The sequence below is a fragment of the Frigidibacter sp. RF13 genome, assembly GCF_026626305.1.
Classification (GTDB): Bacteria; Pseudomonadota; Alphaproteobacteria; order Rhodobacterales; family Rhodobacteraceae; genus TMP-24.
The window spans coordinates 1-55849 of the sequence record NZ_JAPNUE010000007.1 but is presented as its reverse complement, the minus strand read 5'-3'; the positions used below and the strand labels follow the sequence as shown (position 1 = coordinate 55849).

53 protein-coding genes (1 of these 53 cut by a window edge) are annotated in these 55849 nt (G+C 64.3%); 34 read left to right on the top strand and 19 right to left on the bottom strand.

Annotation, left to right across the window (positions count from 1 at the left end):
* The 3 genes from iolE to OU426_RS13680 all read left to right on the top strand — a co-directional run.
* Window positions 1-856, top strand: the 3' portion of a protein-coding gene (gene iolE / locus OU426_RS13690; RefSeq protein WP_267634593.1) for a myo-inosose-2 dehydratase. The gene continues 38 nt to the left of window position 1, outside the view; the window shows 856 of its 894 coding nt (coding positions 39-894); the start codon falls outside the window, past its left edge; the stop codon is at window positions 854-856.
* Window positions 857-924: 68 nt separating this feature from the next.
* Complete coding sequence (iolB, locus tag OU426_RS13685; RefSeq protein WP_267634592.1) at window positions 925-1734, top strand: 5-deoxy-glucuronate isomerase; 810 nt, start codon at window positions 925-927, stop codon at window positions 1732-1734.
* 73 nt (window positions 1735-1807) lie between these two features.
* Window positions 1808-2587 (top strand): DUF2189 domain-containing protein, encoded by a 780-nt coding sequence (locus OU426_RS13680; RefSeq protein WP_267634591.1) that lies wholly within the window; start codon window positions 1808-1810, stop codon window positions 2585-2587.
* A 61-nt stretch (window positions 2588-2648) separates the two neighbouring features.
* On the opposite strand, the gene OU426_RS13675 is transcribed toward OU426_RS13680, so the two are convergent.
* From OU426_RS13675 to OU426_RS13660, 4 genes are all read right to left on the bottom strand, one after another.
* The gene (locus OU426_RS13675; RefSeq protein ID WP_267634590.1) at window positions 2649-3137 is read right to left on the bottom strand and encodes a bactofilin family protein; all 489 of its coding nucleotides are present in this window, start codon (window positions 3135-3137) and stop codon (window positions 2649-2651) included.
* Window positions 3127-4446: a DUF5930 domain-containing protein gene (locus OU426_RS13670; protein ID WP_324289824.1), complete on the bottom strand. Its 1320-nt coding sequence runs from the start codon at window positions 4444-4446 to the stop codon at window positions 3127-3129. Before OU426_RS13670 ends, OU426_RS13675 begins: the two co-directional genes overlap by 11 nt.
* Window positions 4447-4606: 160 nt before the next feature.
* Window positions 4607-5434 carry a ferritin-like domain-containing protein gene (locus OU426_RS13665; RefSeq protein ID WP_267634589.1) on the bottom strand — a complete coding sequence of 276 codons (828 nt, stop codon included), beginning with the start codon at window positions 5432-5434 and terminating at the stop codon, window positions 4607-4609.
* A gap of 4 nt (window positions 5435-5438) precedes the next feature.
* Window positions 5439-5900 (bottom strand): peroxiredoxin, encoded by a 462-nt coding sequence (locus OU426_RS13660; RefSeq protein WP_267634588.1) that lies wholly within the window; start codon window positions 5898-5900, stop codon window positions 5439-5441.
* Between the two features lie 104 nt (window positions 5901-6004).
* On the opposite strand from OU426_RS13660, the gene OU426_RS13655 reads away from it, so the two are divergent.
* From OU426_RS13655 to OU426_RS13625, 7 genes are all read left to right on the top strand, one after another.
* Entirely contained in the window at window positions 6005-9370 is a 3366-nt protein-coding gene (locus OU426_RS13655) for a YhdP family protein (RefSeq protein WP_267634587.1), read from the top strand.
* A gap of 4 nt (window positions 9371-9374) precedes the next feature.
* Window positions 9375-10427 (top strand): tRNA preQ1(34) S-adenosylmethionine ribosyltransferase-isomerase QueA, encoded by a 1053-nt coding sequence (queA, locus tag OU426_RS13650; protein ID WP_267634586.1) that lies wholly within the window; start codon window positions 9375-9377, stop codon window positions 10425-10427.
* A gap of 88 nt (window positions 10428-10515) precedes the next feature.
* Complete coding sequence (locus OU426_RS13645) at window positions 10516-11784, top strand: MFS transporter (protein WP_267634585.1); 1269 nt, start codon at window positions 10516-10518, stop codon at window positions 11782-11784.
* Between the two features lie 56 nt (window positions 11785-11840).
* Entirely contained in the window at window positions 11841-12410 is a 570-nt protein-coding gene (locus OU426_RS13640; protein ID WP_267634584.1) for a DUF924 family protein, read from the top strand.
* A 100-nt stretch (window positions 12411-12510) separates the two neighbouring features.
* Window positions 12511-13902 (top strand): dihydrolipoyl dehydrogenase, encoded by a 1392-nt coding sequence (gene lpdA, locus OU426_RS13635; RefSeq protein ID WP_267634583.1) that lies wholly within the window; start codon window positions 12511-12513, stop codon window positions 13900-13902.
* A 358-nt stretch (window positions 13903-14260) separates the two neighbouring features.
* The gene (gene uvrA, locus OU426_RS13630; protein WP_267634582.1) at window positions 14261-17119 is read left to right on the top strand and encodes an excinuclease ABC subunit UvrA; all 2859 of its coding nucleotides are present in this window, start codon (window positions 14261-14263) and stop codon (window positions 17117-17119) included.
* Entirely contained in the window at window positions 17116-17481 is a 366-nt protein-coding gene (locus OU426_RS13625) for a DUF4260 family protein (RefSeq protein WP_267634581.1), read from the top strand. Before uvrA ends, OU426_RS13625 begins: the two co-directional genes overlap by 4 nt.
* 59 nt (window positions 17482-17540) lie before the next feature.
* Here OU426_RS13625 and OU426_RS13620 read toward each other — a convergent pair whose 3' ends face one another.
* From OU426_RS13620 to OU426_RS13605, 4 genes are all read right to left on the bottom strand, one after another.
* A complete protein-coding gene (locus tag OU426_RS13620; protein ID WP_267634580.1) occupies window positions 17541-17750 on the bottom strand; it encodes a YgaP family membrane protein in 210 nt (69 codons plus the stop codon).
* 81 nt (window positions 17751-17831) lie between these two features.
* Window positions 17832-18515 carry a Crp/Fnr family transcriptional regulator gene (locus OU426_RS13615; RefSeq protein ID WP_267634579.1) on the bottom strand — a complete coding sequence of 228 codons (684 nt, stop codon included), beginning with the start codon at window positions 18513-18515 and terminating at the stop codon, window positions 17832-17834.
* Window positions 18508-18858 carry an excinuclease ABC subunit A gene (locus OU426_RS13610; protein WP_267634578.1) on the bottom strand — a complete coding sequence of 117 codons (351 nt, stop codon included), beginning with the start codon at window positions 18856-18858 and terminating at the stop codon, window positions 18508-18510. Before OU426_RS13610 ends, OU426_RS13615 begins: the two co-directional genes overlap by 8 nt.
* A 189-nt stretch (window positions 18859-19047) precedes the next feature.
* Window positions 19048-19677: a VPLPA-CTERM sorting domain-containing protein gene (locus OU426_RS13605; RefSeq protein WP_267634577.1), complete on the bottom strand. Its 630-nt coding sequence runs from the start codon at window positions 19675-19677 to the stop codon at window positions 19048-19050.
* A gap of 465 nt (window positions 19678-20142) precedes the next feature.
* On the opposite strand from OU426_RS13605, the gene OU426_RS13600 reads away from it, so the two are divergent.
* On the top strand, window positions 20143-20760 hold the full coding sequence (locus OU426_RS13600; RefSeq protein WP_267634576.1) for a VPLPA-CTERM sorting domain-containing protein: 618 nt from the start codon (window positions 20143-20145) through the stop codon (window positions 20758-20760).
* Window positions 20761-20813: 53 nt separating this feature from the next.
* Window positions 20814-21440 (top strand): VPLPA-CTERM sorting domain-containing protein, encoded by a 627-nt coding sequence (locus tag OU426_RS13595; protein ID WP_267634575.1) that lies wholly within the window; start codon window positions 20814-20816, stop codon window positions 21438-21440.
* Window positions 21441-21512: 72 nt separating this feature from the next.
* On the opposite strand, the gene OU426_RS13590 is transcribed toward OU426_RS13595, so the two are convergent.
* Entirely contained in the window at window positions 21513-23012 is a 1500-nt protein-coding gene (locus OU426_RS13590) for a CoA-acylating methylmalonate-semialdehyde dehydrogenase (protein ID WP_267634574.1), read from the bottom strand.
* 162 nt (window positions 23013-23174) lie between these two features.
* Here OU426_RS13590 and OU426_RS13585 point away from each other — a divergent pair, with 162 nt between their 5' ends.
* From OU426_RS13585 to coaD, 3 genes are all read left to right on the top strand, one after another.
* A complete protein-coding gene (locus OU426_RS13585; RefSeq protein WP_267634573.1) occupies window positions 23175-24062 on the top strand; it encodes a LysR family transcriptional regulator in 888 nt (295 codons plus the stop codon).
* A 60-nt stretch (window positions 24063-24122) separates the two neighbouring features.
* Window positions 24123-24557, top strand: coding sequence for a CBS domain-containing protein (locus OU426_RS13580; protein ID WP_267634572.1), 435 nt, complete (start codon window positions 24123-24125; stop codon window positions 24555-24557).
* Window positions 24558-24629: 72 nt separating this feature from the next.
* Window positions 24630-25136, top strand: a complete 507-nt coding sequence (gene coaD, locus OU426_RS13575) for a pantetheine-phosphate adenylyltransferase (protein WP_267634571.1) — start codon at window positions 24630-24632, stop codon at window positions 25134-25136.
* On the opposite strand, the gene OU426_RS13570 is transcribed toward coaD, so the two are convergent.
* The 4 genes from OU426_RS13570 to gap (OU426_RS13555) form a co-directional block, all read right to left on the bottom strand.
* The gene (locus tag OU426_RS13570) at window positions 25123-26031 is read right to left on the bottom strand and encodes an endonuclease/exonuclease/phosphatase family protein (protein WP_267634570.1); all 909 of its coding nucleotides are present in this window, start codon (window positions 26029-26031) and stop codon (window positions 25123-25125) included. The genes coaD and OU426_RS13570 overlap by 14 nt on opposite strands.
* A gap of 52 nt (window positions 26032-26083) precedes the next feature.
* Complete coding sequence (gene gap / locus OU426_RS13565; protein WP_267634569.1) at window positions 26084-27085, bottom strand: type I glyceraldehyde-3-phosphate dehydrogenase; 1002 nt, start codon at window positions 27083-27085, stop codon at window positions 26084-26086.
* A gap of 100 nt (window positions 27086-27185) precedes the next feature.
* Window positions 27186-27329: a glyceraldehyde-3-phosphate dehydrogenase gene (locus OU426_RS13560; protein WP_267634568.1), complete on the bottom strand. Its 144-nt coding sequence runs from the start codon at window positions 27327-27329 to the stop codon at window positions 27186-27188.
* A 33-nt stretch (window positions 27330-27362) separates the two neighbouring features.
* Window positions 27363-28367: a type I glyceraldehyde-3-phosphate dehydrogenase gene (gap, locus tag OU426_RS13555; RefSeq protein ID WP_267634567.1), complete on the bottom strand. Its 1005-nt coding sequence runs from the start codon at window positions 28365-28367 to the stop codon at window positions 27363-27365.
* Between the two features lie 252 nt (window positions 28368-28619).
* On the opposite strand from gap (OU426_RS13555), the gene OU426_RS13550 reads away from it, so the two are divergent.
* The gene (locus OU426_RS13550; protein WP_267634566.1) at window positions 28620-29579 is read left to right on the top strand and encodes a DUF808 domain-containing protein; all 960 of its coding nucleotides are present in this window, start codon (window positions 28620-28622) and stop codon (window positions 29577-29579) included.
* 206 nt (window positions 29580-29785) lie between these two features.
* On the opposite strand, the gene tkt is transcribed toward OU426_RS13550, so the two are convergent.
* Window positions 29786-31804 carry a transketolase gene (gene tkt / locus OU426_RS13545; RefSeq protein ID WP_267634565.1) on the bottom strand — a complete coding sequence of 673 codons (2019 nt, stop codon included), beginning with the start codon at window positions 31802-31804 and terminating at the stop codon, window positions 29786-29788.
* A 189-nt stretch (window positions 31805-31993) separates the two neighbouring features.
* Between tkt and OU426_RS13540 the strand changes: the two genes are divergently transcribed.
* The gene (locus OU426_RS13540; protein ID WP_267634564.1) at window positions 31994-32479 is read left to right on the top strand and encodes a hypothetical protein; all 486 of its coding nucleotides are present in this window, start codon (window positions 31994-31996) and stop codon (window positions 32477-32479) included.
* Window positions 32479-32862, top strand: a complete 384-nt coding sequence (locus tag OU426_RS13535; RefSeq protein ID WP_267634563.1) for a cell division protein ZapA — start codon at window positions 32479-32481, stop codon at window positions 32860-32862. The genes OU426_RS13540 and OU426_RS13535 overlap by 1 nt, the downstream gene beginning before the upstream one ends.
* A 121-nt stretch (window positions 32863-32983) precedes the next feature.
* Here OU426_RS13535 and grxD read toward each other — a convergent pair whose 3' ends face one another.
* From grxD to purL, 3 genes are all read right to left on the bottom strand, one after another.
* A complete protein-coding gene (gene grxD, locus OU426_RS13530; protein ID WP_267634562.1) occupies window positions 32984-33352 on the bottom strand; it encodes a Grx4 family monothiol glutaredoxin in 369 nt (122 codons plus the stop codon).
* A 3-nt stretch (window positions 33353-33355) separates the two neighbouring features.
* Window positions 33356-33598: a BolA/IbaG family iron-sulfur metabolism protein gene (locus OU426_RS13525; protein WP_267634561.1), complete on the bottom strand. Its 243-nt coding sequence runs from the start codon at window positions 33596-33598 to the stop codon at window positions 33356-33358.
* A gap of 78 nt (window positions 33599-33676) precedes the next feature.
* Window positions 33677-35836, bottom strand: coding sequence for a phosphoribosylformylglycinamidine synthase subunit PurL (gene purL, locus OU426_RS13520; protein WP_267634560.1), 2160 nt, complete (start codon window positions 35834-35836; stop codon window positions 33677-33679).
* A 164-nt stretch (window positions 35837-36000) separates the two neighbouring features.
* On the opposite strand from purL, the gene OU426_RS13515 reads away from it, so the two are divergent.
* From OU426_RS13515 to OU426_RS13505, 3 genes are all read left to right on the top strand, one after another.
* The gene (locus OU426_RS13515; protein WP_267634559.1) at window positions 36001-36393 is read left to right on the top strand and encodes an MAPEG family protein; all 393 of its coding nucleotides are present in this window, start codon (window positions 36001-36003) and stop codon (window positions 36391-36393) included.
* A 51-nt stretch (window positions 36394-36444) separates the two neighbouring features.
* Window positions 36445-36795 carry a YciI family protein gene (locus tag OU426_RS13510; RefSeq protein WP_267634558.1) on the top strand — a complete coding sequence of 117 codons (351 nt, stop codon included), beginning with the start codon at window positions 36445-36447 and terminating at the stop codon, window positions 36793-36795.
* Window positions 36796-36863: 68 nt separating this feature from the next.
* Window positions 36864-38027: an RNA polymerase sigma factor gene (locus OU426_RS13505; protein ID WP_267634557.1), complete on the top strand. Its 1164-nt coding sequence runs from the start codon at window positions 36864-36866 to the stop codon at window positions 38025-38027.
* Window positions 38028-38221: 194 nt separating this feature from the next.
* Here the strand turns inward: OU426_RS13505 and OU426_RS13500 are convergent, their stop codons facing one another.
* Window positions 38222-39127, bottom strand: coding sequence for a LysR family transcriptional regulator (locus tag OU426_RS13500; RefSeq protein WP_267634556.1), 906 nt, complete (start codon window positions 39125-39127; stop codon window positions 38222-38224).
* Window positions 39128-39326: 199 nt separating this feature from the next.
* On the opposite strand from OU426_RS13500, the gene OU426_RS13495 reads away from it, so the two are divergent.
* The 11 genes from OU426_RS13495 (at window position 39327) to OU426_RS13445 (ending at window position 52707) form a co-directional block, all read left to right on the top strand.
* On the top strand, window positions 39327-42740 hold the full coding sequence (locus tag OU426_RS13495; RefSeq protein WP_267634555.1) for an indolepyruvate ferredoxin oxidoreductase family protein: 3414 nt from the start codon (window positions 39327-39329) through the stop codon (window positions 42738-42740).
* A gap of 141 nt (window positions 42741-42881) precedes the next feature.
* Window positions 42882-43694: a glutamate racemase gene (locus OU426_RS13490; RefSeq protein WP_267634554.1), complete on the top strand. Its 813-nt coding sequence runs from the start codon at window positions 42882-42884 to the stop codon at window positions 43692-43694.
* Between the two features lie 165 nt (window positions 43695-43859).
* Window positions 43860-44435 (top strand): hypothetical protein, encoded by a 576-nt coding sequence (locus OU426_RS13485; RefSeq protein WP_267634553.1) that lies wholly within the window; start codon window positions 43860-43862, stop codon window positions 44433-44435.
* Window positions 44436-44521: 86 nt separating this feature from the next.
* On the top strand, window positions 44522-45550 hold the full coding sequence (gene argC / locus OU426_RS13480; RefSeq protein WP_267634552.1) for an N-acetyl-gamma-glutamyl-phosphate reductase: 1029 nt from the start codon (window positions 44522-44524) through the stop codon (window positions 45548-45550).
* Window positions 45547-46011 (top strand): cytochrome c maturation protein CcmE, encoded by a 465-nt coding sequence (ccmE, locus tag OU426_RS13475; RefSeq protein WP_267634551.1) that lies wholly within the window; start codon window positions 45547-45549, stop codon window positions 46009-46011. The genes argC and ccmE overlap by 4 nt, the downstream gene beginning before the upstream one ends.
* A 42-nt stretch (window positions 46012-46053) precedes the next feature.
* A complete protein-coding gene (locus tag OU426_RS13470) occupies window positions 46054-46665 on the top strand; it encodes a holin-associated N-acetylmuramidase (RefSeq protein WP_267634550.1) in 612 nt (203 codons plus the stop codon).
* Complete coding sequence (locus tag OU426_RS13465; RefSeq protein WP_267634549.1) at window positions 46656-47147, top strand: holin family protein; 492 nt, start codon at window positions 46656-46658, stop codon at window positions 47145-47147. Before OU426_RS13470 ends, OU426_RS13465 begins: the two co-directional genes overlap by 10 nt.
* 136 nt (window positions 47148-47283) lie before the next feature.
* Entirely contained in the window at window positions 47284-49239 is a 1956-nt protein-coding gene (locus OU426_RS13460; protein WP_267634714.1) for a heme lyase CcmF/NrfE family subunit, read from the top strand.
* A complete protein-coding gene (locus OU426_RS13455; protein WP_267634548.1) occupies window positions 49236-49691 on the top strand; it encodes a cytochrome c-type biogenesis protein in 456 nt (151 codons plus the stop codon). The genes OU426_RS13460 and OU426_RS13455 overlap by 4 nt, the downstream gene beginning before the upstream one ends.
* Window positions 49692-49784: 93 nt before the next feature.
* Window positions 49785-50558: an enoyl-CoA hydratase-related protein gene (locus tag OU426_RS13450; protein WP_267634547.1), complete on the top strand. Its 774-nt coding sequence runs from the start codon at window positions 49785-49787 to the stop codon at window positions 50556-50558.
* A 223-nt stretch (window positions 50559-50781) separates the two neighbouring features.
* The gene (locus OU426_RS13445; protein WP_267634546.1) at window positions 50782-52707 is read left to right on the top strand and encodes an elongation factor G; all 1926 of its coding nucleotides are present in this window, start codon (window positions 50782-50784) and stop codon (window positions 52705-52707) included.
* 4 nt (window positions 52708-52711) lie between these two features.
* Here the strand turns inward: OU426_RS13445 and OU426_RS13440 are convergent, their stop codons facing one another.
* Window positions 52712-53641 (bottom strand): LysR substrate-binding domain-containing protein, encoded by a 930-nt coding sequence (locus OU426_RS13440; protein ID WP_267634545.1) that lies wholly within the window; start codon window positions 53639-53641, stop codon window positions 52712-52714.
* A 119-nt stretch (window positions 53642-53760) separates the two neighbouring features.
* On the opposite strand from OU426_RS13440, the gene OU426_RS13435 reads away from it, so the two are divergent.
* Window positions 53761-54918 (top strand): acyl-CoA dehydrogenase family protein, encoded by a 1158-nt coding sequence (locus OU426_RS13435; protein ID WP_267634544.1) that lies wholly within the window; start codon window positions 53761-53763, stop codon window positions 54916-54918.
* Between the two features lie 218 nt (window positions 54919-55136).
* Window positions 55137-55664 carry a DUF2087 domain-containing protein gene (locus OU426_RS13430; RefSeq protein WP_267634543.1) on the top strand — a complete coding sequence of 176 codons (528 nt, stop codon included), beginning with the start codon at window positions 55137-55139 and terminating at the stop codon, window positions 55662-55664.
* Window positions 55665-55849: the final 185 nt, after the last annotated feature.

The following is a 55849-nucleotide window of genomic DNA, read 5'->3' as shown; positions in this document are numbered from 1 at the left end:
TGATGATGACCCGTCCATCGGCGGACATATCAGCCTGGATGAATGCCTGGATGATTGCGTGAAGATCGGCTTTGATGGCATTGAAAAGGGGAACAAATTCCCGAAAGATGTTACAGGCCTGAAGGCGGTGCTGGAACCGCGCGGACTGCGCTTCGTCTCGGGCTGGCATTCGCTCAATCTGCTTGTGAACGATATCGAGACCGAGAAGCGCGCGATGCAGCCCTTCCTCGATCTTCTGAAGGCGATGGGCAGCAAGGTGATCATCACCTGCGAGACCTCGAACTCCGTCCATGGCAATGACCGGGTCGCGGTGAACGATCGGCCGCAGTTGCGTGAGGATCAGTGGCCGGGCTTCTGCGCGGGCGTCGAGGCGCTGGCGGCCCACGCGGCGGCGCAGGGGATCACGCTCGTCTATCATCCCCATATGGGCACGGTGATCGAGACCGATGCCGAAGTGGACCGGCTGATGGCGGGCACGGGGCCGGAGACCCATCTCTTGCTCGATACCGGTCATTGCACCTTCGCGGGCGGCGATCCGCTGGCACTGGCGCGGCGGCATATGGCGCGGGTCCGGCACATGCATGCCAAGAACGTGCGCCCGGAAATCATGGCAGAGGTGCGGGGCGAGGGGTTGTCCTTCCTCGAAGGCGTGCGGCGCGGGGTCTTTACCGTGCCGGGCGATCCGGCGGGCTGCGTTGACTTCCTTCCGGTGCTGAAGGTTGCGGCGGAGCATTCCTATCGGGGCTGGCTGGTGATCGAGGCGGAGCAGGACCCGCTGAAGGCCGATCCGCTGAAATATCAGATGATGGGGCTGGCCTCGCTGAAGCATTTCGCGGCGCGGGCAGGACTTTTGTGAGAGAAGGCCGGGGAGGCTCTGCCTCCCCGGACCCCTCCGGAGTATTTATGGACAGAACGTGAGGGCAAATGAGTTTGCTTAGAAAGCCGAACGGCCTCGGCGGCAGGGTCCATGACATCACGCCCGAAAGCGCGAGCTGGGGATATGTGGGTTTCTCGCTCTACCGGTTGGCGGCGGGCGAGGCGGCGACCGAGGTCACGGGCGGGCGCGAGGCAATTCTGGTGCTGGTCGAGGGCAGGGCGGATATTTGGGCGGGCGGCGAGGCTTTTGGTGTGATGGGCGAACGGATGAGCCCGTTCGAGCGGACGCCGCCACATTGCCTGTACGTGCCGCCGGGGCGCGACTGGCGGGCACTCGCGGCGACGAATTGCACGCTTGCGGTCTGTACGGCGCCGTCGCCGGGCGGCAGGCCTGCGCAACGGCTGGGGCCTGAAGGCATTGAACTGACCCCGCGCGGGGTGGGGACCAATCAACGCTTCATCAACAATATCGCAATGGAGGGGCGCGATGTGGCCGACAGCCTTCTGGTGACCGAGGTCTTTACGCCAGCAGGGCACTGGTCCTCCTATCCGCCGCACCGCCATGACGAGGATGATTTCCCGCGCATGACCTATCTGGAGGAGACCTACTATCACCGGCTGAGGCCTTCGCAGGGCTTCGGCATCCAGAGGGTCTATACCGAGGACGGCAGTCTCGATGAGACCATGGCACTGCAGGACCACGATGTGGTGCTGGTGCCGAAGGGCCATCATCCCTGTGGGGCGCCATATGGCTATGAAATGTACTATCTGAACGTGATGGCCGGGCCGCGCCGGGCCTGGCGGTTCGCGAACGATCCTGCGCATGGCTGGATAGCGGAGCGCGACAGCGCCGTTTGAGGCGTCTTGGAAGGCCTTGCCCGCGCGCGCCGCGCGCCGTAGCGTCGGGCTCAGGACGCGGAAGGGAGGAAAGATGAGCGAACCGGAGACGGGCGGCGACGCCCTGCCGGAGGCGCGTTCCGTGGGCATGGGCGCGATCGGCGCCGCCCTTGGTGCGGGCTTGCGGGATTTTCGCAGGGCGCCCGCCTTCGGGCTGTTCTTCAGCGCGGTCTATGTGTTGGGTGGCTGGCTCCTGCTTGCGGTGGCGAGTGCTGCGGGGCGGGAATGGTGGCTTATTCCGGTGGTGGCGGGCTTTCCGTTGCTGGGGCCGTTCACCGCTGTCGGGCTTTACGAGGTCAGCCGCCGGATAGAGGCAGGCGAGCGGCTGGACTGGCCGGGTGTTCTGTCAACGATCTTCAGGCAGAAGGACCGGCAATTGCCGTCGATGACGGCGGTGATCCTGGTCTTGTTCCTTTTCTGGATCTTCGTTGCGCACACGATGTTCGCGCTTTTTCTAGGGCTGACGCCCGCCTCGGTGACAGCCGGGGCCGGGCCGCTCGATTTCCTCATGCAGGGCAAAGGGCCCCTGATGCTGCTGATCGGAACGCTGGTGGGGGCGGGGTTCGCGGGCGTTCTCTTCGGTATGGTGCTGGTAGGTCTGCCGGTGCTTCTCGACCGCGAGGTCGATTTCATCTCGGCCATCATCCTCAGCTTTCAGGCGGCGGCGCTGAATTTCTGGCCGATGCTTGGCTGGGGCCTGACGATCACGGCACTCCTGTTGGCGGGGATGGCGCCCCTGTTCCTTGGGCTTCTGGTGGTGCTGCCGGTTCTTGGCCATGCGAGCTGGCACATGTACCGGGCGCTGACGGAATAGACCTTAACGAAAAAGGGCACCGCCCCCGCAGTGCCCTCAAGAGACGCTCGTGTGTCGCGGTTTATTCGACGGGCTGTGCCGCAATCTGCTTGACGCCGCCGGTGCCGATCGGATCGTCCTGACGCTGCACCGACCCTTCGAAATGCGCGCCGGATTCGATGGCGATCGTCTTGTGGATGATGTCGCCCTCGACGCGGGCGGTCGAGGTCAGGCGGACCTTGAGGCCGCGCACCCGGCCGACGACGCGGCCATTGACCACGACGTCATCGGCGACGATCTCGCCCTTGATCGTGGCGCTTTCGCCCACGGTCAGGAGGTGGGCGCGGATATCGCCCTCGACGGTGCCCTCGATCTGGATATCGCCGGTGGTCTTGATATTGCCGGTCACCACCAGATCGGTCGAGAGGATCGACGGCGCGGGCTTGGCCTTGGGCGCAGACGGGGTCGAAAAATCGTAGGCGGGTTTGGTCACCGGAAGGCTCTCCGCTTTCGGTTTATCGGCATCGGCGGCCTTGGGGCCAGGTTCGTTGATCTTGCTTCTAGAAAACATTGGTCGCTGCCTTGATGAAGGTCATGGGGTTTACAGCGGAACCGGACACGCGCACTTCATAGTGAAGATGGGTGCCGGTCGAGCGTCCGGTATTCCCCATATCACCGATCCTCTCGCCGCGCGAGACCTTTTGACCCTTCTCAACCCGGACCTTGGAGAGATGGCCGTAGCGGGTGACGAATCCGTAGGGATGGCGGATCTCAACCATGTTGCCATAGCCGTTTTCCCAGCCTGCATGGGTCACGACCCCATCGGCGGTCGCATAAATCGGTGATCCATGTGCGCCTGCGAGGTCAATGCCTTCGTGCATGCGGCCCCAACGGCGGCCGAAGCCCGATGTGTAGCGGAACGAGGTCTTGACCGGAATCGCGAGCGGGGTCTTGTCGACGGCGATGCGGTAGAGGTTGAGATTGTCGAGCCCCTCGAAGATCGCTTTGGCGCGTTCGTAATCGGCCTTGGCCTCAGGGCTCGCGTTTGCCGGGGGCTCGATGGGCATCAGGGGGCCAAGCGGGCCGCCCTGTCCGGAATAGCCGCCGCGAACGGATTCGATCAGGCTGGCGGGGTCGATGCCGACCGAGGTGAAGACCTTGTCGAGCGGTTCCATCGAGATCGTCACCGCATCTTCGAGCTGGGCGAAGATCTCGTCGTGACGCTCTTCCATCAGCTTCATCTCGTAGGCGATGTCGTCGGCCTCTGCTTTGGCGCTGACGGCGCTGACCGCCATGCTGTCACGCTCCTCGGCGGTCTTGTCGAGTGCCGCGGTCAGGAAGGAGAGTGTCGATGCCATTTCCTCGGGTGTGGAAGCACGTTTGGACTTGCTTGTGTCACCGTTCAGGCTTGCGAGTTGTGCCTCGGCCTCCTGCCGCCCTTCGACAGCATCGTGAAGGGCCGACTGGATGAGGCCGATGCCGGTTTCCAGCTCGCGTCTTTGTTCCTCCGACGCCAGCAGCGCCGATTGCATACGCGAGACCTGTTCAAGCGCGGTAGTGAATCGTTCCTGGGCGGCGATCGCTTCGGCGGCGCGCTGGTCGCGCTCCCTCGACAGTATGTTGAGGCGGGATTCATATTCGAGGTTGGCCAGGCGCGCCCGTTCGCGCGCATCGCCCGAGCCGATCGAGTCGATCATGATGATGGCGGTGGCGAGCATCGCCCAGATGACGACGACGCCCGACGACGCGAAGATCAGCGCCTGCATCCAGGGCCGGATGCGGATGAAGCGCGTTCCCTGATCAGATTTCAGGAACAGGCGCTGTTCCGGCAGGCGCCGTTCCAGCGCCGCCGACAGGCGGTGAAGAGAAACCGGTATCACGCTCAATGTCCCGTTTGGCAGCTTGGCAGAAACATCGTCCCATTCCCCAACGGTCCGACGGCTCTTGGGTTAGCAATCGCCGGGGCCTGTCGCAAACCTTTTCCCGGGATGGCACCGGAATTGGTCGCATTTCAGCGGCATCTTGCCGACGGACGCGGCGTCAGGGGGCTGTTTCCGCCGGGTCGCGCTCGGCGAGCGGCCAGTAGAAGTCGGGCGGAAGCCCCGCTTCGGCGCGCTTTTCCTCGTTGAAGGGCGGCTTCAGGGCGCCGTGGAAATAGCGCCGGACGAGGCTGTGGAACGCGTCTTTCGGGTCGAGACCCTCGCGCCCGCAAAGCCAGTTGAACCATTTTGACCCATAGGCGACATGGCTAACCTCTTCGGCATAGATCACCTCAAGCGCGGCCACGGCCTCGGCTTCCTCGGCCTTGCGGAATATCTCGATCATGCCGGGCGTCACGTCCAGGCCGCGTGCTTCCAGCACCATCGGCACGACGGCGAGGCGGCCCTTGAGATCATCCACCGTATCTTCGGCCGCGCGCCACATGCCCGCATGGGCGGGCAGCGCACCATAGTGGCTGCCCATCCGTTCGAGGCAGTCTGAGATCAGGTTGAAATGGTTGGACTCCTCGTCGGCGGCCTTGACCCAGTCGTCAGAGAAGCCGGGTGGCATGCCCGCGCCGGTGAAACGCGCCACCATGTCCCAATGCAGATCGACGGCGTTGAGTTCGATATGGGCAAGCGCATGGAGAAGCGCGATCCTGCCCTGTGGAGAGCCGGGACGGCGGCGTGGCACATCTTTGGGCGGCAAGAGTTCCGGCCGGTCGGGGCGGGCGGGGCGCAGCGGCGGGGTGGCATGGCCGACCGGAAAGGGCGTGCCTGCCGCACGCGCAGCAAACCAGTCGGCGGCATGACGACGCGACAAAGCGCACTTCACCCGTCCGTCCGCGGTGGTCAGAACTTCGACCGCGCGCTCTGCCAGCGACAGCATCGGCTCAAAGTCCCCGCGCGGCTGCAAGCACCTCGGCGGCGTGTCCCTCGACCTTAACCTTTGGCCAGTGCGCGGCGATGTGGCCATCGCGGCCGATCAAGAAGGTCGCCCGATCGATGCCCATGTAGGTACGGCCATACATGTTTTTCTCGACCCAGACGCCGTAACGTTCGCAGGTATCGCCCGCCTCGTCCGAGGCAAGGATGATGCCGAGCCCGTGCTTGCGGCAGAACTTGTCATGCGCCTTCACGCTGTCCTTCGACAAGCCGATCACCACAGTGTCGGCGGCGGCGAACTCGGGCGCAAGCCGGGTGAAGTCGATCGCCTCGACCGTGCAGCCGGGCGTGTCGTCCTTGGGATAGAAGTAGAGTACGACCTTCCGGCCTGTGAAGTCCGCAAGCGACACGGTGCCACCGCCGTCACGCGGCAGGGAAAAGGCGGGGGCGAGGGAACCGATCTCGGTCATGACAGCAATCCTTTGCCAACGGGTGAGAGTTAGCGTTTTAATGTTCCGGACGAAAAGATAAAGGGACCGGCAGCCGGGTCTTTCCGGCCTGAGGTCCGGGCAGGATGAAAGAGAAACGGCAGGAGCAGGGCGAAGAGGCCGTGGAGCAGGATCCACCGCGGCATCGTCACTTGCGTTTCTGGGCGACGCTTGGGCTTTCCCTCTGGGCAGTCGTCGCCATTCTGGTTGGGCTCGGCCTGTCAGGCCGCAGCATTCCCTTGCCGAAACTCGTTGTCTCGGCGATCGAGACACGCGCCAACCGGGCGCTCGACGGGCAGGCGCAGCTTCGGATCGGCGATGGTGATCTGGTCGTCACCGAAGGATTCGTGCCGCAGGTGCGGCTCGGCAATGTCACTCTGATCTCAGCACGCGGCCAAAGGCTCGCACTGATCTCCGATCTTCGGACCGGTCTTGACCGCGATGCGCTTCTGTCGGGCCGCCTGCAGCCTTCGCGGATCCGGATCGACGGCGCACGAATCGCAGTGCGGCGGCTGGCCGACGGGACACTCGATATAGCGCCCGGTGCCGCCAATCTGGGCGGCGAGGCAATTGCGCCCGCCGATCTTATCGATGCGCTCGATGCGGCCTTCGCGGGGCCTGCGCTTTCCCGGCTTGAGGATGTGACGGTCGGACATGTGAACATCCTTTTCGATGATCGCCGGGCCGAACAGGTCTGGACAGTGAATGACGGGCACTTGACCCTGCGCCAGGGCGACGAGGGGCTGATCGCGAACCTCGCCTTCGCACTGGCCGGGCAATCCGCCACCTCGCTCGGCGCGATCGAGGAGAGGGGTAGCACGCCGCCGAAAGCCGAGGCGAGGGCGGAGATGGAGCTGACGACCGACCGCGCCTCGCCGGCCGCGGCGCTGAATGTGCGGCTGAGCGGCATTTCAGCCCGAGATCTCGGGCGGCAGGTGCCGGCGCTTGCCTGGCTCGCCGCGCTTGATGCGCCGATGTCCGGGACGCTCGGTACCGGTTTCGACGAGGCCGGCGATCTGCGGCCGCTTGACGTGCGTCTCGCGGTCGGTGCCGGTGCCTTGCAGCCGACCCCCGATACCGCGCCTGTCGCGTTCCGGGGGGCGACGCTTGACCTGACCTACGATCCGGCGCGCTACCGGCTCAGCCTCAACGATCTCAGGATTGACGGGAATGTGCTGCAGGCGCGGTTCGGGGGCAGTGCCTGGCTGAAGGGGATCGAGGATGGCTGGCCCGAGGCGCTGGTCGCGCAGATACGGCTCGATGATCTGCGCGCCGATCCGGAGGGCGTGTTCGCTGATCCGGTGTCGATCTCTCAGGGCGCCGCGGACCTGAAACTGACTTTCGACCCGTTTCGCCTGACCATCGGCCAACTGGCCCTCAGCGAGGGCGACCGACGAATATCCGGCAAGGGCGAAGTATCGGCAGAGGAGGATGGCTGGGCCGTTGCTTTCGACGTGGGCATCAATGCCATCGCGACGGAAAAGCTTCTGGCGCTCTGGCCGCTTGGCGCAGTGCCGAAGACGCGGGTCTGGCTGGCCGAGAATGTCGCGGCGGGCGATCTATATGACGTGAAGGCCGCGCTGCGCCTGCGCCCCGGGACCGAACCGCGCTTTGCCCTCGACTACCGGTTCCGCGAAGCGGAGGTGCGCTTCATGCGCACCCTGCCGCCGATCGTCAGCGGCGCGGGCTATGCGACGATCAGCGACAATGCCTATGTGCTGGTGGTCGAGAGGGGGCAGGTTCATGCACCCGAGGGCGGAGACCTGGATATCGCCGGATCGGTCCTGAAGGTCCCGGACATCCGGCTGAAACCCTCCCCCATCGAGATCACGCTGAAAAGCGACAGCACGATCACGGCGGCCCTGTCGATACTGGATGAACCGCCGCTCAGCCTGATGTCGAAGGCGGGCCAGCCGGTCGATCTGGCGGAAGGTCGCGCCGAGCTGACATCGGTTCTGAAATTCGTGCCGAAGCCGAAACTGCTGGTGGCCGATGTCGCGTTCGATGTCTCCGGCACATTGCTGGATGTCGACTCGGACCGAGTGGTGCCCGGTCATCTGCTTGAGGGCGCCGCGCTGACCATCGCCGCCGACAACGAGGGGATGAGCATCGGCGGCGCGGCCCGCTACGATGGCATTCCGGTTGAGGGCCTCTGGGCGCAGACCTTCGGGCCGGAGGCGAAAGGGCGCTCGGTGGTGGACGGCAAGATCGCCATCACGCCCGACACGCTGAAACGGTTGTCGATTGCGTTGCCCGATGGCGCGGTGAAGGGCGAGGGTTGGGGGACATTCCACCTCGACCTTGCAAAGGACGCGGCGACCGCCTTCCGGCTCAACAGCGATCTGGCGGGGCTTACGCTTGCGATCCCGGAGGTGGGCTGGTCGAAGGTCGCGAAAACCCGGGGCGAACTGAAGATATCGGGCGCGTTGGGCAAGCCGGTGCGGGTCGATGCACTCTCGTTCGACGCGGGCGGGCTGAAGGCCGCGGGCAAGATCACGCTCGGCGCCGACGGCGCTTTCGAGACGGCGCGCTTTCCGGAGGTGACGCTGGGCGACTGGTTCACCGGCGATGTGACGCTGAAGGGCCGGGGGGCGGGGAAATCCGTGGGGCTGACGGTCTCGGGCGGCAGCGCCGACATGCGGCGCGCGACTTTCGGGGGCAGCGGCGGCGCGCGTGGCGACCGGCCGCCGCTTGAGATTGCGCTTGATCAGTTGCGGATCAGTTCGGGCCTGGCGATCACCGGTTTCAAGGGCAGTTTCACGGCCGGGGGCGCCGGTCTGTCGGGCGCATTCGCGGGGCTCGTGAACGGCCGCGCGCCGATCACGGGCGAGGTCGTGCCCGATCCAGGCGGTCGTTCGGCCTTTCGTGTGCGGTCGGATGACGCCGGACGGGCCATGGCGGCGGCTGGCATTTATGAAAGCGGCCGGGGCGGGCGGCTGGAGCTGACGCTCAGGCCGGTGGGGGTGGCGGGCAGCTATGACGGGGCGCTGGGCATCCGGAATATCCGCATCGTCGGCGCCCCGGCGCTGGCGGGGCTTCTGAACGCGATCTCCGTCGTCGGGCTGATCAGCGAACTGCAGGGCGACGGCATCATCTTCACCGACGTGGCGGGCCGCTTCCGCCTGACACCCGAGGCCATCGAGATACAGGAAGGGTCTGCCATCGGTCCCTCGCTTGGCGTTTCCGCGGCGGGGCTCTACTGGTCGGGCGAGGGGCGGTTCGATCTGCAGGGCGTCATCTCGCCGCTGTATCTGGTGAATGGCATAGGCCAGATCTTCTCGCGCCAGCGTGACGGGCTCTTCGGCTTCAACTATACGCTCAAAGGCACGCGCGAATCGTTCACCGTCGGGGTTAATCCCCTGTCGATCCTGACGCCGGGCATGTTCCGCAATCTCTTCCGCAAGGCGCCGCCAAGCCTGCCGGGGGCCCAATCCGAAAGCCCGGGCGGCTGAGCGCATGAAACTTTCCGATTTCGATTTCGACCTGCCCGAGGGGCTGATCGCCACGCGGCCCGCGCGGCCGCGCACGGCGGCGCGGCTGCTGCTCGCAACGGGTGACGCGATCGCCGACCGCCATGTGCGCGATCTGGTCGATATTCTGAGGCCGGGCGACCGGTTGGTCCTGAACGACACGCGCGTTATCCCCGCGCGTCTGTCGGGTGAGAGGCACCGGACGACCGGGCAGGGCGAGGCGGTGGCAAAGGTCGAAGTTACCCTGCTGGAGCCGCGTCCGCACGGGCGCTGGGCGGCGCTGGCAAAGCCGCTTCGCAAGCTGAAGGAGGGCGAAGACATCCGTTTTTCCGCTACCCTCTCGGCGCGCGTCGAAGCAATTGCCGACGGGCAGATGGAGATCGCCTTCAATATGACGGGCGCCGATTTCGACGCGGCGCTCGCCGAGGCGGGCGACATGCCCCTGCCGCCTTATATCGCGGCGCTGCGGGCGCCGGACGCGCAGGACCGCGAGGACTACCAAACTGTCTGGGCGCGCAAGGCGGGCGCGGTCGCCGCCCCCACAGCCTCGCTGCACTTCGATGACACCCTGTTGGCGGCGTTGGCGGCGAAGGGTGTAGCCTTCACCCATGTCACCCTGCATGTCGGCGCGGGCACCTTTCTGCCGGTGAAGGTCGAGGATGTGACGACCCACCGGATGCACGCCGAGTGGGGCGAGGTGACCGAAGAGGCCGCGGCTGAGATCAACGCCACCAAAGCAGCGGGCGGGCGAGTGATCCCGGTCGGCACCACGGCGCTCAGGCTGATCGAAAGCGCCGCGCGGTCGGGCCGGGTGGAGCCGTGGCAGGGACCAACCGACATCTTCATCTACCCTGGCTTCGCCTTTCAGGTCACAGACGGGCTGATGACCAATTTCCACCTGCCGAAATCGACGCTGCTGATGCTGGTCTCGGCGCTCATGGGGCAGGAGCGCATCCGGCGCATCTATGCCCATGCGGTTGCCTCGGGCTATCGCTTCTTCTCTTACGGCGACGCCTCGCTTCTTCTGCCCGGCGGCTGACGAAAACCGCCGCCGCCCGGTCGCCTTTCTGCTGGCCAAGCGCGAAATCCTCCCGCACCATTCACTCGAAAACCGAAAGACCCGTCCGATGCTCTTCGTCCTGCGCAATTCCTGGGCCCTCCTCCTTGGCGTGATGCTTCTGATGCTCGGCAACGGGTTGCAGGGCACGCTTCTCGGCATCCGCGGCAAGATCGAGGGCTTCACGGCGGTCGAGATGTCCTATGTGATGTCGGGCTATTTCGTGGGCTTCCTCTTCGGCTCTCGCATGACGCCCGAGATGATCCGCCGCGTCGGACATGTGCGGGTCTTCGCGGCGCTGGGGTCGGTCATTTCCGCCGCGCTCATCCTCTATCCGGTGGCGCCGCACTGGGTGGTCTGGACCGTCCTCAGGATCGCCATCGGCTTTTCCTTCTGCGGCGTCTATATCACCGCGGAGAGCTGGCTGAACGCCTCGACCACGAACGAGACGCGCGGCCAGGCTTTGTCAGCTTATATGATCATGCAGATGATCGGCATCATCGCAGCGCAGGCGCTCCTCAATTTCCGCGATCCGGGCGGGTTCGACCTGTTTGTGATCTCCTCGGTGCTCGTGTCGCTCGCCTTTACACCGATCCTCCTGTCGGGCAGCCAGGCGCCTGCGTTCGAGCGTATTCAGCCTCTGTCGATCAAACGCCTTTTCGTGACCTCCCCCCTTGGCTGTGTCGGCATGTTCCTGATGGGAGGCATTTTTGCAGCGCAGTTCGGCATGTCGGCGGTCTGGGGGTCTGAGGTGGGGCTGTCGGTCCGCAATATCTCGATCTTCATCGGTTCGATCTATGTGGGTGGGCTGGTCCTGCAATATCCGATCGGCTGGGCGTCGGACCGGATGGACCGGCGCCAGCTGATCCTCGGGCTCGCGGTGGTGGGGGCAGCGGTCGCCTTCGCAGGCATGGCCCTGCCCTGGACGCTGGGGGTGCTTGTCGGCATCGGCTTCATCTGGGGCGGCATTTCGAACCCGCTCTATTCACTGCTCGTGGCCTATGTGAACGATTATCTCGACGGGTCGGAGATGGCGGGGGCCTCGGCCGGCCTGATGTTCATCAACGGCCTCGGCGCGATCGGCGGGCCGCCGGTGATCGGCTGGTTCATGGGGCAGTCGGGGCCGACCGGCTATTTCCTCTTCGTGGCACTCCTCTTCGTGATGATGGCGCTCTATTCGCTCTGGCGGATGACGCGGCGTGCCGTCCATGTAGAAGCGCGCGGCCGATTCCGGACACTGGCACCGACCGCCGGCGCCGTGGCCGTCGAGGCCGCGGTCGAGGCCGCTGCCGTGCCGGAGGGCGAGTCGTACACCCCTGCCGGTCCCGCGCAAAGCTGACGGCTAGCCTTTCGCAGGCAAACCTGCGAGGCTTTCCCTGAAAGGGAGGGAAGCCGATGCAGTTGCAGACCGATGTCCTGCGTTTCTGGCTGGAAGAGGTGGGGCCCGAGGGCTGGTATGTTGCCGACCCTGAGATTGATGGCGCGATCACCGCCCGGTTCGGAACGCTCTGGGAAGAGCTGCGGGGCGGCGCGCATGAGATCTGGGGCGAAAGCGCCGAAGGTGCACTCGCCTATCTGATCGTCGCCGACCAGTTTTCCCGAAACATGTTCCGCGGCCGGCCAGAAGCTTTCGCGACCGACGAACTGGCCCGGCAGATGGCGCGGCGAGCGGTGGTGGCCGGGCAGGATCTGACCGTGAAGGAGCCTGAGCGGGTCTTCTTCTACATGCCTTTTGAACATTCCGAAGCTTTGGCCGACCAGGACTGGTCTGTCGCGCTTCTGGAAGCGCGCATCGGCCCCCTGAGCAACTACACGCTGCACGCCCGCGCCCATCGCGAGGTCATTAGGCGCTTTGGCCGCTTTCCCTTCCGCAATGTCGCCCTGTCGCGTGGCTCCACGCCCGAGGAAGAGGTATTCCTGACCCAGGGGGGCTATGGCGCCATCGTGCGGGAATTGGGCGGATAGCTATGCGCGAGGCGCAGATCAGACCCTAAAACTACGCAAGTTGATCGGAATAGAAAAGTAGTTTAATGGCAAACTACTTTTTCTGAGGGAGGAAAGTGACGTGGCCCAGAGCTTTGATGTCATCGTGATCGGCGCCGGTCCCGGCGGGTATGTGGCTGCGATCCGCGCCGCTCAGCTTGGCCAGAAGGTCGCCATCGTCGAGCGCGAACATCTTGGCGGTATCTGCCTGAACTGGGGTTGCATCCCCACGAAGGCGCTGCTGCGCTCGGCCGAGGTCTTCCACCTCATGCACCGCGCCAAGGAATTCGGGCTGAAGGCCGAGGGCATCGGTTATGATCTCGATGCCGTGGTCGCCCGTTCGCGCGGGGTGGCCAAGCAATTGTCGGGCGGGATCGGTCATCTGATGAAGAAGAACAAGGTCACCGTCTTCATGGGCGCCGCGACCCTGCCGAAGAAAGGTACGGTCAGCGTCAAGACCGACAAGGGGACCGAGGAACTGACGGCCAAGGCGATCATCCTGGCGACCGGCGCGCGGGCCCGTGAACTGCCGGGGCTCGAGGCCGACGGCGATCTCGTCTGGACTTACAAGCACGCGCTGCAACCGAAGCGCATGCCGAAGAAACTGCTGGTGATCGGTTCGGGCGCCATCGGCATCGAGTTCGCCTCTTTCTTCAACACTCTCGGCGCCGAAACGACCGTGGTTGAGGTGCTGGACCGGGTGCTGCCGGTCGAGGATGCAGAAATCTCGGCCTTCGCCAAGAAGAGCTTCGTGAAGCAGGGGATGAAGATCTTCGAGAAAACCACGGTCAAGAAGCTTGACCGTTCGCCCGGCAAGGTCGTGGCCCACCTGGAATCGAACGGCCAGACCACAACACAGGACTTCGATACAGTCATCTCGGCGGTCGGAATCGTCGGGAACGTGGAAGGTCTGGGGCTTGAGGCGCTGGGCGTGAAGATCGACCGCACTCATGTGGTGACCGACGAATTCTGCCGGACCGGGATCGAGGGCCTTTATGCGATCGGCGATATCGCTGGCGCGCCCTGGCTGGCACACAAGGCGAGCCATGAAGGCGTGATGGTTGCCGAACTGATCGCGGGCAAGCATCCCCATCCGATCAAACCGAATTCCATCGCCGGTTGTACCTATTGCCATCCGCAGGTCGCGTCCGTTGGACTGACCGAGGCAAAAGCCAAGGAAGCCGGATTCGAGATCAAGGTCGGCCGCTTCCCATTCATCGGCAACGGCAAGGCTATCGCGCTGGGGGAAGCCGAAGGCTTGATCAAGACCGTCTTTGACGCCAAGACCGGTGAGCTTCTGGGCGCGCATATGGTCGGCGCGGAAGTGACCGAACTGATCCAAGGTTATGTCGTTGGCCGGTCCCTTGAAACGACCGAGGGCGAGTTGATGGAAACCGTCTTCCCGCATCCGACGCTGAGCGAAATGATGCACGAGGCGGTGCTCGACGCCTACGGCAGGGCGATCCATATCTGAGGCCAAAGCCGGGGGCTTCGCGCCCCCGGACGCCATCGAGGTATTTTGGCCAACATGAAAGAGCCGCGCCCCGCCTCGGGCGACCTGGGTCGCGGAGGCGGGACGCTTTCACCTTGGGCGGTCATCGGCGCCTCCGCCTGTACCGCAAGGCCAATATCCGCCAACACTCCTTTCATCTTGGCTAAAATACCTCGGGGGTCGCCTTTGGTGCGCCATTGGTCCGAGCGCAAATGGCGACGGGGCAGAGCCCCCGCGAGAGCTCGGCAAAGCGCACAGTGTTCGCTTTAAGTTCTCATTTTCCAGTTGGAGACTCGGCCGCTCTGCACTATCTGTTAACCGCTGAACCCCGGGGACGCATATGGCCGAGCAGAAATTCATCGAGGTGCGCGGGGCGCGCGAACATAACCTCAAGAATGTCGATGTGGAGATTCCACGCGACAAGCTGACGGTGATCACCGGGCTTTCGGGGTCTGGCAAGTCGTCGCTCGCCTTCGACACGATCTATGCAGAAGGGCAAAGGCGCTATGTCGAAAGCCTGTCGGCCTATGCCCGGCAGTTTCTGGACATGATGGGCAAGCCGGATGTCGATCATATCTCGGGTTTGAGCCCTGCGATTTCCATCGAACAGAAGACGACCTCGAAGAACCCGCGCTCGACCGTGGGCACCGTGACTGAAATTTACGATTACCTGCGTCTGCTTTTTGCCCGCGTGGGGGTACCCTACAGCCCCGCTACCGGCAAGCCGATCACCGCGCAGCAGGTGCAGGACATGGTCGATCAGGTGATGGCGCTGCCCGAAGGCACGCGGGGTTATCTGTTGGCGCCCGTGGTCCGCGACCGCAAGGGCGAATACCGCAAGGAATTCCTCGATTGGCGCAAACAGGGGTTCCAGCGGGTAAAGGTGAACGGCCAGTTCTATGAGTTGGAGGAGCCGCCGACCCTCGACAAGAAGTTCCGTCAGGACATCGACGTGGTCGTCGACCGGATCGTGGTGCGCGAGGGGCTTGAAACCCGGCTTGCCGACAGTTTCCGCACCGCGCTGAACCTCGCTGACGGGATCGCGGTTCTGGAAACCGCGCCGGCAGAGGGCGATCCGGAGCGGATCACTTTCAGCGAGAAATTCGCCTGCCCGGTGTCAGGCTTCACCATCCCGGAAATCGAGCCGCGGCTCTTTTCCTTCAACGCCCCCTTCGGCGCCTGTCCGTCCTGCGACGGGCTTGGGGTTGAGCTCTTCTTCGACGAACGACTCGTTGTACCCGACGTCACGCTGAAGCTGAAGGACGGCGCGCTCGCCCCCTGGTCCAAGACCAAGACGCCCTATTTTCTGCAGACCATCGACGCAATGGCGCGGCATTACGGGTTCGATGCCAAGAAGCCGTGGAAGGACCTGCCGGAAAAGGTGCGGAACATCTTCCTTTATGGATCAGAGGGCGAAGAGATCGCCTTCCGCTTTGACGAGGGCGGCCGGGTCTATGAGGTGACGCGCACTTTCGAAGGGGTGATCCCCAATCTCGAACGTCGCTATCGCGAGACCGACAGCGCCTGGTCACGCGAGGAGATGGAGCGGTTCCAGAACAACCGCCCGTGCGGCACCTGCGGCGGCCACCGGCTGCGGCCTGAGGCTTTGGCGGTGAAGATCGCGGGCCTGCATGTCGGCGAGGTGGTGCAGATGTCGATCCGCGAGGCTTACGCCTGGATCGACACGGTGCCCGCCCGCCTGACCGGCCAGCAGAATGAAATCGCCCGGCTGATCCTGAAGGAGATCCGCGAACGACTGGGGTTTCTGAACAATGTGGGCCTCGACTATCTGACTCTGTCGCGCGCTGCGGGAACTCTGTCGGGTGGCGAAAGCCAGCGCATTCGCCTCGCCAGCCAGATCGGATCGGGGCTGACCGGCGTGCTCTATGTGTTGGACGAACCCTCCATCGGCCTGCACCAGCGCGACAATGACCGGCTTCTGACGACGCTCAAGAACCTGCGCGATCAGGGCAACACGGTGCTCGTGGTCGAGCATGACGAGGAAGCGATCCGCGAGGCCGACTATGTGCTGGATATCGGGCCAGGAGCCGGGGTGCACGGCGGCCAGATCATTGCGCGCGGCACGCCAGGGGAGATCGCGGCGGATGCGGCCTCGATCACCGGCCAGTATCTCTCCGGCAAGCGCGAGATTGCGGTGCCGAAACAGCGGCGCGACGGCAATGGCAAGAAGCTGACCGTAGTGAAAGCAACCGGTAACAACCTGAAAGAGGTGACGGCCGAGTTCCCCTTGGGCAAATTTGTCTGCGTGACCGGCGTGTCGGGCGGCGGCAAGTCGACACTGACCATCGAGACCCTCTACAAGAATGCCGCGCTGAAGCTGAACGGCGCGCATGAGACGCCGGCGCCCTGCGAGACGATCAAGGGGTTCGAACATCTCGACAAGGTCATCGACATCGACCAGCGCCCGATCGGCCGCACACCCCGGTCAAATCCCGCGACCTACACCGGCGCCTTCACGCCCATCCGTGACTGGTTCGCGGGCCTGCCCGAGGCCAAGGCCCGCGGCTATCAGCCGGGGCGCTTTTCCTTCAACGTCAAGGGCGGGCGCTGCGAGGCCTGTCAGGGTGACGGGCTGATCAAGATCGAGATGCATTTCCTGCCCGACGTCTATGTGACCTGTGAAACCTGCAAGGGCCATCGCTACAACCGCGAGACTTTGGAGATTCATTTCAAGGGCAAGTCGATTGCTGACGTTCTGGAAATGACGGTCGAGGACGCGCAGGACTTCTTCAAGGCGGTGCCCGCGATCCGCGAGAAGATGGATGCTCTGGTGCGTGTCGGTCTTGGCTATATCAAGGTCGGTCAGCAGGCGACGACCCTGTCGGGCGGTGAGGCGCAACGGGTGAAGCTGTCAAAGGAACTCAGCCGTCGTTCGACCGGCCGCACGCTCTATATCCTGGATGAGCCGACCACGGGCCTGCATTTTGAGGATGTGAGGAAGCTTCTGGAGGTGCTGCACGAGTTGGTGGAGCAGGGCAATACGGTGGTGGTGATCGAGCATAACCTCGACGTGATCAAGACCGCCGACTGGATCATCGACATCGGCCCCGAGGGCGGCGACGGCGGCGGGCGGATCGTTGCGACCGGTACGCCGGAAGAGGTGGCGAAGGTCGCTGAAAGCCATACAGGCCACTACCTTGCCCCGATGCTAAAAGCCCGCCGGGTGGCGGCGGAATGACCACGGTAGCCTGGCAGAGGCTGGAAGGCGCGCTGGCCTTCGTCGGGGCCACGCTCTGGCTCTGGGCGCGTGCGCCCGGCTGGCCCTGGTGGCTCTGGCCGATTCTGGCGCTTTTGCCCGACCTGGCGATCGTCTTCTATCTGGCGGGTTCGCGCATAGGCGCGCTTTTCTATAATGGCGCGCATCTTTATGCAGGCGGGCTGATCCTTGGCGGTATCGGCCATGCGTTCGGCATGGACGTGACGGTCACTGACCTCGGGCTGATCTGGATCGCCCATGTCGGGTTCGACCGGATGCTCGGCTATGGGCTCAAGGAAGTCAGCGACTTCCACGACACCCATCTCGCCCGGATCGGCCGATAGGGCAGGGCGGTGGCTGCACCCGATATTCCCGTCGCTCAGGTCGGATGCAGCGCGATGGATCAGCTCTGCTTCAGCGGGCAGGTGTTCAGGCCGAGCAGGGAATAGAGCGGACAGGTCCGCATGAGGCCGGTTACAAGCGCCACCAGCCCGAGGACCAGCGGAACCCAGCGCCAGCCGTAGCCCGGCGCGAAGTACCATAGCGCAATCAGCGCGAGGCCGAGAAGGATGCGGATCGCGCGGTCCGCCTGGCCGACATTGGTCTTGAACATGAGTGCCTCCATCCAGTGTGTTTGTCGGAGGTGAGTATCGGTCAAAGGCTGACACCTGTCGGTGATAAGGTCACCAACCGGTCAGTCGACCCCTGTGGCAAGGCGCCGCAGGGCGGCGATGTCCGTGATCCGAACCGCGCCACGTTCGGTGGTCACTAGGCCCTGGCGCGCGAAGGTTTCCAGCCGCCGCGAGATCACTTCGCGGGCCGAGCCGATGGCTGTGGCCAGTTCCTGATGGGTGCTGCGGACCAGATCGCCCTCGGCGCGGGAAAGGAGCGCCTCGGCCAGCCGCGCCTCGATCCTGAGGAACGCCACGCGTTCAAGCACCTGCATCATCGATTGCATCCGTTGCGCGAAGGCGGAAAAGACGAAGCTGCGGAAGGGGGCCGATCCGGCCATGAGGGCCAGAAACCGCTCTTTCGGGATGATGACGGCGCGCAGATCGGTGACGGCGATCGCCTCGCCCGAATAATCCTCGCCGCCCAGCAGCCCGAGCGTGGTCTGCACGCAACTGCTGCCCGGTTCAACCGGATAGAGCAGGATCTCGCGGCCGTTCGGGCCGGTCAGGAAGACTTCGATCCTGCCGTCGAGCAGAATGATGAAACCACGCGCGCTGTCGCCGGGGTGGAAGAGGATCGTCCCCTTTCCAATGGCCGTGACCGGGAGATCGGCGAGCGCGTCGCGGCTTTCCCTGTCGAGGCCACTCAGGACGGCGGCCTCTCTGATCCAAAGCTGCCCGCTGGGCTCAGTCCTGGGCTCAGTCAAGGATCGCGTCGATGGCATTGAGGACGGTGACGACGGTATAGGTCGCCTCGTCCACCACCATCACCCGGTTCCCGACGATGACATAGCGTTGGCCGGGGTCAAGCGGCGGCAGGCCGTAGCGATCGGGATAGCGGATGCGGTGATAGTCCTCGTCACCGACATAGTCGCCGCGATCCCAATGCCGGACCCCTTTCTTGGCGAGCCCCGGCGGAACGCAGGGCACCGCTTTCTTCGCAAGACCGGGTGGGCAATGGCCCTTTTCGGCGAGGGCCCCCTCGGCAGACAGCGTCAGGAGCAGGAGAGCGCTGCTGGCGGCCGTCAGGACAAATCGTTTCGTTAACACTTGGAACTCCGGTTCTCTGGTAGTTGGCCCTGTCAAATCCTCAATACCGCAGGGAACGATACGGTTCCATAATCCCGCGCGGAATGGCCCTTTCCACCGTGAAAGTCGGCGAAACTCTGCCGCTTTGTGGACTTTCGCAAAGGAAAAGGGCGGGTCCGAGACCCGCCCCTTTCCAGTTTGTCTTGCGTTTCAGGCTGCCCTGCGCCGCCGCGCCGCGAGGCCGAGGCCCCCGAGCGCACCAAAGAGCAGGAAGCCCGCTGCCGGTACCGGAACCGGGCTAGGCCCGTACTTGGTCGAACCGCCGCCGGTCAGGCCCTGAACATGGATCATCGCCGACGGATTGGAACCCGAGCCGAAGAACAGGTTCGACAGCTGAGCACCGACAAGCGTGAAGGACGAGAACTCGCCCACGTTCAGGCGGTTTGCACCGCCGTTGGAATTGGAGGTCGCCCAGTTCACGACCAGATCCCACGGGTTGAAGGGGCCGATGCCGCCGCCGAGGGTGAAGTTCGATACCTGAACGCCGCCGGTCCAGAGCAGGCTGATGCCCGACGTGGAGCCGTTGTACATCATCTGCAGCGCCGTATCGAATGTGCCAGTGCCGCCAACGATGCCGGTATTGGTGAAGACCATATCGACATTGTTGCCGTTCTGGGTGGCCGTCAGCGTCGCCAGCGTCGTCTGGCCGAGGTTGGTGCCGGTGATATATTGATCGAAGTTGACCGTCAGGGCCGAGGCGCCGGAGGCGGCGAGCCCGAGGGCAAGACCCGCGATCACGCCCGCAGCCCGCGCGCGCAGGGTCTTGATGAAACCGAACATAATTGTTCCTTTCGCACCAAATAGCTTTGGATGGTCCCCACCGCCCAAGCCGAAAAATACCCGCCACAAACTGGGCCGGAATGCCTTATTAATGCCACTTTTGCGTCACTTCGGCAACAGAATCTCGCTGTCGCGCAGGCGATGGCGCAAGTCGCCAGGTCAAAGAAACAATGCGTATATTTTTGGATATACTGGGTAAATTATCGAAACAGTTGGTCCGATCTTCCGTTACTCCAGTGACCGAACAGCCGTGCGAACATTGATTCGCCTCGACAAAAACGTACCGCGAATAACCTGTGAGCACGTGAGTTGAGCATCCCCGAAATGCCGGTAAGAAGCCAAGAAACAAGGCCCGAATCCTTATTGCCGCCACGGAATCTTCCTTAACAGGTCGTAAACGCCGGGCAGGTTGGCCCACGGTGCTCTCCGCCCGGCGGAGGGATTCGAAATGGTGGTGGAGAGATCATGGCCAAAGTACTGACGATCGCACGCGCGGCGGCTGTTGCTGCTGCAATGACGCTGATGAGCGGTGCAGCAAGCCTAGCTGCCACCATCCAGGCGACATTCAACCTCTATGGTCCCGCCTATGCGGTCGATCCGGGCCTGCAGGTCGGAACGAGCACGACGAGCGGCTCGTTCACGCTCAACCTCTCGCTCGGACAGTCGCAGATGATCAACCTCTTCAACATCTGGTCGATGGAGAACCAGGTCAATGCCGACGATTTGACGCCGCGCGCGCTGTTCGCTGACTTCACGCTTACCTCGACGGGGGCGACAGGAACCTCGACCGGCTTGGTCAACGGCTCGATCGCCTCGCCGTTTCAGTGGGGCGGGCTCACCTGGCTTTCACCGGTGATTCTGGCGGCGCCGGGTGGCAATCAGGTCGTCATCTCGCTGACGAACTCGATCTTCGGCTTTGCCAATGGACGCCTGGTCCAGGGCAGCAGCGCCGCGAGCAATGGACAGATCTTCGCGGTGGTGTCCTTCATTCCGGCGCCTGTTCCGCTGCCGGCAGCGGGTGGCCTGCTTGCACTTGCGCTCGGCGGAATTGGCCTGATGCGACGGCGCACACGCGCGGTCTGATCAGCGTATGACCGGCGCGGCAACCCGCGCCGGTTGACTTGGAGGAAAGTCATTTGATCAGTCCTTGGAAACTTCTGGCTATTATCGCCCTGTCGAATGTTGGAAGTTCGGCCAGTGCCGCCACGGTGACGTTCGACCTCACGCAATCGAGCGGCAATTCATGGCTGAGCGCGTTGAACTACACCGCACCCGGTCTCGGCATGACCGCGACAGGCGCTACGTACGACAATTTCAACAATATCAACGGCACGGCTCAGGTGCGCACTTTTGCGGGCACCGGCCTTGGTATCCGTTCCCCCGGCGACACGAACAATCAGATCGATGGGTCGGGTTCCAATGAGCTGGCGCTCTTTACCTTTAGTCAGGCGGTGACACTCCTGTCGGTCAGCTTCACGCCCAGCACAGTGGCGGCGGATGACTACTTCGACCTCTTCACCGGCAACGGCGGCCCAACGACGATCCAGTATCTCGATCTGCAGGCAGGCGCGAACTATCTTTTCCCGACGCCGCAGACGGCTGTGACCTTCGGGATCGGCGCATACTGGTCATTCTCAGAGTATTATTTGAGCTCCATTACCGTGAGCTTCCCCGACATCGCGCCGGTTCCGCTGCCTGCCGCAGGCGGCTTGCTTGCACTCGCGCTCGGCGGGATCAGCCTGATGCGGCGACGGTCGGTCTGACCGATCCGCGCGCATCGCGTCACAACAAAAAGCCGGACCAAATGGCCCGGCTTTTCGCTGTCAGGACGGCGGTCAGTCCATCTGCTTGAAGTTGAAAGCGGCACCTTCCTTGATGCCGGACGGCCAGCGCGAAGTGATGGTCTTCGTCCGCGTGTAGAAGCGGAAGGCGTCCGGCCCGTGCTGGTTCAGGTCGCCGAAGGCCGATTTCTTCCAGCCGCCGAACGTGTGGTAGGCCAGCGGCACCGGGATGGGCACGTTGATGCCGATCATGCCGACGTTCACGCGGTTCGCGAAGTCGCGCGCCGTGTCGCCGTCGCGGGTAAAGATTGCGGTGCCATTGCCATATTCATGGTCCATGGCATGGCCGAGCGCCTCTTCGTAGGTCTTGCAGCGCACGGTCGACAGGACGGGCCCGAAGATTTCCTTTTTGTAGATGTCCATGTCGGTGGTGACATGGTCGAAGAGGTGCGGGCCGACGAAGAAGCCGTTCTCGTAGCCCTGCAGGCTGAAGTCGCGGCCGTCGACCACGAGTTTGGCGCCCTGCTGGACGCCGCTTTCGACGAGCTTCAGGATATTGGCCTTGGCGGCGGCGGTGACGACGGGACCGTAGTCCACGTCATTGCCGGCGGTGTAGGGCGCGACCTTCAGCTTCTCGATGCGCGGGACGAGCTTCTCGATCAGCGCGTCAGCGGTCTTGTCGCCCACAGGCAGCGCGACCGAGATTGCCATGCAGCGTTCGCCCGCCGCGCCATAACCCGCGCCGACAAGCGCGTCGGCGGCTTGGTCCATGTCGGCGTCCGGCATGATGATCATGTGGTTCTTGGCACCGCCGAAGCACTGGACGCGCTTGCCGTTCGAACAGCCGCGGCCGTAGATGTACTCGGCGATCGGCGTCGAGCCGACAAAGCCGATGGCGCCGATTTCCGGGTTGTCGAGGATCGCGTCGACCGATTCCTTGTCGCCGTTGATGACCTGCAGGACGCCGTCGGGCAGCCCCGCTTCCTGCATCAGCTCGGCGAGCATCAGCGGCACGGACGGGTCACGTTCCGAGGGCTTAAGGATGAAGGCGTTGCCGCAGGCGAGCGCAGGACCCATCTTCCACATCGGGATCATGGCGGGGAAGTTGAACGGGGTGATCCCGGCGGCGACGCCGATCGGCTGGCGCATCGAATACATGTCGATGCCCGGGCCGGCGCTGTCGGTGAACTCGCCCTTCAGCATCTGCGGCGCGCCGATGCAGAATTCGATCACCTCAAGCCCGCGCTGGATGTCGCCCTTGGCGTCGGGGATGGTCTTGCCGTGTTCCGCGGAGAGGGCTTCGGCCAGTTTGTCCATATCGCGGTTGAGAAGCCGGACGAATTCCATCATCACGCGCGCCCGGCGCTGCGGGTTGGTGGCGCCCCATTTCACCTGAGCGTTCGCGGCGTCGGCGGTAGCGGCGTCGAGTTCAGCCTTGGAGGCCAGTGCAACGCGGGCCTGAACTTCGCCAGTGGCGGGGTTGAAGACATCGGCGAAGCGGCCGGAAGTGCCCTTCACATGCTTGCCGTTGATCCAGTGACCGATCTCTTTCATCGGAATCCTCCCTGATGTGCTGGCGACAATCTAGTCTTGCGGAAATGCTGGAAACAGAGGAAAGATTTCAAATGTGTTTTGCGTTTTTGCAAAGGTCCTGCCGTCGCATTGTATGCGGTCCGCGGGGTGCCGACGAGAAACGAAGCGGACGAGGTGGTTTGGATGGACTGGGACGATCTGCGCATCTTTCTTGCCGTTGCCCGCAGCGAAAGCCTGTCGGCTGCCGGCCGACAATTGAAGATCGACCCCGCGACCGTCGGTCGCCGCATCGCGCGGCTGGAAGAGGCAATGGGTGCACGGTTATTCGTCAAATCCCCGCAAGGTTACGCGCTGACCGAAGAAGGAACGCGGCTCTTGCCCCATGCCGAGGGCGCCGAAGGCGCGCTGGCTGGCGCCACGGAAGCCCTGTCGGCGCCGGAAGGCCTAACCGGGCAGATCCGCATTGGCGCGCCGGACGGCTGCGCGAACTATCTGCTGCCGCAGGTTCTGGCGAAGATCTGCGACGAGAACCCGGGGCTGGAAGTGCAGATCGTCGCCCTGCCGCGCGTCTTCAACCTGTCGAAGCGCGAGGCCGACATGGCGATCTCGGTCTCGGCGCCGACGGCGGGACGGCTTTCGGTGCAGAAGATCACCGACTATCACCTGCATCTTGCGGCCTCGAAGAACTATCTGGCGCGCATGGGCGCGATCCGGTCGCTGGACGATCTGAAAGGCCGGCGGATCATCGGCTATATCCCCGACATGATCTTCGACAAGGAACTGGACTATCTGGCGGAACTGGGCACCCAAGCTGTGCCGCTGGCGTCAAACTCCGTCTCGGTTCAGTTCAACTGGGTGCGGGCCGGGGCAGGGTTGGCGATCGTGCATGATTTCGCCATCCCGACGGCGCCGGAAGTGACGAAGCTGCTGGCGGCTGATTTCAGCCTGACCCGGGCCTTCTGGCTGATCCGCCATGAGGACGACCGCCGTTCGGTGCGGTTGAACCGATTTGCCGAGGCACTGGTCCAGGGAGTGAAGCGGGAGGTCACGCGTCTTGAAGCCCTGACTTGACAGAATCTGCCCCCCGGTTGACGTTGGGGACGAAAGTCCTTGCCGCTCAGGAGGTTGGCCATGCAGGTTCACCAGATTCTTCGCTCGAAGACCCAGGGGCCGATCATCACCGTTCCGCCGAGCTCGACCGTTGCGGACGCCGCGCGCCTGTTGGCGGAACGCCGGATCGGTGCCGTGATTGTGTCCGACGATGGTGCGAAACCGCTCGGCATCCTGTCCGAGCGCGACATCGTGCGCGATGTCGGGCGGCGCGGTGCGGGCTGTCTGACCGACAAGGTCGAGGCGCTGATGACCCGAAACCTCGTGTCGTGCGGCCCCGACGACAGTGCCGACAGTGTGCTGGAAAAAATGACGGCCGGACGCTTCCGTCACATGCCGGTCGTGAAGGACGGCAAGATGGTCGGCATCATCTCGATCGGTGACGTTGTCGCGGCGCGGCTTTCGGAGCTGGCGATGGAGAAGGACGCGCTGGCCGGGATGATCATGGGCAACTGACGCGGCAGTGCGGCAGGGCTTGCATTTCCCTGCGCAATAATGTTGCGTGCCGGCCAAAAAAGGGAGGTCCCCATGCGCATCGGCCTTTACCCCGGCACGTTCGATCCGATCACGCTCGGCCATACCGACATCATCCAGCGCGCCATGGCACTGGTCGACCGGCTGGTGATCGGCGTTGCGATCAACCGCGACAAGGGGCCTTTGTTTTCTCTGGAAGAGCGCGTGGCGATGGTCGAGGCGGAATGCGCCGCCATCGTCGCCAAGACCGGCGGCGAGATCGTGGTGCATCCGTTCGAGAATCTCTTGATCGACTGCGCGCGCGACGTAGGCGCAAGCGTGATCGTGCGGGGCCTGAGGGCGGTCGCCGATTTCGAATATGAATTCCAGATGGTCGGCATGAACCGCGCTATGGACGATTCGGTCGAGACCGTGTTCCTGATGGCCGACGCGAGGCGGCAGGCCATTGCCTCGAAGCTGGTGAAGGAGATCGCGCGGCTTGGCGGCGATGTTTCGCGTTTCGTGACACCGCCGGTGCGCGAGGCACTGGTCGCACGGTTCGCTCAGGCTAGGGCAAGGTGACGTCGGCGACGACCGGATAATGGTCCGAGGGCCATTGGCCAGAGAACTTCTGCCTCAGGATCGCCGGTTGGCCGGCGAAGGCCGGGCCATTCGCCAGAGCAATATGATCGATGGCGGAAAAGAGATTGATGCCGCGATTGAAATGGTAGGAAGCGCCGGAGGTCTGAGCGAAGGCCAACCCTTGCGCCTCGAAACTCCTGATGATGGCCGACCCCGCGCGCTCGTTGAGATCGCCGACAAGAATGATCGGCTCTCCGTTAGTGAGCCATGGATCGAGCCGCGCGCGGACCAGCGCGGCCGAGCGGCGGCGGTTTTCCCGGCTGGAATAGTCGAAATGCAGATTGATGACAGTGAAGGGCGGGCCACCTGCGGTCGGCGCAAAGCGCGCCCAGGAGGCGAAGGCGGGATAAGAGCCGTCGAAGGTGCGTGAATAGATCACGTCTGGCGTGTCGGAAAAGAAGAACCAGCCCTGATCGAGGAGCCTAAGCCGCGGGGTTCGATAGAAGATGGGCTGGGTCGAGGGGAAACTCCGCCAGTCGCCTGTGGCAGCGGCGCGGTAGTCGGGGTTCTCGGCCAGAAGATAGTCGCGCGCGAGATTGACCGACCCGTCATCGCCGCGCGAAAAGCTCTCCATTTCCTGATAGGCGACGATATCGGCGTCGAGCGCGCGGAAGGCCGCGCCGAAGGCGCCTTTCCGCGCCGCCCACCCCGCGACCGACCAGGGGCCGTCCTCGGCGTGCAGCAGGATGTAATGGGCATTGTGGGTCGCAACCCGCAAACTTCCCGGCGGTGGCGCGGGCAGGGGGGTGAGGCCGGAATTCCGCCACTGCGCCGCGCAGGCGATGAGCAGAAGGCCGGCAAGACCAAGCCCCAGAAGACGGACTGCGCGTTTCATGCCCTAAGACTAGCCGTGTTACCGGCCGTGGGGCAGGGGCTGCACATCACATTCAGATGAGCCGCCCCATCGCGACGGCCGTATCCGCCATCCGGTTCGAGAAGCCCCATTCATTGTCATACCAGGAGAGGATCGAGCAGAAAGTACCGTCCATAACCTTGGTCTGATCCATATGGAAGACCGAGGAATGCGGGTCATGATTGAAGTCCGACGAGACATTCTTGAACATCGTATAGCCGAGGATGCCCTTCATCGGTCCGTCGGCCGCCGCCTTGATCGCGGCGTTTATCTCCTCGACGCTCGTGGCGCGTTTGGCAAAGAACTTCAGGTCTACGACACTGACGTTCGGCGTCGGCACCCGGATCGCGAAGCCGTCGAGCTTGCCTTTCAGTTCCGGCAGCACTAGCCCCACGGCCTTCGCGGCCCCCGTCGAGGTTGGGATCATGGAAAGCGCCGCGGCGCGGGCGCGGTAGAGATCCTTGTGCATCGTGTCCAGCGTCGGCTGGTCGCCGGTATAGGAATGGATGGTGGTCATCATCCCCTTTTCGATGCCGATCGCCTCGTTCAGGACCTTGGCGACCGGCGACAGGCAGTTCGTGGTGCAGGAGGCGTTCGAGACGACGATGTCGTCCTTCGTCAGCGTCTGGTGGTTCACGCCATAGACGATAGTCCTGTCCGCACCCTCGCCGGGCGCCGAGATCAGCACGCGTTTGGAGCCGTTCTCCAGATGAGGCAGACACTTTTCCTTCGAGGTGAAGATGCCGGTGCATTCCATCACCACATCGACATGGCTCCATGGCAGGTCGGCGGGATTCTTGATCGCCGTGACCTGCATCGGGCCGCGGCCGACGTCGATCGTGGTCTCGGTCGTCGTCACTTCGGCCGGGAAGCGGCCATGGACCGAGTCAAACCGCAACAGGTGCGCATTGGTCTCGACCGGGCCGAGATCGTTGATCGCCACCACCTCGATGTCGGTGCGCCCGCTTTCGATGATGCCGCGCAGCACGTTGCGCCCGATGCGGCCAAACCCGTTGATCGCCACTTTGACTGCCATCTCCGCCTCCTGTCGCCCGGACGCATGCGTGCGCCGTTACCGCTAACATCAAATTATCTGCGAAACGTCAATCGCTGACTGCAGGGTCAGCCTGCCACAATCAGCGCCAGAAGGCGATCCAGTCGATGAAGACGAGAAACTTGCGCGCCACAAACAGGCTCGCCGCCCCCTGCGTAAGGAGGCGGTCGGTCACAAAGGCGAGGATGACGAGGAAGGCGAGCGCAAGCGCGAGGCGATTCGTCATGCTGTCTGACAGGGCGCGGAACGCCCGGGCTCCTTACTGGAGGAGCCGCCCCATGGCGCCGGCCACATCGGCCATCCGGCAGGAGAAGCCCCATTCATTGTCGTACCAGGCCAGCACCCGCACAGTGCGGCCGCCCACGACCTTGGTCTGGTCGGGCGCGAAGATAGAGCTATAGGGCGTATGGTTGAAGTCAACGGAAACCTTCGGCTCCGGATCATAGGCCATGACCATGCCCATGTAGCCTGCGGCCGCTTCCCTTACGATTTCGTTGACGTCGGCGACCGTCACATCCTTGGCCGCGACGAAGGTCAGATCGACGGCAGAGACGTTCGGCGTCGGCACGCGGATCGCGGTGCCGTCGAGCTTGCCCGCAAGTTCCGGCAGCACTTCGCCAAGCGCCTTGGCCGCCCCAGTCGAGGTCGGGATCATTGCCATGGCCGCCGCGCGGGCGCGGTAGAGGTCCTTGTGCCGGCGGTCGAGCGTCGGCTGGTCGCCGGTGTAGGAATGGATCGTGGTCATGATGCCCGATTCAATGCCGATTGCATCGTTCAGCACCTTGGCCAAGGGCGCGAGGCAGTTCGTCGTGCAAGAGCCGTTCGAGACCACCAGATGTTCAGCCCGCAGTTCGCGGTGGTTCACGCCATAAACCACTGTCTTGTCGGCGCGTTTGGCCGGGGCAGAGACCAGAACCCGCTTCGCACCCCGTGTCAGGTGGACCGCGGCCTTGTCGCGGTCGTTGAACTTGCCCGTGCATTCGAGAACGACATCGACGCCGTCCCAGTCAAGCTCATCGGGATTGTAGGTCGACATGACCTCGATCGGGCCGCGGCCCAAGTCCATCGAATTGCCGGCGACCTTCACCGGACCGCCGAAGCGGCCGTGGACCGAATCGTATTTCAAAAGGTGTGCGTTGGTCTCGATCGGGCCGGTGGCATTGATCTTGACGACCTGGACATCGTTGCGCGCCGCTTCGGCGATATGAGCGAGCGTGCAGCGACCGATGCGGCCGAAACCGTTGATGCCGATGGTGACGGTCATGTCTGTCTCCGGATTGCGGGCGCGCGCCTGCGGCAGCCCGCGCGCGGAATTGGAAAATTGCACTGTTTCTACACAAATCACTGGATCAGAGAAACCCGAAAGTGACTATTTTTCAGCATGTTAGCGAAAACATGAACTGTTAGCGGCACCATCGGCGACAATTTCGGGAAAGTCGGGCCGACTGTTGTCGCTCTGCGGGCTTGCGGTCGGCCCGTAACCCGCTACCTATCTGGAAAGCACGAAAGGATGGGTATGAGCGGACTTCTGGCACTTCTCGACGATGTAGCGGCGATTGCCAAGGTGGCGGCGTCCTCGCTTGACGATGTGGCGGCGGCGGCTGGCAAGGCTGGCGCCAAGGCTGCGGGCGTGGTCATTGACGACGCGGCGGTGACGCCGAAATATGTGCACGGTTTCGAAGCCAGACGCGAGTTGCCGATCATCGGGCGCATCGCGCTCGGTTCACTGAAGAACAAGCTTCTGATCCTCTTGCCCGCCGCGCTCCTCCTCAACGCATTCCTGCCATGGGCTGTCACGCCGCTTCTGGCGCTCGGCGGCGCCTATCTGTGCTTTGAGGGGGCGGAGAAGATCTTTCACGCACTCTTCCCGCATGGCGATGAGGCGGTCGAGGAAGATTTCGACGTGAAGGATCCCGCGCATCTCGAGGAAGAAAAGGTGCGCGGGGCGATCAAGACCGACTTCATCCTGTCGGCCGAGATCATGACGATTGCGCTCGCCGCGATCCCGGCGACGTCTATCTGGATGCAGGCCGCGACACTTGCGGTGGTCGGTGCCGGAATTACCGCAGCCGTCTACGGTGCGGTGGCGCTGATCGTTAAGATGGACGATGTAGGGCTCTTCATGGCGCGGCGCGGGCGTCTGGCACCGACTCGGGCCTTCGGGCGCGGGCTGGTCGTGGCTATGCCCAAAGTGATGACACTCCTGTCGACGGTCGGCACGGCGGCGATGCTCTGGGTCGGCGGCGCGATAGTTATCCATGGGCTGGAGGCCGCGGGCTGGACCTGGATTGGCCATCACTTCCACGACTGGGCGGCAGCGGTCGGCCACGCTGTTCCCAGGATCGAGGGGCTTGCCGAATGGGTGACCAAGGCCACGCTCGACGGGCTCTTCGGTCTGGGTCTGGGCCTGTTGCTCATCCCGGTAGCCACCCGTGCGATCGGACCGCTGATGTCGCGCCTGACCCGCCAGGCGTGATCCGAATGAGCGCCCGTGCTGGGCGCATGCGATCTCTCGGGCCCCGGCCTGGGGCCGGGGCCCTCGGGTTTCTGCGGCAGGGTCAGGTCTGACGTTGCCGACCCAGACCCGCTTTGCGCTATGAACGTTCTGTCCCGAAATACTCCGGGAGGGTCCGGGAGGGCAGGGCCCTCCCGGCGGATCGGCCGGGCGCAGCTCGGACGAAATCAGAGAAGCGCGCGGACCTTGGCAGCAATGGCCTCGGGCGTGATGCCGAACTTCTCGTAAAGAACCTCTGCCGGGGCGGAGGCGCCGAAGCCTTCCATGCCGACGAAGGCCGCCTTCTTCTCGCTGCCCCGCTCGCCCAGAAGCCAGCGGTCCCAGGGCTGGCGCACCGCCGCCTCGACCGCGACGCGGACCGGACCGGCGGGCAGGACTTTCTTGCGGTAGCCTTCCGGCTGGGCCGCGAAGAGTTCCATCGAGGGCATCGAGACGACGCGGGTGCCGATCCCTTCGGCTTCGAGGAGAGCGCGGGCTTTCATCGCGATCTCGACCTCCGAGCCCGTGGCCATCAGGATCGCGCGACGTTTGCCGGTGGCTTCAGCGAGCACGTAGGCGCCCTGCGCAGTCAGGTTCTTGGCCGTGAAGCTCGTCCGTAGCGTCGGCAGGTTCTGGCGCGAAAGGGCGAGGACCGAGGGGGTCTTGTCCGTCGTCAGCGCCAGTTCCCAGGCCTCGGCGGTCTCGACCAGATCGGCGGGCCGGAAGGTCCAAGTGTTGGGCGTCGCGCGGCAGATCGCCAGATGTTCGACCGGCTGGTGGGTCGGACCATCCTCGCCGAGGCCGATGGAATCGTGGGTCATCACATAGACGGCCGGCACGCCCATCAGCGCCGAGAGCCGCATCGCGCCGCGGGCATAATCGGTGAAGCACAGAAAGGTGCCACCATAGGCGCGGACCCCACCATGCAGCGCCATGCCGTTCATCGCCGCCGCCATGCCATGTTCGCGGATGCCGTAATGGACATGGCGGCCCTTGCGGTTCTCGGGTGAGAAGATGCCGAGATCGGCGGTCTTCGTCAGGTTCGAGCCGGTCAGGTCGGCCGAGCCCCCGATGGTTTCGGGCATCACCGGATTGACGGCGGCCAGCACCATTTCGGATGCCTTGCGGGTTGCGACCTTCGGCGCCTTTTCGGCGGCCTCTTTCTTTACCGCGCGGATGGCCGCGGCGAGTTTCTTCGGGGCCGCGCCCGACATCTGGCGTTCGAACTCGGCGCGCTTTCCGGCGGGCAGGGTGGCCAGACGACCTTCCCAGTCCTTCCGCGCGGCGGCACCGCGCGCGCCGATCGCGCGCCAGGCTTTCACGATGTCGGCAGGGATGACGAACGCGTCATGGTCCCAGCCATAGATGGCTTTCGTCACCTTGATCTCATCGGGCCCGAGCGGCGAGCCGTGCGCGCCTGCGGTGTCCTGTTTCTTGGGGCTGCCGAAACCGATGTGGGTCTTGCAGTCGACCAGGACCGGGCGGTCGGATGTCTTCGCCGCGGTCAGCGCCCGGTCGATGTCGGCCGGATCATGACCGTCGCAGGCGATAACCTTCCAGCCCGCGGCGGCAAAGCGCGCGCGCTGGTCGGTAATGTCCGACATCGAGACCGGGCCGTCGATCGAGATATTGTTGTTGTCCCAAAGGACGATGAGCTTCGAGAGTTTCTGCATGCCCGCAAGGCCGATCGCCTCGTGGCTGACGCCTTCCATCAGGCAGCCGTCACCTGCGATCACCCAGGTGTAGTGATCGACGACCTTTGCGCCGAAACGGGCGCGCATGCTCTCTTCGGCCATAGCGAAGCCCACCGCATTGGAAATGCCCTGTCCCAGCGGGCCGGTCGTCGTCTCGACGCCGGAGACATGGCCATATTCCGGGTGGCCAGCGGTGATTGCGCCCCACTGGCGGAAGTTCTTCACCTGGTCGAGCGTCACGTCGGCATAGCCGGTCAGGTGCAGAAGCGCGTAGATCAGCATCGAGCCATGGCCGGCCGACAGGATGAACCGGTCGCGGTCAGCCCATTTCGGGGCCGAGGCATCGAACTTGAGGTGTTTTTCAAAAAGGACGGTCGCCACATCGGCCATGCCCATCGGCATGCCGGGGTGACCCGAATTGGCGGCCTGGACCGCATCCATGGCCAAAGCGCGGATAGCGCAGGCCTTGGCCCAGTGATCTGCATGCTGCGAGCGGAGCGTGGCGATGTCCAAGGCGGGCTTCCTTTGGCTGAGAGCGGATTTGCGCGCTTGATATGGGCGGGGAGGGGCAAGATCAAGCGCGGCACCTAAGTCACTGGCCAAAAAGGGGGGCGCCTCGGAAGATCATTGGCTAATATCGGCGGGACATGGGGCGCGCGGCGATTCGGTGCAGGGCAGCGGCCGGACTGACAGGGTAGGATAATGAGCGATATTGCCGAGTTCGAACGACGTATTCTCTATGCGCTGGAGCGGATCGGCGCGGGTATGGACCGGCTGGGCGAGGGCGGCGCCACGTCGGCGACCGTCGAGTCCATCGACGTAGATGTGCTGCGGGCGGAACTTGAGGCCGAGCGCACAACAAATGCCCAGCTGACTGAACGGGTCCGGGCAATCAAGGAACGACAGGAGACGCTGGTCTCGGGGCTGGAGCGCAAGGCGGCGCGGCTGGGCGAGCAGCTTGGCCAACTTGAGGCGGAACTCGGGCGGCAGCGGCAGCTGAACGGCGATCTGGCGGCACTGACGCGCAAACTGTCGGACGCGGCGCGCGAGGGCGGAGCGGACGCGGGCCTGATCAACGAGGCGCTCGCGGCCGAGGTTGAGGCGTTGAGGGCCGAGCGGGCGGGCGAGATGGCGGAAATGGCCGATATCCTGGCCGAACTGAAACCTCTGATCGGGGAGATGGCCTGATGCCGGATGTACGGATCGTGATCGGCGGGCGGGAGTTCGACGTGTCCTGCCAGCCGGGGGAGGAACATTTCCTGCGCGCGGCGGCGAAGCTTCTGGATAATGAGGCGCAGTCACTCGTCAGCCAGATCGGACGGCTGCCTGAGGCGCGGATGCTGCTGATGGCCGGGCTGATGCTTGCGGACAAGACAGCGGGGCTGGAGGACCAGTTGCGCGCCGCCGAGGACCGGGCAGCTTTGGCGGAACGGGTGGCGAGCGACGCGCGCACTCAGGTCGAGCGGGTCGAAGTGCCGGTCCTGCCGCAGCCGGTCCTCGACACGATGGCCGAGATCGCGGCGCGGGCGGAGGCCCTGGCGGACCAGATCGAGGAACGGCTCGCAGGCTGATCGGCCGGGCGTGACCCTTCGGGCGCCCCACTCACCAACCCGTCCAGAATGTAGCAATGCCCTCAGGGGCACGAAAAAGGCGCCCCTCGGGGCGCCTTCTTGACGGGCTGCGAGGCAGCGCTCAAGCGTTCGCTTCGCGGATCTTTTCGGCGGCGCCCTTGTCATAGCCCACACCCTTCTGGTCGAAGAGCTGGTCCAGTTCGCCCGACAAAGTCATCTCGGTGACTATATCGCAGCCGCCGACGAATTCACCCTTCACGTAAAGCTGCGGGATGGTCGGCCAGTCGGAGAAATCCTTGATCCCCTGGCGGATGTCTGCATCGGCGAGCACATTCACATCGACATAGTCGACGCCCAGGTAGTTGAGCACACCCGCCACGCGGCTGGAAAAGCCGCATTGGGGCATGGCCTTGGTGCCCTTCATATAGAGAACGACATCGTTCTTCTCGATCGTGTCGCGGATCTGGTCGGTGGCGGTTGCGGTGGTCATCATCTACTCCGGTGCTTTTGTCGTCAGCGCGAGCGCATGCAACTCGCCATGCGCGCCGTCCATCTTGCCTTTCAGCGCAGCATAGACCGCGCGCTGCTGCTGGACGCGGTTCTGGCCGCGGAAGCTCTCGTCGATCACTTCGGCCGCCCAGTGATTGCCGTCACCGGCAAGATCGGTGATCGTGATCTTCGCCTTGGGGAAGGAAGCGCGGATCAGCGCTTCGATATCATGGGCTTCCATCGGCATGGGCCGTCCTTCGCTCGGGGTCTTTCGTCTCAATGTAGGCCGCGCCCCGGACCCAAGCAAGGGCGCGCATGTCGCGGGTCAGGCCACCGCTTTTGCGAAAGCCGACCGGTAGAGCGCCGAGAGGGTAGCGATCGGCGCGGCTGACGTGCCGAGCCTTACCTCAGTTCCGCCAAAGCGGCCGACGAGGCTGGCCGCGACCCCTACGGCGCGGGCAGCAACGAGGAGGCGCTCCGCCGCGTCGGGGGCGCAAGCGACGAGATAGCGCGCCTGATCCTCGCCGAAGAGCTGGCCGATGTCGCTGCTGTCCAGCGTCACGCCCGTCCCGGCGCCTTCCGCCATCTCGAAGGCGGCAAGCGCGAGGCCACCGTCGGCGAGATCGGAGGCGGCCTTGATGAGCTTGCGGTTGGCCCGCACGAAATCGCCGTTCTTCCGCTCCAGCGCCAGATCGACATGAGGTGCATCGCCGTCCTCGCGCCCGAACGCCTCGGAGAGAAGGGCGGACTGGCCGAGATGGCCTTTCGTCGAACCGATCAGAAGGGCGATGTCGCCTTCGGCCGGCCGACCCGCGATCAGATCGTCGAGCGAGGCCAGCAGACCGACCGCGCCAATGGTCGGCGTGGGCAGGATGCCCTTGCCGTCGGTTTCGTTGTAAAGCGACACGTTGCCCGAGACGATGGGGAAGTCCAAGGCCCGGCAGGCCTCGCCGATGCCTTTGATGGCGCCGACGAACTGGCCCATGATCTCGGGCTTCTCGGGGTTGCCGAAATTGAGATTGTCGGTCGCAGCAAGCGGCGTCGCCCCAACGGCGGTCAGGTTGCGCCAGGCTTCGGCCACAGCCTGCTTGCCGCCCTCGTAGGGGTTGGCCTTCACATAGCGCGGTGTCACGTCCGAGGTGAAGGCGAGCGCCTTTGGCGTGCCGTGGACGCGCACGACACCCGCGCCAAGACCGGGCGCGCGAACCGTGTCGGCCATCACCTGCGTGTCATATTGTTCGTAGACCCAAGTCTTGGCCGCATAGTTGGGCGAGCCGATCAGCGCCTTCAGCGCGTCAATCGGGTCGATCGCCGGAACCGGCGCCAAGGCGACCGGGGCAGGGGTCTCGACCCAGGGCCGGTCATATTCCGGGGCGCTGGAGGAGAGTTTGGACAGCGGCAGGTCAGCTTTCACTTCGTTGCCGTGAATGATCAGGAAGCGGTCCTCGGGGATCGTTTCGCCGACGATGGCGAAATCGAGGTCCCATTTGACGAAGATCGCGCGGGCGACGGCTTCCTTTTCGGGCTTCAGGACCATGAGCATGCGCTCCTGGCTTTCCGACAGCATCATCTCGTAGGCGGTCATCTGCGCCTCGCGCTGCGGCACGTGATCGAGCGTCAGTTTGATGCCAAGGCCGCCCTTGTCGCCCATCTCGACCGCCGAGCAGGTCAGACCGGCCGCGCCCATGTCCTGAATGGAAATGACGGAGTCCGAAGCCATCAGCTCCAGACAGGCTTCCAGAAGGCGCTTTTCGGTGAAGGGGTCGCCGACCTGCACGGTCGGGCGCTTATCCTCGATTGTGTCGTCGAACTCGGCCGAGGCCATCGTGGCGCCGCCGACGCCGTCGCGACCGGTCTTGGCACCGAGGTAGACGACCGGCATGCCGACACCCGACGCGGCCGAGTAGAAGATCTTGTCAGCATCCGCGAGGCCCGCCGCGAAGGCATTGACCAGACAGTTGCCGTTGTAGCTGGCGTGGAATCGCACTTCGCCGCCCACGTTGGGCACGCCGAAAGCGTTGCCGTAGCCGCCGATCCCTTCGACCACGCCCTTCACCAGATGGGCGGTCTTGGGGTGCGAGGGCAGGCCGAACGACAGCGCATCCATCGCCGCGATGGGGCGCGCGCCCATGGTGAAGACATCGCGCAGGATGCCACCCACCCCGGTCGCCGCGCCCTGGTGCGGTTCGATGTAGGAGGGGTGGTTGTGGCTCTCCATCTTGAAGATCACCGCCTGACCGTCGCCGATATCGACGACGCCCGCATTCTCGCCCGGGCCGCAGATCACCTGGGGGCCGGTCGTGTGCAGTGTGCGCAGCCATTTCTTCGACGACTTGTAGGAACAGTGCTCGTTCCACATGGCCGAGAAGATGCCGAGTTCCGTGAAAGTCGGCTCACGCCCGATGATCTCCAAGATCCGCTCATATTCGTCGGGCTTCAGCCCGTGCGCGGCCACAAGCTCGGGGGTGATCACGGGGTCGGTCATCGGCGTTCCTCTCCTCGGGATGATGCGGCGCCTCTTAGGGCATGGGCGCGGGCAGGAAAAGGGGTGGCGGCGGGTTGCAGAGAACGGTCTGAAATTTTTTCGCGGACATTGTCGAAATCCGCGAGCGCCGCGCGTCCTTGTTGCGTCACAACATGGAGGAGCGAATGACCTTTCCGATCACTGCCGCTTATGCGGCGCCCTTGGCGCTTCTGATGGTGGCGCTGCAACTGCTGGCCATCATCGCACGGGGACGCACGGGCGTTCTTTTCGGCGACGCCGGGCGGATGGAGCTTGTCCTTCCGGTGCGGCGTCACGGTAATTTCATCGAGAATGTGCCGATGGTCCTGATCCTGATGGCGCTGGCAGAGGCCCAAGGCCTGTCCGCAGGCTGGCTGCATGCGTCCGGCTTGATGCTGTGCGCCGGGCGGCTGATCCAGCCCCTCGGCCTTAGCGAAAGCCGAAAGGCGTTGCCGTTGCGGGTGGCCGGGACAGTCGGCACCTGGATCGCGCTTGCCATCCCCGTCGTGGCGCTTCTTGCCGGCACGATCGCGGGCTGACCCTTGCCAGACGGTCAGATCCATCCAAAACTCAACCAGAGGAGAAGAACTATGCAGTATATGGCGCTCATCTATACCGACCCCCAGCGCAAACCGGTGCCGGGCACACCTGCCTTCGACGAGGCGATGAAGCGGTATTTCGCCTTCACCGCCATGCTGAAGGAAAAAGGCGCCTTCATCGCGGGCGACCCGCTGAAGGAAGTCGAGACGGCGACCTCGATCCGGGTGAAGGATGGCAGGGTCGAAACGATGGACGGACCGTTTGCCGAGACCAAGGAGCATCTGGGCGGCTATTATCTTTTCGACGCGCCCGACATCGATACCGCTATCCGCTATGGCGCGATGATCCCCGCCGCTGGCCATGGCACGATCGAGATCCGGCCGGTGATGTCGATCGGTTGATGGGGGACGTCGCCGGTTCTGCGCGCGCCTGCCTGGACCGGACGCTCCGGACCGAACGGGGTCGGATTATGGCGGCGCTGATCGCGCGGGTCGGCGATTTCGACTTGGCGGAGGAGGCGCTGCAGGAAGCCGCCACCTCCGCCCTCGCACATTGGGGCCGGTCGGGATTACCCGACCGACCCGACGCCTGGTTGATCCGCGTCGCCTTCCGCAAAGCCATCGACCGGCTGCGTGGTGCGGCGCGCGATGGCGCGAAGGCCGATGCACTGGCGCTGCTTGCGCAGAGCGAGGCCGTCCCGCCCGAGGCCATTGCCGACGAGCGGCTCAGGCTGATCTTCACCTGCTGCCACCCAGCACTTGACGAGAAAAGCCGGGTGGCCCTGACCTTACGCACGGTCTGCGGCCTGCCGACCCGCGCCATTGCTGCAACCTTCCTCGACAGCGAGCCGAGGATGGGCCAGCGCCTGAGCCGCGCCAAGGCGAAGATCGCGGGCGCGGGCATCCCTTTCCGTGTACCCGAACCCGAAGACTGGCCCGGCCGGCTCGGCTCGGTCCTGCATGTCGTCTATCTGATCTACACGGCGGGCTACGACAGCCCCGCAGCAGCTGACTGCGATCTGTGCGCCGAAGCGCTGTTTCTGGCCCGCATGCTTGATGCTCTCCGCCCCGAAGAGGCGGAAGTGGAGGGCGCGCTGGCGCTTCTGCTGCTGACCGAGGCGCGTCGCCACGCCCGTACCGACGACGAGGGCATGTCTCTGTCCCTCGACCGGCAGGATGCCGCACGCTGGGACTGGGCGATGATCGGCGAGGGGCTGGGCATTCTGACCGCCGCCGTGGCCCGGCCCGGTGACGGCCCCTACCGGATCAAGGCGGGGCTTGCTGCATGCAGGCTCAGGCCCTTCGGGCCCGACTGGCGCGCGATCCTTTCGCTTTACGACCGGCTTCTTGCGATAGAGCCGACGCCGGTCGTGCGCCTCAACCGTGTGGTGGCGTTGGCAGAAACAGGTGCGCTTTCGGAAGCATTGTTGGAGCTGTCGGCGCTTGCCGGGGCGCTGGATGACTACCAGCCCTTTCACGCCACGAAAGCCGACCTTCTGCGCCGCGCCGGACGGATCGAAGCTGCCCGCGCCGCCTATGTCCGGGCGATCACCCTGTCGGCGCGTCCTCAGGACGCCGCCTTTCTGCGCAAGCGCCTGTCAGAACTGCCCGACGACACAGCATGTGGCGGATAGCAGGCGAAAAAGCAAAAAAAAAGGCCGAGACAAGCTCGGCCCAAGTCCAACAGGGAGGTATGAACGGGGGGAGTTGCCTCGACCGCCGCCCATGAGCGTCATCTAGTGCCCGGGTATTCGGCGTTCAAGGAAAAACATGCTGCAGATGCAACATGTCCGTCATGCGTTGCGCGCATGCCTCACTTTCCGGCCCTTCAGGCGGCTTCCTCGCGCAGCTGGCGCTTGCGGTAGCTTGCGATCTCTTCCGAAACGAAGTCGCGGAAGGCCGCGACGCGCTTGGATTGCCTGAGTTCCTCGGGGTAGGCGAGGAAGACCGGAACCTCTTCGCTTTCCACATCCGGCAGGACGCGGACGAGATGCGGGAAGTCGGCGGTTAGATAGTCGGGCAGAACCCCGATGCCGAGATGGTTGAGCACCGCCTGAAGCACGCCGAAATAGTTATTCACGGTCAGCGTCGAGCGGATTTCATATTCCATCAGCCGCTGCACGAGGTCGGCCCCGGCCGACACTTGCGGCGTATTGGGGTTTTGCGCGATCAGCCGGTGGGCCGAAATCTCTGACATCCGCTGCGGCGTGCCGTTCATGGAAAGGTATTCCGGCGTTGCATAAAGCCGCATGCGGATGTTCATCAGCCGCCGCCGGATCAGGTCGGCCTGGCTCGGTTCCTTCATGCGGATGGCCACGTCCGCCTCGCGCATCGGCAGGTCGAGGACGCGCTCTTCCAGCATCAGCTCGATCTTCAGGTCGGGATATTTCGCGTAAAGCTTCGGCAGGCGCGGCGCGAGCCAGAGCGTTCCAAACCCCGTGGTCGTGGTGACGCGGAGGACGCCGAACACCTCTTCCTCGCTGTCGCGGATACGCGCGGCGGCGGCCTCGAGCCGGTTGTTCATCGACTTGGTCGCCTCGAACAGGAGTTCGCCCTGTTCGGTGAGAATCAGCCCGCGCGCATGGCGATGGAAGAGGGTCGTGTCGAGGCTTTCCTCAAGCGCCCTGATCTGGCGGCTGACAGCCGACTGGCTGAGGTGCAGCACATCGCCCGCATGGGTCAGTGACCCGGCGTCAGCGACGGCGTGAAATATCCTGAGCTTGTCCCAGTCCATCCGCTTCGATCCGTTCGTATTCCCACCCGCCCGCCGCATTTTCTGTCTGCGGCTGGCGGCAAGTGCGATTGCCCGCACTGATAGCCTGAAAGCAGATAGTCACCAAAGCCAAATATGGAAAGGGCCTGACAAATCTCTTTATTGGTCAGCAATTATGACCTATACTGAGTGGGCCAGCTGCACCGCCGGGGAGGGTAGGATGACGCGCCAGGACATTTCGCTTTCCGACAGGTTCGAGCTTTCGAAATCGCCGGTCCTGATGAACGGCACCCAGGCTCTGGTTCGGCTGATGCTGATGCAGAAGGCGCGCGACCGGGCGGCGGGGTTGAACACGGCGGGCTATGTCACCGGCTATCGCGGATCGCCGCTCGGCGGGGTCGACCTGCAGATGGGGCGGGAGGAGAAACGGCTGAAGGAGGCTGATGTGCTCTTCCAGCCCGGCCTCAACGAAGACTTAGCAGCGACGGCCGTCTGGGGCACCCAGCAGGCCGAGATGCGCGGCGAGGGGCGCTATGACGGGGTCTTCGCGCTCTGGTATGGCAAGGGCCCAGGGGTGGACCGCTCGGGCGATGTGATGCGGCACGCCAACATGGCCGGAACCTCGCCGCATGGCGGGGTCATCATGGCCATGGGCGATGACCACACGGGAGAAAGTTCGACCGTGCTGCACCAGTCCGACTGGGCGATGGTCGATGCCTATATCCCGGTCGTCTCGCCAGCCGGTGTGCAGGAGATTCTCGACTACGGGCTCTATGCCTGGGCTTTGTCCCGCTTCGCAGGGGTCTGGGTGGGGCTGAAGACCATGAAGGACACAGTCGAGGCGACCTCGGTCGTCGATGGCGACCCGTTCCGGCTGTCCTTCGTCACCCCTGATTTCCCGATGCCCGACGGCGGGCTGAATATCCGTGTGGGCGACACGCCGGTCATGCAGGAAGCCCGAATGATCGACTACAAGCGCTTTGCCGCCGAGGCCTTCGCGCGCGCCAACCGCATCGACAAGCGGGTCTGGGGGCAGGCGGGGGCCAAGATCGGTTTTGTCGCGGCAGGAAAGAACTGGCTCGACCTCATCCATGCGCTCGACCTCCTCGGTATTGACGCGGGCGAGGCAGAGCGGCTGGGCATCACCACCTACAAAGTCGGCCAGACCTTCCCGCTCGACATGACTTCGTTCCATGAATGGGCCGAAGGGCTCGACCTGATCGTGGTGGTCGAGGAAAAGCGCAAGCTTCTCGAAGTGCAGATCAAGGAAGCAATCTTCGACGACCGCCAGGGGCGTCGCGTCTATGGCTGGTACAAGGGCGGTGCGGGTGGCATGCATCGGGAGGAGCTGTTCCCGACCCGCTTCGCGCTCGACCCGATCATGATCGCCGAAAAGATCGGTGGTATCCTGATCGAGGAGGGGCGCGGCACCGAAGAGGTGAAGAAGGGCCTCGCTGCCATCTCGGCCGCGCAGCGTGCCGACAATGCCCCCGAGATCATCGCGCGCAAGCCCTGGTTCTGTTCGGGCTGCCCCCACAATTCCTCGACCCGCCTGCCCGAGGGCAGCCGTGCCTATGCAGGGATCGGCTGTCACTACATGGTCCAGTGGATGGAGCGTGATACGGTCGGCTTCACCCAGATGGGCGGCGAGGGTGCGAACTGGGTGGGTGAGGCGCCGTTTTCAAAACGCCGCCACGTGTTCCAGAACCTCGGCGACGGCACCTACAACCACTCCGGCTCGCTCGCGATCCGCGCGGCTTTGGCGGCGGGGACCACCATCACCTACAAGATCCTCTATAATGACGCGGTCGCCATGACCGGCGGCCAGAAGGCCGAGGGCGACCTGACCGCACCGCAGATCGCGCGCGAACTTCTGGCGATGGGCGTGAAACATGTGGCGCTTGTCTATGATCCGAAAGAGGCAGTTGAGCTTTCGGAGTTCCCGCCGGGGATCGAGGTGCGTCTGCGCGACGACCTGATGGCGGTTCAGGAGAAATATCGCGAGATCAATGGTGTATCTGCCATTCTTTATGTGCAGACCTGTGCGGCCGAAAAGCGCCGCCGACGCAAGAAGGGAACCTTTCCCGATCCTGACCGGCGAGCTTTTATCAATCCCGATATCTGCGAGGGTTGTGGCGATTGCTCGGTCCAGTCGAATTGCGTCTCGGTGGTGCCGGTCGAGACGGAACTCGGGACCAAGCGCGCGATCGACCAGTCGTCCTGCAACAAGGATTTCTCCTGCCTCAAGGGTTTCTGCCCCTCTTTCGTAACGGTCGCAGGCGGTACGATCCGCAAGGCGTGGGCGAAGGATTTCCGCCTGCCTGACCTGCCAGAACCCACGCTGCCCGCGATCCGCGGCACTCATAACACCGTGCTGACAGGGGTCGGTGGCACCGGCGTGGTGACGGTTGGCGCCGTTCTGGCAATGGCGGCGCATCTTGACGGCAAAGGGGCCGGGATGATGGAGATGGCCGGCCTTGCCCAGAAGGGCGGCGCGGTTCATATTCACCTGAGGATCGCAGATCAACCCTCTGATATTTCAGCGATCCGCGTTGCGACGGGTGAAGCCGACTGCGTGATCGGTGGTGACCTGGTGGTGACGGCCGGGGCCAAGACGCTCGGCCTCATGACCGAGGGGCGGACCGGCGCGGTAGTGAATGCGCATGAGATCGTCACCGGCGACTTCACGAAGAACCGCGATTTCAAACTGCCCGCCGACCGGCTGCGCCTGTCGCTGGAGGCGCGGCTGAGGGACGGCGTCAGTTTCTTCGACGCTTCGAAACTTGCGGAGAAGCTTCTCGGCGACTCGATCTATTCCAACATGATCGTTCTCGGTGCTGCCTGGCAACGCGGCCTGCTGCCCCTGACGCGGGCTGCAATCCTGAGGGCAGTGGAGCTGAACGGGGCCGCCGTGAAGGGCAACCAGAGTGCCTTTGAAATCGGTCGCTGGGCGGCGGTCGATCCGGCGGCGGTGGCCGAAGTCACGCAAGAAAAGTCGAACAAGCCTCTGACTCTGAACGAGAAGATTGAAGATCGCGCCCGGCGTCTGATCGGGTATCAGGACGCTGCCTACGCCGAAAGGTACCGCCGTCTGGTGGGTTCGGCGCCCGAAGCGCTGAAGCCGGCGGTTGCGGAGAACTTCTACAAGCTTCTCGCCTACAAGGACGAGTACGAGGTGGCGCGCCTACATCTTTCCAGCGCGGAACGGGCAATGGCGATCTTCGACGGCGATCTGAAGCTCTCCTTCCATCTCGCGCCGCCGCTTCTGGGTGGAAAAGGGCCGGAAGGACGGCCGAAGAAGCGCGAATTCGGCGCCTGGATGCTGCCGGTCTTCCGCCTGCTTGCCCGGATGAAGCGCCTGCGCGGCACGGCAATCGACCCGTTCGGACGCTCGGCCGAGCGGCGCACGGAACGCGCGCTGATTGACCAATACGAAGCCGACATGGCCTTTGCGGCTGCGCATCTTTCGCCCGCGACCGAAGCGGCGGCGTTGGCGCTCGCGCGCCTGCCGCAGGATATCCGCGGCTATGGGCCGGTGAAGGAGGGCTCGGTCCAGAAGGCGGCGGCGCGGCGCGAGGAATTGCTGACGGTCATACGCGCGGGCGGTGCTCCCGCCCGGCAGGCGGCCGAATAGGCCACTTTTCGCGGGCCGCTCGGCCCTTTCTAGCGATTTGCCGCGCGAGCGGACGAAGAGGGGTCTTGCCGGGAAAGGCACATGCATGGGATGGATTTCCGTCCCATCGCTGCTATGACACTCACAAAGGAAGGAGGCAGCATGGCGGTTGGCATATTCGATTCCGGTCTTGGCGGGTTGACCGTCTATCAGGCGGTTGTCGAACGGCTACCTGAGGTTCCTTTTGTCTACTATGGCGACAATGCCCATGCGCCCTATGGCGTGCGCGATTCCGATGACATTTTCCGCCTGACCTGTGCGGGGGTAGAGCGGCTGTGGGACGAGGGCTGCGATCTGGTGATCCTTGCCTGCAACACGGCCTCCGCCGCCGCGCTGAAACGGATGCAGGAAACCTGGGTACCCGCGGACAAAAGGGTGCTTGGCGTCTTCGTCCCACTCATCGAAGCACTGACTGAACGGCAGTGGGGCGACAATTCGCCGCCGCGTGAGGTTGCCGTTAAGCATGTGGCCCTTTTTGCGACACCTGCGACAGTCGCAAGCCGCGCCTTCCAGCGCGAGCTGGCCTTCCGCGCCATTGGCGTCGACGTCGAGGCGCAGCCCTGCGGCGGCGTCGTCGATGCGATCGAACAGGGCGACGAGATCCTCGCCGAAGCGCTGGTGCGGTCCCATGTCGAGGCCCTGAAGCGGCGGATGCCGAAGCCCGAGGCCGCGATCCTCGGTTGCACCCATTACCCGTTGATGCAAAAGACTTTTCAGGAGGCGCTCGGCCCCTCGGTTCGGGTCTTTTCGCAGGCCGGTCTCGTGGCCGAAAGCCTTGCCGACTACCTTGGGCGCCGTCCGGAGTTCGCCGGCGCCGGGGCCGAGGCGAAACTTTTGACAACCGGCGATCCGCGTGCGGTCTCTGACCGCGCAACCCAGTTCCTGAAGCGCCGGATCAGCTTCGAAGCGGCCTGATCGCCGCCGCATTTTCGCTTATATTCGCCCGACAGCATGCATCTTGTCGCCATGCTGCGGCCCCTATTCGCCTCTAGTTTTCAAAGAAGAAACGGCGAAGCAGGGACCAGAATGACCATTGGGATGGTCATACGCGGGGCGGTCCGCGCGGTTTTGGGAGTTGTCTTGGGCAGCGCCCTCTTTGCGGCTGCTCATGCGGCGCCGCTCTTCGACGTCCGCCTCGGCAGTGTCAGCGTCGCGCTTGACATGCCAGAACCGGCGGTCAGGAAACCACGGCTCAGCAAGGTCGTCTCGCTCAGCGGCAACGCACCCGCACCGGCGGTGAAGCGCCTTCTGATCCCGGGCCTATCCGATGGTCGCTGGCGGCATGCATTCTCCTTTTCCGGCCTCTTTGGCTATTGCGCCTACCGGACGCTGAACGCGCGGATGAGCATGAGTGAGGTCGAGGCTTTCACCCTGCTGACCGGGCAGGGCGGCGGATCGATCCTTGCGGCCTACCGTGCGCCCGCGGGCGATTTCGGCCTTGCGATGCGCGTCCATGCGAACGGGGTGGTCCGGATCGCGTTCGACTATCCCGCCCGGCCAGAGGTGCGGGCCGGCAGCGGGCTTCTGCCGGTGAACGGCATTGCCTACAATCCAACACCGGTGCCGCTGCCGCCGGCGGCATTCCTGATGCTCGGGGCGCTGCTTCCGCTCGGACTGGCCGCACGGCGTCGCCAGAGGCGCGGAAGGCGCGACTAAGGCCACTTCAGGCAGAATCCGGACGATTTTCCGATTGAATCTCTCGGCACGCCCCGGCATCACGCGCTCAGCACAGGGAGGCGGCCATGGCCAAGCGAATCGCCATTCTCGGAGCATCGGGATATACCGGGGCCGAACTGGTGCGCCTGATCTCCACCCATCCGGGGCTGGAGATTGCGGCGCTGTCGGGCGACCGCAAGGCGGGCATGGCGATGGCCGAAGTCTTTCCTTTCCTCGCCCATCTGAAGCTGCCGGTGCTGCAAAAGATCGAAGAGATCGACTTTGCCGGCATCGACCTCTGTTTCTGCGCGCTGCCGCACGCGACCAGCCAGGCGGTGATCGCCCAGTTGCCGCGTGATCTGAAGATCGTCGATCTGTCGGCCGATTTCCGGCTGCGCGATCCGGCCGCCTACGAAAAATGGTACGGCAAGCCGCACGCGGCGACGGATCTGCAGAAAGACGCGGTCTATGGCCTGACCGAATTCTACCGCGACGAGATCCGCGCCGCGCGGCTGGTTGCGGGCACCGGCTGCAATGCCGCGACCGGGCAATATGCGATCCGGCCCCTGATCGAGGCGGGGGTGATCGATCTTGATGAGATCATCCTCGATCTCAAAGCGGGGGTCAGCGGCGCGGGCCGGTCGCTGAAGGAAAACCTGCTCCATGCCGAACTATCGGGCGGCACCCATCCCTATTCGGCGGGTGGCACCCACCGGCATCTGGGCGAGTTCGACCAGGAATTTTCCAAGGTTGCGGGTCGCCCGGTCCATATCCAGTTCACGCCGCATCTGATGCCTTTCAACCGGGGTATCCTCGCGACTGTCTATGTCCGGGGCGAGGCAGCGGCGATCCACAAGGCGCTTGCCGATCGCTATGCAGATGAGCCGTTCCTGCATGTGCTGCCCATGGGGCAACTGCCCTCGACCCGCTCGATCGCAGGGTCGAACTTCGTGCATCTCGGCGTCCTTGCCGATCGGTTGCCCGGACGGGTGATCGTGGTCGCGGCGCTCGACAATCTGACCAAGGGCTCTTCGGGGCAGGCGATCCAGAATGCGAACCTGATGCTGGGCCTGCCCGAGACCGAAGGGCTCATGCTGGCGCCGGTCTTCCCATGAGAAGCCTGAAGAAAACCCGCCGGATTCAGGTGATCCTCCTCGCTTTCGCTGCTCTGATCGGTGCAACGGCGCTGATTGGCTACGGGTTCAAGGACGGGATCAACTTCTTCTATTCGCCGACGCAAGTGGCCGAGAAGCCACCCTCCGACGGCGAGATCTTCCGTTTGGGCGGGCTGGTGAAGGAAGGGTCGATCCTGCCGGGCGAGGGGGTGCATTTCACCTTCACCATCACCGATACCAATGCCGACGTGCTGGTGGCCTATGTGGGCAACAATCCCAAACCCGATCTTTTCGGTGAAGGGCAGGGAACGGTGGCGACCGGACGGATGGAAGGCGGCGTCTTTCAGGCGACCGAGCTTCTGGCAAAGCATGACGAGACCTACATGCCCAAGGAAGTGATCGACTCGCTGAAGGAACAGGGCGTCTACGTCGACCCGAACGCTGCCCCTGCGACGAATTAACCTTTCGGCGCGAGCCTTGCCCGGTGCTTTTCGGGGAAGGACATGCAGACAGTCCAGGACATTGCAGCGGCCATCGTCGCCCGCGAGGGCGGTTATGTAAACGACCCCGATGATCCGGGCGGCGCGACCAATCACGGTGTGACGCTCGCAACGCTCAAGCGCCTCGGCCGCGACCTGAACGGTGACGGCAGGGTGAACGCGGCCGATGTGCAGGCGCTGACCGAGGCGGCGGCGGCGGAGATTTTCGTTGATCACTACTTTACCCGGCCGGGACTTGGTTCTCTGCCGGAGGCGCTGCAACCGTCGGTCTTCGACATGTATGTGAATGCGGGCTCCAATGCGGTGAAGCTGCTGCAACAGCTCCTGAACGATCTCGGTCATAGGCTGAAGGTCGACGGGGTGATGGGCCCCGCGACGGCCGGCGCCGCTATCCGGGCAGCGGCACCGGAGCCGCTGCTGCTGGCTGACGCTTACGGGATCGCGCGGCGGAACTATTATTACCGCCTCGCAGACCAACGTCCTTCCAGCCGCAAATACGCGCGCCGCAGGGATGGCGGAAAGGGCGGCTGGATCGTGCGGGCGGAAGAATTCATTTCGCCGCGCTTTCATCTGACGGATGCCGAGCATCGGGAAAGGACCAAAGCATGGGGCTGATCGGCAGGGCTCTCGGCGGCCCGGGCGGGGCGGCAGCACTCGGACAGGCCGCCGCTGACCTGGCCGAGGTCTTTACCCCCAATGCCACCCGCAAGATGGAGGCCGCGCACGAAGCCTATTTGGCGGCGATCGACGAACACGGGGCGGAGTTTCAATATGCGATGCCGGGCGCCTTCGACCGGTTCGTGAACGGGCTGAACCGCCTGCCGCGCCCTTTCCTCGCTTTCGGCACGCTCGGGCTTTTTACCTATGCGATGGTCGATCCCGACGGATTTTCGCGCCGAATGGTCGGCCTCAATTTCGTGCCCGAGCCGCTTTGGTGGCTTCTGACTGCGATCGTGGGCTTCTATTTCGGCGCGCGCGAGGCGCATTATTTCCGGATGAAGGCGCCTGCGCCGCAACCCGCGCAGAAGACAGCCAAGCCGCGCGCCGGTGAAGACAATGCCGCGCTCAGGGAACTGCAACGCGGTCGCGACCGCTAGGCTCGTCGAAGGTCTCCGACCACACCTCGCGCGCCTCCCGCACCGACGCGCCACCAAGTGGCCGAGGAGGGCGGGCGGCGGGATGACGCAGCGCCTCCCCATTTCCCTTTCGGGGCCAACCGTCTACAGTCCCGCCATGATCACCGAGCTTGGCCACTTCTGTCTCATCCTCGCCTTCGCCGTGGCGATCCTGCAGGCCAGCCTGCCGCTTCTGGGGGCTGAGACCGGTCGGCTGCGCTGGATGGCGCTCGGGCCCCCGCTCGCCACCTTGCAGGTCGCGCTGATCGCCGCGGCCTTCGCCGCCCTTGTCCATGCTTTCGTGACCTCGGATTTCTCGCTGAAGGTCGTTTACGAGAATTCCCACACGGCGAAACCGATGATCTACAAGGTTGCCGGAACCTGGGGCAACCATGAAGGCTCGATGCTTCTCTGGGTGCTGATCCTTGCTCTGTTCGGCGCCTGTGCTGGCTGGTTCGGGTCAGGTCTGCCACCTGCGCTGCGTGCCCGCGCCCTGTCGGTTCAGGCGATGATCGGCGCGGCCTTCCTCGCCTTCATCCTTTTCACCTCGAACCCGTTCCTCAGGCTCGCCTCACCGCCCTTCGACGGGCGCGATCTCAATCCGCTTCTCCAGGACGTCGGGTTGGCCTTCCATCCGCCCTTCCTCTATCTCGGCTATGTCGGGCTCTCTATGGCCTTTTCCTTCGCCATGGCGGCTCTGATCGAGGGCCGCGTCGATGCCGCCTGGGCGCGCTGGGTCCGGCCCTGGACGCTGGCCGCCTGGATATTCCTCACGATCGGCATCGCTCTCGGCTCCTGGTGGGCCTATTACGAACTGGGCTGGGGTGGGTTCTGGTTCTGGGACCCAGTCGAGAATGCCTCGCTCATGCCCTGGCTCTTTGCCGCAGCACTCCTTCATTCCGCCATCGTGGTTGAGAAGCGCGAGGTTCTGAAGGCCTGGACCATCCTTCTGGCCGTCCTCGCCTTCGGCTTTTCGCTCATCGGTACCTTCCTCGTGCGCTCGGGTGTCATCACCTCGGTCCATGCGTTCGCCAACGACCCCGAACGCGGGGTGTTCATTCTGATGATCCTTGGCGTCTTTATCGGCGGCGGACTGACGCTGTTCGCGCTGCGCGCCGACCGGATGCAGGCACGCGGCGCTTTCGCGCTGGTCAGCCGCGAGGGGGCGCTGGTCCTGAACAACATCCTTTTGGCGGTCGCGGCTTTCGTCGTCTTCATCGGCACGATCTGGCCGCTGGTGGCGGAGGCGGCCTTCGACCGCAAGCTGTCGGTCGGCGCGCCCTTCTTCGACGCGGCCTTCACGCCCCTGATGGTCCTTCTCGCCATCGCCCTGCCTTTGGGCGCGATCCTGCCCTGGAAGCGCGGGCGCCTGACCGGCGCAGCCCGGACGCTCGTCGCGGCGGCGCTCCTCGCGCTTGCCGTCATGGCACTTGCCTTCGCTGTAAACAGCGGCCGCTCGGCGCTTGCGCCCATCGGCATCCTCCTCGGTGTCTGGTTGGTCGCGGGCGCCTGTATCGATCTTTGGCTGCGCGCAGGCCGCACGCCATCGCGCCTGACCCGCCTGCCGCGCGCCGACTGGGGGCGGGGCATCGCCCATTCCGGGCTTGGCGTTACCTTCATCGGCATCGCCTGCCTGACGGGTTGGAGCACCGAGGATATCCGCACTGTGAAGGTCGGGGAAAGCTTCCCGCTCGGCGCCTATCAGGTGGTGCTGCAGGCTGTTGAGGAGGGCGAGGGGCCGAACTACCTGACCACGATGGCGACCATGCGGGTGTTGAAGGGCGGGGCAGAGGTCGCGGTGCTTCATCCAGAGAAGCGGGTCTATCCGGTGGCCGCGATGCCGACGACCGAGGCGGCGATTGCCAACGGCTTCCGCGATGACATCTACCTCGTTCTCGGCGACGCGCAGGCGGATGGCAGCTGGGCGATCAGAAGCTATGTGAAAGCCTTCGCCAACTGGATCTGGGCTGGGTCGCTGATGATGGCCTTTGGCGGCGCGCTCAGCCTCAGCGACCGGCGGCTGCGGGTGGGCGCGGGTGCGCGGCGCCAGCCGCTGGCCCAACCTGCGGAATGACGATGCGCGGGCTACTCCTCGCGGCTGTCCTTGTGCTTGCGGGTCCGGCTTTTGCCGTCCAGCCCGACGAGATCCTTGCGGACCCCGCACTGGAGGCCCGCGCCCGGGCCCTGTCCGAGGGTCTCCGCTGCCCTGTCTGTCAGGGCGAAACCATCGACGAATCGAATGCCCCGATCGCGCGCGACATGCGGCTCGTGTTGCGCGAACGGCTGGTTGCGGGCGACAGCGACGCGGAAGCGGTGGCCTATCTCACCGACCGCTACGGCGAGTTCATCCTCTTCCGGCCGCGCGCGACCGGTGCGAACCTTTTCCTGTGGTTCGCCGCGCCGGTCCTGCTGCTTTCGGCGCTGGTCGGGGCAGGCCTTTACGTGCGCCGGTCGCGCGCTGCCGAAAGGTCCGGGCCGCTGAGCGAGGCAGAAGAGGCGCGGTTGGCCGAGCTTTTGAAGGACTGACGCTCCACCCTTTGCCGCAACGTCAGACAGCGCGCGCGCTTTCCTGCCGCGCCGCGCCCGCTTAGCATTGGCGCAAGATGCGGGGAGGTCGGCATGAGCGACAGCGTGATCTATGAATTGCGAGATGGTATCGCCACCCTGCGCCTCAACCGGCCGGAGGTAATGAACGCCCTTAATCGCGACCTGCGCCTTCGGCTGCGCGCCGCGCTCTCAAGGGCCGAGGATGAGGCACGGGTCATCGTCCTGACCGGCGCGGGCAAGGCCTTCTGCTCGGGCCAGGACCTTGCCGATGCGGGAACACCCGGCGAGGTCGATTTCGAGGCGGTGCTGCGCGACGAATATGAGCCGCTTCTGCAGGCGATCTACCATTGTCCGCTGCCGACCATCGCCGCCGTCAATGGCGCCGCCGCCGGGGCGGGGGCGAACCTCGCGCTGGCGGCGGATGTGGTAATCGCGACGGAAAGTGCAAGTTTCATTCAGGCCTTCACCCGGATCGGCCTTCTGCCGGACGCGGGCGGCACCTACTGGCTGCCGCGTCAGGTGGGCTTTGCCCGCGCCATGGGGGCGATGCTTTTCGCCGACAGGATCGGCGCACGGCAGGCCGCCGACTGGGGCATGATCTGGGAAGCGGTGCCGGACGAGGCGTTCGAGGCGCATTGGCGGGCGCGCGCCGCCCAGCTGGCGGCGGGCCCGGGCCTTGCTTACCAGGCGGTGAAAGAGGCGCTGCGCGCAAGCTATGCCAACGATCTGAACGCCCAGCTGGCACTCGAGGCGCGGTTGCAGGGCACCTGCGGGCAGAGCGCAGATTTCCTGGAAGGGGTCACCGCATTCCTCGAAAAGCGCACGCCGCGGTTCGAGGGGCGCTGAGCGGCTCCGCCCCTCCCCCGGACAGGTCCGGGGTTCACCCCGGAGTATTTCGGGAAAGAACGTGAGGCGGTCGGACTTCGCCTGCAACGGGCGCGTGAAAACGCGGCCTTGACCGGTCCGGTTTCGGGGCAGAGAGTGAGGGGCAGGGCGGATCGGCCCGATGGCACGCGGGTCGCGGCATTTCGCCGGCGCCTCCCGCTCGTGCCGGAAGGGAGCGATCATCATGCGGCTTATCACAGTTATGGGGCCCTCGCAGTCGGGCAAGACCGAGCTCGTGAAGCAGATGGCCCAGCTGGACGGCCATCCGCCGAAGGTGGAACAGGCGGGTCATCTTTCGCTGTCGCGCTTTACCTTCATGGGCGAGCCCTGGTGTGCAATCGACCTCGCGGGCGGCCCCGAATATGCGCGGATGGTCGGCCAGTCGCTCCTGGCCTCCGACGCTGCGGTCCTGTGCGTTGCGCCCGATCCGAACGAGGCGGTTCTGGCCGCGCCCTATCTGCGCGCCATCGAGGCGTCGGGCACGCCCTGCCTCATATTCATCAACCGGATGGACGCGCCCAAGGGTCAGATCCGCGACGTGGTGTCCGAGCTTCAGGCCTATACGTCGCACGCGATCGTGCTGCGCCAGATCCCGATTCGCGAGGGCGGGCAGATCGTCGGAGCGGTCGACCTGATCTCTGAGCGCGCCTGGCGCTACCGCGAGGGCCTGCCGTCGGTTCTGGTCGAGATGCCTGCGGCCGAAAGCGACCGCGAGAAAGAGGCGCGCACTGCGCTTCTGGAACATATGTCGGAATATGACGACCATCTGCTTGAGGAGCTGATCGAGGATCACGAACCGGCCAAGGGCGCGCTGTTCGAGATCGCCCGGCGTGAGACGCAGGAAAGCGTCATCCTGCCCTGTTTCCTCGGTGCGGCGAGCCATGCCAATGGCGTGACGCGGCTGATGAAGGCGCTCCGCCACGAGGCGCCCGGGGTCGAGGCGCTCCGCGACCGGCTTGGTGCGGGCGAGGCGCTGGCGGTTGGTTTCCATGCCCAGAACCGCAAGCATCTGGGCAAATGCATCTTCCTGCGCGCCCTTGGCGATGGCGTGGCGCAGGGCGCGGCGCTGGGTGGCTCCACCGTCGGCGGCCTCTCGGAACTGGGCGGCAAGTCCGGGCATGACCGGCTCGTCCCGGGCGATGTCGCGATTTCGGTCAAGGCCGATCATCTGAATGCCGGACTGATCTACACGGTGTCGGGCGCCACGCCCGCGCCCGACTGGGCGGCAAGCGCCCCTCCGGCGATGGCGCGTCTTCTGACACCCGCGCATGAGAAGGATGATGCCCGCCTGTCCGCCGCACTGGCAAAGCTTGGCGAGACCGACCCGGGCCTGACCATCGCGCAGGACGAGGCGACCGGCCACGCGGTCGTGCGCCTGCAGGGGCCCATGCACTTGCGTGCCGTGGTTTCGCAGCTTGCCGACGGGTTCGGTGTGGATGTCGATCCCCATGTCCCCGCACCGAGCTACCGCGAGACGATCTCGTCAAGCGTCGAGGAAAACTACCGCCACCGCAAGCAATCGGGCGGTGCGGGCCAGTTCGCCGACGTGGCGATGATCGTGGCGCCCCAGACGCGCGGCGCGGGCTTTTCCTTCACCGAGGTTGTGAAGGGCGGCGCGGTGCCGCGCAACTACATCCCCTCGGTCGAGGAAGGCGCACGCGATGCGCTCGTCAAGGGGCCACTGGGCTTTCCGGTGATCGACGTGGCCGTCACCCTGACCGACGGCAAGCATCATGCGGTCGACAGTTCCGATTTCGCCTTCCGCACCGCCGGACGGCAGGGGGTGAAGGAGGCACTCGCAAAGGCTGGGCCGGTGCTGTTGCAGCCGGTGGACCGGGTTGAGATCCATATTCCGTCTATCTATGCGGGCTCCATGGTCTCGCTCATCTCTTCGCTGAAGGGCCAGGTGCTGGGCTTCGACCGTGATCCTGCTTGCCGGGGCTGGGACATTTTCCGCGCGCTCCTGCCTGCCGCGGCGGAGGAGGAGCTGGTCACGGCGCTCGGCTCGGCGACGCAGGGCACGGCCTGGCATGAGGCGAGCTTCGATCATTACGAGGAGCTCTATGGCCGCGAGGCCGAGCGGATATCGAAGGAACACGCTGAAGCTTAGGACCCTAGGCCGGCAACGCACCAGTGCTGCCGGCCTGCTCCGACGCCCACAGCGCAAATCTTTCGATCTCTCGCCTCTTCGAGTGATCCGCGAGCCATACAACGTGGAAACCGTAGCCCGGCATCGAAAAGTCAGAGAGCCGCACCAGCGCGCCGGAGCGCAATTCTGGTTCGACGAGAATATTGCTGCAAAGTCCTACTCCCTGACCGCGGACGATCGCCTGAAGGCCATGCAGTTCCTCGTAGAATCGCATCGCTGGTTTGGCGGAAAAGGACGTGCGCCACCTTCCGGCCTCGCGCTCGTACCTTTCCCAGTTTCGCCAGACGGGTGCCTGGCTGTCATTCGCTGGCCAAAAGAATTCGATAAGCGGCAGTTTGGATAGATTGTCGGTCGTGATCGGTAAAGGAAGCCCGTCCACCAGCCCGGGGCTCGCGACCATGTAGAATTCGTCTCGGGCGATTTCTATCGATTCACCGTCCGCAGGTCGGGCTCTGGCGTACCTTATGGCTACATCAGCCTCTCCCTTGCGCAGATTCATGACATCGTAAGTGCCGAATACTTCAATGCCGACATGAGGATAGCGATGCCGCCAGTTGCCGAGTCGCGGCACAAGCCAGTTCGCCGCGAATGCGTTCGTCGTGGTGATCTTCAATTCCGCTTTGCCCGTCTCGCCGCGGATGCCTTCAAGTTCCCTCGCGATAGATGCCAGGGCGTGGCTGACGATAGGCAGCAGGCGCGCTCCTGACGGAGAAAGTTCCAGCGGTCGTGGCCTGCGCACGAACAGGGGGTGGCCGCAGAATTCCTCCAGCAGCCTTATCTGGTGGCTGATTGCCGTCGGCGTCACGGACAACTCTTCCGCTGCCTTCTTGAAGCTGAGCAGGCGCGCAGCCGCTTCAAAAGCCTGCAATTGGCGCAAGGGCGGAAGTGGATACATGGGCGCATGGTAGCTGAATTGAACTCATCTGCCCATGAATTCTTTGAAATTGCGATCTTGTGTCCCTTGTCCGAGCATGCCTGGCATGTCGCGTTGCGCGGCGCAGGAAGGAACGGGCCATGCAGGATCTATCCATATCCGACAAAGACCGGCTATTGTCATCAATCCGAAGCCTCGAAGATGAAGTCTCTGGGGCTCGCGCTGCGTTCGACAAGGATCGCCAGATCTCGACGCCAATCTTCAAGATCCTTTCAGAGAAGCGCCTGTTCCGCCTGTGGCTCCCCAAGGAACTCGGAGGACTGGGTCTGTCGCCCTCTGACTTCCTTGACGTAGTAGAGGCTGCATCGACGCTTGACGGTTCTGTCGGTTGGTTGGTTGGCAACGGCGGCGGAATGGCGCGCGCGGGCGGATATCTGCCAAAACGCTCTGCAGAACAGATTTTTTCTGATCCCAATGCGTTTATCGTAGCGGCGACCGGCGCCGTCGGCCGTGCAGTCACGGTCAATGGCGGATACCGCGTAAGCGGGCAATGGCCGTTTGGCAGCGGCGCCCATCATGGAACCTATTTCGTTGTTCTCTGTGACGTTGAGGAGCGCGACCCATGCGATCCGGCACGCACTATGTTTGTCTATGTACCGGCTTCGGCAGTCACGACACTCGATACCTGGCACGTGTCGGGCCTGCGCGGCACCGGCAGTTGCGACTTCGCCATGGCGGATGTCTTCGTGTCGAGCGACTTCACGCACGCTTTTCAGGCTGAACCGACCGTCGATGGTGCGATTTACCGGCTTCCGACCAGATCTGTGTTCCCCTTCACCGTCGCAACGGTGCCGCTGGGAATTGCAGTGGCTGCGTCCCGCAGTTTTTGTCAGATGGCTGCCGATCACAAGCGATCTGGCGCCTCGGCCTCGCTTGGGAGTAGTGAAGTCATCCAATCGGAGCTTGGTCGGCTCCGCGCTCAAGTCGATGCTGCGAGATGTCTTCTTCGTCACTCCATGGAGGTGCTTTGCGGTGAAGTGTCCTCTCAGGGCACCGCGACCGAGGAAAGCCGCGCGCGGTTTCGTGGCGCCTGCACCCTCGCTGGTGAGACGGCGTCGAACGCCGTCGCGAAATATTGCGACATGGCAGGCGCGCGCGCGATATTCGAAAGCTGTGACCTGGAACGCTGCGAGCGCGATGTAAGGGCTGCGGTCAAACACGTGGCCATGTCGACAGCTGCCTACGTTACAAACGGAATGTTCGAGCTGGGACAGGATATTTCCGGGCGAAGGTTTTGATACCTCTCGCGTGCACCTTGGCAGGACCTTGACCAATTACGCGGATTGGGGCAAATGCCGGATCGGTCCGCAGTTCACCAAGGCGTTGCCGATCCGGCCTAGCCGGAATGCTAAACCTGCATCTTGCATCCGAGGCGTTTCTTTCATGCGCTCTCACCGTCAAGCGGCGACCGGCGGACTTTCCCCCGAAAGCGGAGCGTACCGAAAGGACGTGACCCATGGCCCGAGACGCCATCTCCCTGTCGATCCCCGATCTTTCCGATTTCGCCAAGCGCCTCAGGCGCGACATTCAAGGGGCGGGGCAGGTGCCATCGCACCTCAGCCTTCTGAACATGCTCGCCCGCGCGGCGGGGTTCGGCAATTACCAGCACTTGCGCGTGGCGCCCGCCATCGCTCCGCCCACGCCGACGCCCGTCGATGAAAAGCGGCTGGCGAGGGCCGTCCGCCTTTTCGACAGCGAGGGTCGCCTGACCCGCTGGCCCAACCGGACATCGCTGCAGGACCTCTGCCTCTGGGTGCTCTGGTCGCATCTTCCGGCCCGGCAGGTGATGAGCGAACCCGAAGTGAACCAGCTGATCGACCGATGGCATCTCTTCGGCGACCGCGCCATCCTGCGCCGCTCGCTCATCGGCCACCGGCTCGCGGAGCGCACCGCCGACGGTCGGGAATACCGAAGGATCGAACGTGCCCCGACCGCCGAAGCACGCGCCCTTCTGCGCTGCATTCCCCGCGGCCGAGCCGACTGACGAGCCTTCTTTCGTTTGCAAATATCCCGGTGGGGGTCCGGGGGAGGCAGCGCCTCCCCCGGCGGGTCGGCCGGGCGAAGCCCGGACGAAATCCCGCTCTCAGCGCCCGCCGACCGCGACCTAATAGCGCCGCGTCGGCCCGACAAAAATCTGGCGCGGGCGGCCGATCTTCTGGGTCGGATCAC

What these genes read in the sequence shown, in the direction of transcription:
- OU426_RS13515 (WP_267634559.1), top strand. Translation starts at nt 36,001, where the DNA reads ATGACCTTTCCGATCACTGCCGCTTATGCGGCGCCCTTGGCGCTTCTG.
- OU426_RS13460 (WP_267634714.1), top strand. Translation starts at nt 47,284, where the DNA reads ATGATCACCGAGCTTGGCCACTTCTGTCTCATCCTCGCCTTCGCCGTG.
- OU426_RS13560 (WP_267634568.1), bottom strand. Translation starts at nt 27,329, where the DNA reads ATGACGAATCGCCTCGCGCTTGCGCTCGCCTTCCTCGTCATCCTCGCC.
- OU426_RS13470 (WP_267634550.1), top strand. Translation starts at nt 46,054, where the DNA reads ATGCAGACAGTCCAGGACATTGCAGCGGCCATCGTCGCCCGCGAGGGC.
- OU426_RS13450 (WP_267634547.1), top strand. Translation starts at nt 49,785, where the DNA reads ATGAGCGACAGCGTGATCTATGAATTGCGAGATGGTATCGCCACCCTG.
- OU426_RS13600 (WP_267634576.1), top strand. Translation starts at nt 20,143, where the DNA reads ATGGCCAAAGTACTGACGATCGCACGCGCGGCGGCTGTTGCTGCTGCA.
- ccmE (WP_267634551.1), top strand. Translation starts at nt 45,547, where the DNA reads ATGAGAAGCCTGAAGAAAACCCGCCGGATTCAGGTGATCCTCCTCGCT.
- grxD (WP_267634562.1), bottom strand. Translation starts at nt 33,352, where the DNA reads ATGACCACCGCAACCGCCACCGACCAGATCCGCGACACGATCGAGAAG.
- OU426_RS13525 (WP_267634561.1), bottom strand. Translation starts at nt 33,598, where the DNA reads ATGCCGATGGAAGCCCATGATATCGAAGCGCTGATCCGCGCTTCCTTC.
- OU426_RS13660 (WP_267634588.1), bottom strand. Translation starts at nt 5,900, where the DNA reads ATGACCGAGATCGGTTCCCTCGCCCCCGCCTTTTCCCTGCCGCGTGAC.
- OU426_RS13465 (WP_267634549.1), top strand. Translation starts at nt 46,656, where the DNA reads ATGGGGCTGATCGGCAGGGCTCTCGGCGGCCCGGGCGGGGCGGCAGCA.
- OU426_RS13605 (WP_267634577.1), bottom strand. Translation starts at nt 19,677, where the DNA reads ATGTTCGGTTTCATCAAGACCCTGCGCGCGCGGGCTGCGGGCGTGATC.
- OU426_RS13675 (WP_267634590.1), bottom strand. Translation starts at nt 3,137, where the DNA reads ATGTTTTCTAGAAGCAAGATCAACGAACCTGGCCCCAAGGCCGCCGAT.
- OU426_RS13435 (WP_267634544.1), top strand. Translation starts at nt 53,761, where the DNA reads ATGCAGGATCTATCCATATCCGACAAAGACCGGCTATTGTCATCAATC.
- OU426_RS13500 (WP_267634556.1), bottom strand. Translation starts at nt 39,127, where the DNA reads ATGGACTGGGACAAGCTCAGGATATTTCACGCCGTCGCTGACGCCGGG.
- OU426_RS13550 (WP_267634566.1), top strand. Translation starts at nt 28,620, where the DNA reads ATGAGCGGACTTCTGGCACTTCTCGACGATGTAGCGGCGATTGCCAAG.
- argC (WP_267634552.1), top strand. Translation starts at nt 44,522, where the DNA reads ATGGCCAAGCGAATCGCCATTCTCGGAGCATCGGGATATACCGGGGCC.
- OU426_RS13625 (WP_267634581.1), top strand. Translation starts at nt 17,116, where the DNA reads ATGACCACGGTAGCCTGGCAGAGGCTGGAAGGCGCGCTGGCCTTCGTC.
- uvrA (WP_267634582.1), top strand. Translation starts at nt 14,261, where the DNA reads ATGGCCGAGCAGAAATTCATCGAGGTGCGCGGGGCGCGCGAACATAAC.
- OU426_RS13570 (WP_267634570.1), bottom strand. Translation starts at nt 26,031, where the DNA reads ATGAAACGCGCAGTCCGTCTTCTGGGGCTTGGTCTTGCCGGCCTTCTG.
- OU426_RS13590 (WP_267634574.1), bottom strand. Translation starts at nt 23,012, where the DNA reads ATGAAAGAGATCGGTCACTGGATCAACGGCAAGCATGTGAAGGGCACT.
- OU426_RS13620 (WP_267634580.1), bottom strand. Translation starts at nt 17,750, where the DNA reads ATGTTCAAGACCAATGTCGGCCAGGCGGACCGCGCGATCCGCATCCTT.
- OU426_RS13680 (WP_267634591.1), top strand. Translation starts at nt 1,808, where the DNA reads ATGAGCGAACCGGAGACGGGCGGCGACGCCCTGCCGGAGGCGCGTTCC.
- OU426_RS13455 (WP_267634548.1), top strand. Translation starts at nt 49,236, where the DNA reads ATGACGATGCGCGGGCTACTCCTCGCGGCTGTCCTTGTGCTTGCGGGT.
- gap (WP_267634569.1), bottom strand. Translation starts at nt 27,085, where the DNA reads ATGGCAGTCAAAGTGGCGATCAACGGGTTTGGCCGCATCGGGCGCAAC.
- OU426_RS13505 (WP_267634557.1), top strand. Translation starts at nt 36,864, where the DNA reads ATGGCGGCGCTGATCGCGCGGGTCGGCGATTTCGACTTGGCGGAGGAG.
- OU426_RS13510 (WP_267634558.1), top strand. Translation starts at nt 36,445, where the DNA reads ATGCAGTATATGGCGCTCATCTATACCGACCCCCAGCGCAAACCGGTG.
- OU426_RS13445 (WP_267634546.1), top strand. Translation starts at nt 50,782, where the DNA reads ATGCGGCTTATCACAGTTATGGGGCCCTCGCAGTCGGGCAAGACCGAG.
- OU426_RS13430 (WP_267634543.1), top strand. Translation starts at nt 55,137, where the DNA reads ATGGCCCGAGACGCCATCTCCCTGTCGATCCCCGATCTTTCCGATTTC.
- OU426_RS13585 (WP_267634573.1), top strand. Translation starts at nt 23,175, where the DNA reads ATGGACTGGGACGATCTGCGCATCTTTCTTGCCGTTGCCCGCAGCGAA.
- purL (WP_267634560.1), bottom strand. Translation starts at nt 35,836, where the DNA reads ATGACCGACCCCGTGATCACCCCCGAGCTTGTGGCCGCGCACGGGCTG.
- queA (WP_267634586.1), top strand. Translation starts at nt 9,375, where the DNA reads ATGAAACTTTCCGATTTCGATTTCGACCTGCCCGAGGGGCTGATCGCC.
- OU426_RS13640 (WP_267634584.1), top strand. Translation starts at nt 11,841, where the DNA reads ATGCAGTTGCAGACCGATGTCCTGCGTTTCTGGCTGGAAGAGGTGGGG.
- OU426_RS13490 (WP_267634554.1), top strand. Translation starts at nt 42,882, where the DNA reads ATGGCGGTTGGCATATTCGATTCCGGTCTTGGCGGGTTGACCGTCTAT.
- OU426_RS13655 (WP_267634587.1), top strand. Translation starts at nt 6,005, where the DNA reads ATGAAAGAGAAACGGCAGGAGCAGGGCGAAGAGGCCGTGGAGCAGGAT.
- OU426_RS13495 (WP_267634555.1), top strand. Translation starts at nt 39,327, where the DNA reads ATGACGCGCCAGGACATTTCGCTTTCCGACAGGTTCGAGCTTTCGAAA.
- OU426_RS13580 (WP_267634572.1), top strand. Translation starts at nt 24,123, where the DNA reads ATGCAGGTTCACCAGATTCTTCGCTCGAAGACCCAGGGGCCGATCATC.
- gap (WP_267634567.1), bottom strand. Translation starts at nt 28,367, where the DNA reads ATGACCGTCACCATCGGCATCAACGGTTTCGGCCGCATCGGTCGCTGC.
- OU426_RS13440 (WP_267634545.1), bottom strand. Translation starts at nt 53,641, where the DNA reads ATGTATCCACTTCCGCCCTTGCGCCAATTGCAGGCTTTTGAAGCGGCT.
- OU426_RS13540 (WP_267634564.1), top strand. Translation starts at nt 31,994, where the DNA reads ATGAGCGATATTGCCGAGTTCGAACGACGTATTCTCTATGCGCTGGAG.
- OU426_RS13665 (WP_267634589.1), bottom strand. Translation starts at nt 5,434, where the DNA reads ATGCTGTCGCTGGCAGAGCGCGCGGTCGAAGTTCTGACCACCGCGGAC.
- iolB (WP_267634592.1), top strand. Translation starts at nt 925, where the DNA reads ATGAGTTTGCTTAGAAAGCCGAACGGCCTCGGCGGCAGGGTCCATGAC.
- OU426_RS13645 (WP_267634585.1), top strand. Translation starts at nt 10,516, where the DNA reads ATGCTCTTCGTCCTGCGCAATTCCTGGGCCCTCCTCCTTGGCGTGATG.
- OU426_RS13535 (WP_267634563.1), top strand. Translation starts at nt 32,479, where the DNA reads ATGCCGGATGTACGGATCGTGATCGGCGGGCGGGAGTTCGACGTGTCC.
- coaD (WP_267634571.1), top strand. Translation starts at nt 24,630, where the DNA reads ATGCGCATCGGCCTTTACCCCGGCACGTTCGATCCGATCACGCTCGGC.